At 58.6% G+C, this 57,671-nt stretch carries 41 protein-coding genes (2 of these 41 only partly in view); 16 read left to right on the top strand and 25 right to left on the bottom strand.

From position 1 onward, the window contains the following. Positions 1–2,442, top strand: the 3' portion of a protein-coding gene (locus O3S85_RS09315; protein ID WP_269539950.1) for an immunoglobulin domain-containing protein. Its footprint begins 1,920 nt before the window's first position; the window shows 2,442 of its 4,362 coding nt (coding positions 1,921–4,362); the start codon falls outside the window, past its left edge; it ends in the stop codon at positions 2,440–2,442. Positions 2,443–2,502: 60 nt separating this feature from the next. On the opposite strand, the gene O3S85_RS09320 is transcribed toward O3S85_RS09315, so the two are convergent. From O3S85_RS09320 to O3S85_RS09350, 7 genes are all read right to left on the bottom strand, one after another. Beyond that, positions 2,503–5,331, bottom strand: a complete 2,829-nt coding sequence (locus O3S85_RS09320; protein WP_269539952.1) for a hybrid sensor histidine kinase/response regulator — start codon at positions 5,329–5,331, stop codon at positions 2,503–2,505. Further along, on the bottom strand, positions 5,328–5,921 hold the full coding sequence (locus O3S85_RS09325) for a chemotaxis protein CheW (RefSeq protein WP_269539953.1): 594 nt from the start codon (positions 5,919–5,921) through the stop codon (positions 5,328–5,330). Before O3S85_RS09325 ends, O3S85_RS09320 begins: the two co-directional genes overlap by 4 nt. Further along, positions 5,918–7,162 carry a CheR family methyltransferase gene (locus tag O3S85_RS09330; protein ID WP_269539954.1) on the bottom strand — a complete coding sequence of 415 codons (1,245 nt, stop codon included), beginning with the start codon at positions 7,160–7,162 and terminating at the stop codon, positions 5,918–5,920. The genes O3S85_RS09325 and O3S85_RS09330 overlap by 4 nt, the downstream gene beginning before the upstream one ends. After that, positions 7,159–7,629, bottom strand: a complete 471-nt coding sequence (locus tag O3S85_RS09335) for a chemotaxis protein CheW (protein WP_269539955.1) — start codon at positions 7,627–7,629, stop codon at positions 7,159–7,161. The genes O3S85_RS09330 and O3S85_RS09335 overlap by 4 nt, the downstream gene beginning before the upstream one ends. Before the next feature lie 3 nt (positions 7,630–7,632). After that, positions 7,633–9,951, bottom strand: coding sequence for a methyl-accepting chemotaxis protein (locus tag O3S85_RS09340; RefSeq protein WP_269539956.1), 2,319 nt, complete (start codon positions 9,949–9,951; stop codon positions 7,633–7,635). After that, on the bottom strand, positions 9,948–12,206 hold the full coding sequence (locus O3S85_RS09345) for a methyl-accepting chemotaxis protein (RefSeq protein ID WP_269539958.1): 2,259 nt from the start codon (positions 12,204–12,206) through the stop codon (positions 9,948–9,950). Before O3S85_RS09345 ends, O3S85_RS09340 begins: the two co-directional genes overlap by 4 nt. Before the next feature lie 83 nt (positions 12,207–12,289). Next, on the bottom strand, positions 12,290–12,829 hold the full coding sequence (locus tag O3S85_RS09350) for a hypothetical protein (protein ID WP_269539959.1): 540 nt from the start codon (positions 12,827–12,829) through the stop codon (positions 12,290–12,292). 103 nt (positions 12,830–12,932) lie between these two features. Between O3S85_RS09350 and hisC the strand changes: the two genes are divergently transcribed. Both hisC and O3S85_RS09360 read left to right on the top strand, forming a co-directional pair. Then, positions 12,933–14,066, top strand: a complete 1,134-nt coding sequence (hisC, locus tag O3S85_RS09355) for a histidinol-phosphate transaminase (RefSeq protein ID WP_269539960.1) — start codon at positions 12,933–12,935, stop codon at positions 14,064–14,066. Further along, the gene (locus O3S85_RS09360; RefSeq protein ID WP_269539961.1) at positions 14,063–15,376 is read left to right on the top strand and encodes a hemolysin family protein; all 1,314 of its coding nucleotides are present in this window, start codon (positions 14,063–14,065) and stop codon (positions 15,374–15,376) included. Before hisC ends, O3S85_RS09360 begins: the two co-directional genes overlap by 4 nt. Positions 15,377–15,414: 38 nt before the next feature. Here O3S85_RS09360 and O3S85_RS09365 read toward each other — a convergent pair whose 3' ends face one another. The 7 genes from O3S85_RS09365 to O3S85_RS09395 form a co-directional block, all read right to left on the bottom strand. Further along, entirely contained in the window at positions 15,415–16,539 is a 1,125-nt protein-coding gene (locus O3S85_RS09365; RefSeq protein WP_269539962.1) for an SPFH domain-containing protein, read from the bottom strand. 84 nt (positions 16,540–16,623) lie between these two features. Then, the gene (locus O3S85_RS09370; protein ID WP_269539963.1) at positions 16,624–17,760 is read right to left on the bottom strand and encodes an SPFH domain-containing protein; all 1,137 of its coding nucleotides are present in this window, start codon (positions 17,758–17,760) and stop codon (positions 16,624–16,626) included. Positions 17,761–17,781: 21 nt separating this feature from the next. Further along, positions 17,782–18,693 carry a hypothetical protein gene (locus O3S85_RS09375; protein ID WP_269539965.1) on the bottom strand — a complete coding sequence of 304 codons (912 nt, stop codon included), beginning with the start codon at positions 18,691–18,693 and terminating at the stop codon, positions 17,782–17,784. A gap of 113 nt (positions 18,694–18,806) precedes the next feature. Beyond that, positions 18,807–20,534, bottom strand: a complete 1,728-nt coding sequence (menD, locus tag O3S85_RS09380) for a 2-succinyl-5-enolpyruvyl-6-hydroxy-3-cyclohexene-1-carboxylic-acid synthase (RefSeq protein WP_269539967.1) — start codon at positions 20,532–20,534, stop codon at positions 18,807–18,809. Beyond that, positions 20,534–21,958, bottom strand: a complete 1,425-nt coding sequence (locus O3S85_RS09385) for an isochorismate synthase (RefSeq protein ID WP_269539968.1) — start codon at positions 21,956–21,958, stop codon at positions 20,534–20,536. The genes menD and O3S85_RS09385 overlap by 1 nt, the downstream gene beginning before the upstream one ends. 169 nt (positions 21,959–22,127) lie before the next feature. Continuing rightward, positions 22,128–23,660: a methionine--tRNA ligase gene (metG, locus tag O3S85_RS09390; RefSeq protein WP_269539970.1), complete on the bottom strand. Its 1,533-nt coding sequence runs from the start codon at positions 23,658–23,660 to the stop codon at positions 22,128–22,130. A 146-nt stretch (positions 23,661–23,806) separates the two neighbouring features. After that, on the bottom strand, positions 23,807–24,061 hold the full coding sequence (locus O3S85_RS09395; protein ID WP_269539972.1) for a 2Fe-2S iron-sulfur cluster-binding protein: 255 nt from the start codon (positions 24,059–24,061) through the stop codon (positions 23,807–23,809). Between the two features lie 99 nt (positions 24,062–24,160). Here O3S85_RS09395 and O3S85_RS09400 point away from each other — a divergent pair, with 99 nt between their 5' ends. Then, positions 24,161–24,448 carry a Smr/MutS family protein gene (locus O3S85_RS09400; RefSeq protein WP_269539973.1) on the top strand — a complete coding sequence of 96 codons (288 nt, stop codon included), beginning with the start codon at positions 24,161–24,163 and terminating at the stop codon, positions 24,446–24,448. Between the two features lie 88 nt (positions 24,449–24,536). On the opposite strand, the gene O3S85_RS09405 is transcribed toward O3S85_RS09400, so the two are convergent. Together O3S85_RS09405 and O3S85_RS09410 are read right to left on the bottom strand one after the other, a co-directional pair. Next, on the bottom strand, positions 24,537–24,983 hold the full coding sequence (locus tag O3S85_RS09405; RefSeq protein WP_269539975.1) for a hypothetical protein: 447 nt from the start codon (positions 24,981–24,983) through the stop codon (positions 24,537–24,539). A 186-nt stretch (positions 24,984–25,169) separates the two neighbouring features. Beyond that, positions 25,170–26,309: a 5-(carboxyamino)imidazole ribonucleotide synthase gene (locus O3S85_RS09410; RefSeq protein WP_269539976.1), complete on the bottom strand. Its 1,140-nt coding sequence runs from the start codon at positions 26,307–26,309 to the stop codon at positions 25,170–25,172. 102 nt (positions 26,310–26,411) lie between these two features. On the opposite strand from O3S85_RS09410, the gene O3S85_RS09415 reads away from it, so the two are divergent. Together O3S85_RS09415 and O3S85_RS09420 are read left to right on the top strand one after the other, a co-directional pair. Beyond that, complete coding sequence (locus O3S85_RS09415; RefSeq protein ID WP_269539977.1) at positions 26,412–26,861, top strand: c-type cytochrome; 450 nt, start codon at positions 26,412–26,414, stop codon at positions 26,859–26,861. A gap of 643 nt (positions 26,862–27,504) precedes the next feature. Next, positions 27,505–29,679: a chondroitinase-B domain-containing protein gene (locus O3S85_RS09420; RefSeq protein ID WP_269539979.1), complete on the top strand. Its 2,175-nt coding sequence runs from the start codon at positions 27,505–27,507 to the stop codon at positions 29,677–29,679. A 78-nt stretch (positions 29,680–29,757) separates the two neighbouring features. Here the strand turns inward: O3S85_RS09420 and O3S85_RS09425 are convergent, their stop codons facing one another. After that, a complete protein-coding gene (locus tag O3S85_RS09425) occupies positions 29,758–29,997 on the bottom strand; it encodes a hypothetical protein (RefSeq protein WP_269539981.1) in 240 nt (79 codons plus the stop codon). A gap of 172 nt (positions 29,998–30,169) precedes the next feature. On the opposite strand from O3S85_RS09425, the gene fusA reads away from it, so the two are divergent. Continuing rightward, on the top strand, positions 30,170–32,275 hold the full coding sequence (gene fusA, locus O3S85_RS09430; protein ID WP_269539983.1) for an elongation factor G: 2,106 nt from the start codon (positions 30,170–30,172) through the stop codon (positions 32,273–32,275). A 110-nt stretch (positions 32,276–32,385) separates the two neighbouring features. Next, the gene (locus O3S85_RS09435) at positions 32,386–33,228 is read left to right on the top strand and encodes an alpha/beta hydrolase (protein ID WP_269539985.1); all 843 of its coding nucleotides are present in this window, start codon (positions 32,386–32,388) and stop codon (positions 33,226–33,228) included. A gap of 322 nt (positions 33,229–33,550) precedes the next feature. Here O3S85_RS09435 and O3S85_RS09440 read toward each other — a convergent pair whose 3' ends face one another. Next, positions 33,551–34,318 carry a glycerophosphodiester phosphodiesterase family protein gene (locus O3S85_RS09440; RefSeq protein ID WP_269539986.1) on the bottom strand — a complete coding sequence of 256 codons (768 nt, stop codon included), beginning with the start codon at positions 34,316–34,318 and terminating at the stop codon, positions 33,551–33,553. Between the two features lie 103 nt (positions 34,319–34,421). Here O3S85_RS09440 and O3S85_RS09445 point away from each other — a divergent pair, with 103 nt between their 5' ends. From O3S85_RS09445 to O3S85_RS09455, 3 genes are all read left to right on the top strand, one after another. Then, on the top strand, positions 34,422–34,808 hold the full coding sequence (locus tag O3S85_RS09445) for a winged helix-turn-helix transcriptional regulator (RefSeq protein ID WP_269539988.1): 387 nt from the start codon (positions 34,422–34,424) through the stop codon (positions 34,806–34,808). A gap of 51 nt (positions 34,809–34,859) precedes the next feature. Further along, a complete protein-coding gene (locus tag O3S85_RS09450) occupies positions 34,860–35,507 on the top strand; it encodes an FMN-dependent NADH-azoreductase (RefSeq protein ID WP_269539989.1) in 648 nt (215 codons plus the stop codon). Positions 35,508–35,586: 79 nt separating this feature from the next. Then, the gene (locus tag O3S85_RS09455) at positions 35,587–36,291 is read left to right on the top strand and encodes a PEP-CTERM sorting domain-containing protein (protein ID WP_269539990.1); all 705 of its coding nucleotides are present in this window, start codon (positions 35,587–35,589) and stop codon (positions 36,289–36,291) included. Between the two features lie 136 nt (positions 36,292–36,427). On the opposite strand, the gene udk is transcribed toward O3S85_RS09455, so the two are convergent. Continuing rightward, the gene (udk, locus tag O3S85_RS09460) at positions 36,428–37,018 is read right to left on the bottom strand and encodes a uridine kinase (protein ID WP_269539991.1); all 591 of its coding nucleotides are present in this window, start codon (positions 37,016–37,018) and stop codon (positions 36,428–36,430) included. Between the two features lie 44 nt (positions 37,019–37,062). Next, positions 37,063–38,082, bottom strand: coding sequence for an SAM-dependent methyltransferase (locus tag O3S85_RS09465; RefSeq protein WP_269539993.1), 1,020 nt, complete (start codon positions 38,080–38,082; stop codon positions 37,063–37,065). A 136-nt stretch (positions 38,083–38,218) separates the two neighbouring features. On the opposite strand from O3S85_RS09465, the gene O3S85_RS09470 reads away from it, so the two are divergent. Continuing rightward, the gene (locus tag O3S85_RS09470) at positions 38,219–39,433 is read left to right on the top strand and encodes a DEAD/DEAH box helicase (protein WP_269539994.1); all 1,215 of its coding nucleotides are present in this window, start codon (positions 38,219–38,221) and stop codon (positions 39,431–39,433) included. 166 nt (positions 39,434–39,599) lie between these two features. Here the strand turns inward: O3S85_RS09470 and lpxB are convergent, their stop codons facing one another. Both lpxB and O3S85_RS09480 read right to left on the bottom strand, forming a co-directional pair. Next, positions 39,600–40,757: a lipid-A-disaccharide synthase gene (lpxB, locus tag O3S85_RS09475; RefSeq protein WP_269539995.1), complete on the bottom strand. Its 1,158-nt coding sequence runs from the start codon at positions 40,755–40,757 to the stop codon at positions 39,600–39,602. Positions 40,758–40,831: 74 nt separating this feature from the next. Continuing rightward, positions 40,832–41,821 carry a Gfo/Idh/MocA family protein gene (locus tag O3S85_RS09480; RefSeq protein WP_269539996.1) on the bottom strand — a complete coding sequence of 330 codons (990 nt, stop codon included), beginning with the start codon at positions 41,819–41,821 and terminating at the stop codon, positions 40,832–40,834. A 118-nt stretch (positions 41,822–41,939) separates the two neighbouring features. Between O3S85_RS09480 and O3S85_RS09485 the strand changes: the two genes are divergently transcribed. Both O3S85_RS09485 and O3S85_RS09490 read left to right on the top strand, forming a co-directional pair. After that, positions 41,940–44,084 carry a heparinase II/III domain-containing protein gene (locus O3S85_RS09485; protein WP_269539997.1) on the top strand — a complete coding sequence of 715 codons (2,145 nt, stop codon included), beginning with the start codon at positions 41,940–41,942 and terminating at the stop codon, positions 44,082–44,084. Positions 44,085–44,101: 17 nt separating this feature from the next. After that, positions 44,102–45,397, top strand: coding sequence for a right-handed parallel beta-helix repeat-containing protein (locus tag O3S85_RS09490; protein WP_269539999.1), 1,296 nt, complete (start codon positions 44,102–44,104; stop codon positions 45,395–45,397). Here the strand turns inward: O3S85_RS09490 and O3S85_RS09495 are convergent. Together O3S85_RS09495 and O3S85_RS09500 are read right to left on the bottom strand one after the other, a co-directional pair. Further along, a complete protein-coding gene (locus O3S85_RS09495) occupies positions 45,384–45,980 on the bottom strand; it encodes a mechanosensitive ion channel family protein (protein WP_269540000.1) in 597 nt (198 codons plus the stop codon). The genes O3S85_RS09490 and O3S85_RS09495 overlap by 14 nt on opposite strands. A 71-nt stretch (positions 45,981–46,051) precedes the next feature. Next, a complete protein-coding gene (locus O3S85_RS09500) occupies positions 46,052–47,740 on the bottom strand; it encodes a glycoside hydrolase family 5 protein (RefSeq protein WP_269540001.1) in 1,689 nt (562 codons plus the stop codon). Positions 47,741–48,071: 331 nt separating this feature from the next. Between O3S85_RS09500 and katG the strand changes: the two genes are divergently transcribed. Next, entirely contained in the window at positions 48,072–50,357 is a 2,286-nt protein-coding gene (katG, locus tag O3S85_RS09505) for a catalase/peroxidase HPI (RefSeq protein WP_269540002.1), read from the top strand. A gap of 67 nt (positions 50,358–50,424) precedes the next feature. On the opposite strand, the gene arsB is transcribed toward katG, so the two are convergent. After that, the gene (gene arsB, locus O3S85_RS09510) at positions 50,425–51,501 is read right to left on the bottom strand and encodes an ACR3 family arsenite efflux transporter (RefSeq protein ID WP_269540003.1); all 1,077 of its coding nucleotides are present in this window, start codon (positions 51,499–51,501) and stop codon (positions 50,425–50,427) included. Between the two features lie 316 nt (positions 51,502–51,817). On the opposite strand from arsB, the gene O3S85_RS09515 reads away from it, so the two are divergent. Beyond that, positions 51,818–57,671, top strand: the start of a protein-coding gene (locus O3S85_RS09515) for a tandem-95 repeat protein (RefSeq protein WP_269540004.1). Its footprint extends 14,342 nt past the window's final position; the window shows 5,854 of its 20,196 coding nt (coding positions 1–5,854); the start codon lies at positions 51,818–51,820; its stop codon lies off the right edge, out of view.

Genomic DNA, 57,671 nt, shown 5'->3' on the forward strand with positions numbered 1-57,671 from the left:
AAAAACTGGGTCCCGAAAACCTTAGGTGCCAATGTGCGCTTGGTGAGCTCCGCGCAGTCCGGCCCATTGGGTATCTTCACGGGGGACGACGCAACGGTCTTCACCGTCGACCTGGGCGGCTCTTTCCTGCGGCCCTTCATCGTCGAGCAACCGGTTGGTGTTGCTGCGGATGAGTTGGATGTCGTCACGTTGACGGCCTCAGTGGGCAATAGTGCTGGTGCCACTTATATTTGGACCAAGGACGGCGTGCCGGTCGCAAACCTCCTCAACGTCTCTGGTGCTGATACCGCCAGCATTACCTTCGACGGCATTCGCGCTGACCAGGCTGGCGACTATCGCCTGATCGTAGTCGGTCCTGATGGTGGTGCGATTACCGAGGTGGCTACCGTGACGGTTGAGCCGCTGGCAGTCTTCACGACTCAACCGCAATCCGCCACGGCAACCGACGGCGGCAGCGTCACTTTTACTTCAGAAGTCGACGACGAAACCGCGACCTTCCAGTGGTATAAAAACGGCGTCGAGCTGCCCGGCGAAACCGATAGCTCGCTTTCGCTCAGCGGCCTGACCACCGCCAGTGCTGGCATCTACACCGTAGTGGCGACGAATGTGATTGGTCCGCAGGAGAGCTTGCCCGCCGCCTTGAGCATCAGCGCCGCCTCGGGACCGACTTTGAATACCAGCTTCATGGCCAACGTGCCGGATGATGCGCCGTTTAATAACACGCGCGACACCATGTATTCCTTTGCTGAGCAAGGGGACAAACTCATCGTTGGCGGCTATTTCCAAGTCACGAGCAGTCCGCGCACCTCCAGCCTGATGCGACTCAATGCAGATGGAACGCGGGACACCAGCTATGTTGGGGCTCAGATTGAATACAGCGGCCTAGGGATCGTTGAGGAGATGTGTTTTGACGATCAAGGCCGCCTTTATATCGGCGGCAGCTATCAGTTTCCCGGTCAGGGCGTGGGCGTCTATGACACGAATGGAAATCTCCTTAAGACATTCAACACGTATTACCGGGTGGTGGATTATAAACTGCTTTCTTACGGCACGCGCATGGTAGTCGTAGCCAATATGTATCAGTTTAACAGCTACTTCGCTCGGGGGGGTATCGCGGAAATTAACACCGAAACACTCACGCACAACACCAGCTTCACTAGCAAGGTGAATACTGCGTTGGGTAATTTCTATCCGCTGGGCGCTGCGATTCAGTCTAACGGTAAACTCGTTTTCTTTGGTTACCATGGCACCAGCAGTAGCAGCCCGATGAAGCTCATGCGCCTCAATACGGACGGCACCAAGGACACCTCGTTTACCGAGTCCACCTTCACCGGTTCAGGAACCCTGGGCGGCTATGAACTGGTGCTCGATGACGACGAGAACATCTTCGTGCTCACCAATAACGTAACGCACGTGGGCGGCGTTGAGGTGGCTTACTCCCGCGTGCAGAAGTTTAGCCCCAATGGCGTGCTCGACCCAACCTTCGGTGCCGCACAAAATGGCGACACGACTTTCTATCGTCAAATGGCTTATGTCGGCGACCGCACCCTCGTATTGGGCTATGATGAGATCACCGCGATCAGCACTGAAGACGGCAGCACGCTTCCGATCAACTTCGGAACCGGCGTGCCATCCGCGCAATACCTCGGCGCGATTCAGGGCATTCAGCGCGTTTCGGACGGCTTCATGGTCGGGGGTAAGTTCTCCAGCTTCGATGGCCAGCCGACCAACGGCATCGCCTACTACCAGATCCCGACCTCGACGGGTCCATCGCTGCCGCTGACCATCGTTCAGCAGCCGGAGAGCGTGGTCGATCGCCTTGGTCAACCTGGCCGCCTGGTGGTTGCTGCGACCGGCTCTGGTCTGCGCTATGAGTGGTATCACGACGGCGTGCTCGTCGACGGTGAGTTCTCCAACCAGCTCCAAACCGATGCGCTGACTGCCGGTGATTCGGGCCTCTACAAGGTCATTGTTTACGACAAGGACGACAACTTTGTGGAGAGTAATGAAGTTAGTGTCAGCATTCCCGACGCGCCGGTTGCCTCAAGCAGCTTTGCCGATTGGGCATTATACAACCTGCCTCCTGGCAGCGATTTCACCCTCGACGGCGACTTGAATAACAACGGTCAACCTGACGGCCTGGACTTCATTTTCGGCTCCGGCGTTCGCCCAACAACGGGCACGCAAACGGGCGCGCAGCTGGGCATCGGTGGCGATGAAGAATACCTGACCTTCAGCGTGCGTCGCCGCCGTGGAGCGACTGGCTTGAACATTTCGCCCAAGGCGGCCCCGACACTAGCGGGATTAGCCAATGGTGGCTCCAATGTGCAGCAGGTGTCCTCCGCGATCGATGGCGAGTTCGAAGTCATTACCTATCGCGCCACGTTCTCCATCGACGCTACGGGTGCGGCCTTCTACATGGTGACCGTCGCCGAAGACTAAACTTTGCGATACAAAGCTTCTCAACGCGCGCCGATAGCCAACTGGTTGTCGGCGCGCTTTTTAGTCGATCAAGTCCCGGACGGCTTGGATAAAGGTGTCGTCCTGGAAGGAGCTCTTGGTCAGGTAGTAGTCGGCTCCGGCTTCGAGGCCTTTGATGCGGTCTTCCTCGCGGTCTTTGTAGGAGACGACGATCACGGGGAGATTTTCCAGGCGGTTGTCGCTGCGGATCTTGGAAACGAACTCATAGCCGTTCATGCGGGGCATGTCGATGTCGCTCACGACGAGGTCGAACTCGCCCAGGCGCACGGCGTTCCAGCCATCGGCACCGTCCACGGCAACCTCGACGGCGTAGCCCGCATTTTCGAGGAGCTGGCGCTCGGTCTCGCGCACGGTGATGGAGTCGTCGACCACCAGAATGCGCTTGCGGTTGGATGCCGCCGCGATTGCTTCGCCACGCTTGGTCTCGAGGCGCGCGCCGCCGGAGAGCAGCTTATCAATCGAGGCAATGAGGTCCTCGACATCGAGGATCAGAATTGGCTCACCGTTCTCCATGAGCGAGGCGGAGCTAACGCCCGGCACCTTGCCCAAACGCCGGTCCAGCGGGCGGACGACCAGGTCGGCTTCGCCAATTAAATTATCCACTTCGATGCCGTAAAGTTGGTTGCGATCATTGACGACCACGATGTCCAGATGCGGCGTGGTGGTGTTGACCGCACCGGCAAAGCCGAGCGCCGAACGCGCGGGTGCCAGGCCGACGTTTTGCCCCTCCAGCTCGAAATATTGGCGGTTTTCGACCATTTTCAGGTCTTTGTAATCCATGCGCAAAGTGCGGGCGATGCGGCTCAGCGGGAAGGCATAGGGCTCGCCGTCGATGTCGGCCAGCAGTGCGCGTATGACGGATCGCGTGATCGGCACCTGCAAATGGAAGGTCGTGCCCGCGCCAACGGCAGTCTTGATCCGCGCCTGCCCGCCGATCTGCTGCATGAGCGTCTGCACGACGTCCAGGCCGACGCCGCGGCCGGAAATTTCCGTAACCTTACCTGCGGTGGAAAAGCCCGGCAGAAAAAGAAACTCCAGCACTTCGTCCTCACTCATTTGGGCGACCATCTCGTCGGTCGCAAACTGCTTTTCAACGACCTTCTTGCGGAGCTTATCCACGTCGATCCCGCGACCGTCGTCCTTGACTTCGACGACGAGCATGCCGGCGCTGTGGCGGGCACTGAGAATGAGTGAGCCGGTGGCATCCTTGCCGGTGGCGGTGCGGTCTTCCGGCATTTCGAGGCCGTGGTCGCAGGCGTTGCGGAGGATGTGGTTGAGCGGCGCTTCGAGGCGCTCCAGGATGTCGCGGTCGACCGGTGTTTCCTTGCCCTCGATGTCGAAGCGGACCTGCTTGCCCAGCGTGCGCGCGACATCGCGGACCATACGCGGGAAGCCCTGCACGCCGTCGTTAAACGGGCGCATCCGGCTGGCCAGCACCTCGCGGTATAGCCGGTCGGAGAGCAGGGTGTTGCGGCGGGCAAAGGCGTCAAAATGCTCCAACTGCTCACGGACAAGCGTCAGCGCCCGCTCGGCGGATTGGCGGACTTGCTCGAAGTGAACGCGGGACTCCGGCTCCAGCTCGATGCGGTCCAGGATGCGGTCACTGCTGTTGATTCGGCTGCTCAGCTCACTCTGCGCTTCCTTGAGGCGGAGCAGGGTGTCGCGGAAATTTTCCAACTGCCCGGTTTCGACGACGGTTTCCGCCGCGAGGCCCATGAGGCGGTTGAGGCTGTCGGCGGACACGCGGACTACGCTGTCGGCCTTTTTCTCGTTGGTGGTGGCGGCGGGGGCTGGCTTGGCGCGTTCGCGGCGGGCGGGCTTGGTGGAAGGTGCTTTGGCGGGCTCGGCCGATTTCTCCGGCTCGGGCGTCGGCTCCAGTGCGGCGGGCGCGGGTTCCGGTTCAGGCTCCGGCGCGGCGCTAAGGAGGGTTTCTCCGGCCAGCGTGCGCTGCAGGTCGTCCATGATCGACGAATAATCCTCAGCATGCTGCTCGGGCCAGTCAGCGAGTTCGGCATCGGGGGCGGCGGAAAATTGCCGCAGGTAATCGGCGGCCCGGTCGAAGTTGGCCACGTGCTCAGGCGCGAGCTTGATGTCGCCGCGGATCGCAGCGTTAAAGGAATCTTCGACGAGCTTGGCCATCTCGACGGCGGCCATGAGGCCCACGATGCGGGCGGCACCTTTCATCGAGTGGGCGGCGCGCATCAGCGGCTCCATTGCCTTTTCGTCGGCGGAAGCGGGGTCGAAATCTTTCAGCGCGTCCTTCAGCGCGCCAACTTGCTGCTCGGCCTCCATGCGGTAGAGGTCGATCATGGAAAGGTCGGGCGTTTGCTTGGGCGGCTTGATGGTGCGGGCCGGCTTGGCCGGGGCCTTCGCTTGTGCTGGCGGGGTGGCTGTTTTGGCTGGCTCCGGCGTGGGTTCGGCTTGGGGCGGAGCTTCGGGAATGCCGCCCGCGGCCTGGATTTGGGCGAGGCCCTTGCAAACTTCATCCGCCCAGGCAGCATTATCCTTGAGCCATGGGCCCATCTTCTCCTCGGACTGCTTTCCGGATTCGACGAGGATATCGACGGCGTTAAAGAGCCAGTCGAGCTGATCCGAGCCGAGCGTCACCTCGCCCTTGCCCGCGGCGACCATGAGGTCTTCCAAGTTGTGCGCGACCTTGCCCACCATGTCGAGGCCCACGATTCGCGCGGCCCCCTTGAGCGAGTGCGCGGCGCGCATGAGGCCGTCGATGTCCGCCGAGGCTGGATCGGATTCCCACGCCACGAGCCCTTCATTGAGCGCAGCGCCCTGCGTTTCGACCTCCTGCTGGTACAGGTCGAGCATCGGGAAACTATCGGGGACGTCGCTCACAGGTATTGCTTTTTGAGGCTGTGGAAAATGAGTTCGTGGTCGAGGAGGCCGACTTTCTGTTCGCGCAAAATGAAGAGGCCGCGGGTAAAGGTGGCCATGGCTTTGCTCACCGTCACAGGGGATTCCTGCAGCAGGCATTTCTCCAACGCATGGACGCCATAGGCCTCGTCGGCGCGGAAGACAAACGGCCCGTCCGGCCCCTGGATCACGATCATGCGCGGGTGCACGCGGCGGGAAAGAATGGTTTCGTCGCCACTTTTTTCCAGCGAAAGCAAGGCGTGCAGGGAGACGCAAAGCTGCAGCTCGCCACGGACATTGACGAGGCCGCGCAGGACGTCGTTGGTGCGCTGCGGAATGCGGTGGATCGTGGCATCGGCGGTGATCTCCTTGACGATGGAGGCCTCCAGCGCGAGCCATTCGTCGAACAGGCGGAAGACCAGCACGCCCTGGGTTTCGCGTTCGTGCTCGTCCTCTTTTTCGCGCAGGCGGTTCTGCCAATCGGCGAGGTAGCCTTCCGGCGGTTCGCGGTCGAGGAGGCGCAGCATGGCTTCGCGGTCCTGATTCACCATTTCGAAATCTTCGTCGCTCATGCCTTCACCTCCTTGGCGTTTTCAGCGTTGCGGGCGCGCTTGCGCAGGCGTTCGGCCCCGGCGGAGTCGCCCCGGCGTTCGGCCAGCAGAGCCAGGTGAAACAGCGACTGAGCGTGGCGCGCATCCAGATAGACCGCGCGGCGCAGCAGGGGCTCGGCTTTTTTATAATCGCGCAAGCCTATGTAAATTTCCCCCAGTGTGCAGAAGGCCTCAGCGGAAGGCGGCGTTTGGTTAATCAGCTCACTGGCGATTTTTTCGGCCTCGTTTAGCCGTCCGCCATTCGCCAACTCCCGTGCCTCGGCCCAGAGTTGTTCCGCGCTGGGCTTGGTCGCCTCGGTCGGTTTGCTGACGACCAGTGCCTGCTTGCGTGGAAGCGGTTTGGCGATGCGCGTGTTTTTCTTAATGGCGGGCAGGGGGACTTTGGGCGCGGGTTCGTTGGCGGCTTCGCGGCGCTCAAAGCAAAAGGCCCCCGCCGGGCCAACGGGTTTCATGGCCTGCGTAATCGTGCCCAGGGCATCGGCGTGGCCGGAGAAAATGAGGCCGTCTGGCTCGAGGCCGCGCATTAGGCCGGCTACGGCGCGCGCACGGGAATCGCTGCAAAAATAGATCAGCACATTACGGCAGAAAATCGCGTGAAAGGGGCGTTCGCCCATCAGGAAATCAGGCGCGAGCAAATTGCGCTGGCGGAAGGTGACGTGCTCGCGGACCTCGTCGATCACGCGGCGTTTGCCGTCTTCGGCGTCGCGAAAATAGGCGTGATAGGGCTCCGCCGTGTTGCCCCGGAAGGCCATGGGGCGAAAGACGCCTTGTTGTGCTTCTTGGAGAAAGCGGTTGCTCAAGTCGCCGGCTTCCACGTGGAAACTATGGGGCGCAAAGCCGGAGTGGAGCAGCGAAATGGCGATCGAGTAGGGCTCCTGTCCAGTGGCGCAGGGCACGCTGAGGATGCGCAGCTGCTCGCCGGGGTGCTTAGGCCGCCAGACCTTGCGGGCCCATTCGGTCAGGAAATCGAAGGGTTTGCCGTCACGGAAAAACCACGACTCGGGCACAAGCAGCTCGTCGGCAAAGGCGAGAAATTCTTCCTGAGAGCGCAGCAGGTGCGAGAAATACTCCTCCAGATCGAAGACACCGCTGGCCTCCATGCGCCGCCGCACGACGCTGTTCAAGCTGCCCCCGCGAAAGACGCTTTCGTCGAGGCCAAACTTTTCGCGCAAGTCGCGCGTGATGCGGAGCGGCAGTTTCACGGAGCGGGCGTTGAGTCGTTGTTAAAGAGCAGGTCGCGGACCTCGGCTGAAAGGATGTCGGTGGGCTCGACGCATTGCACGATTTCGCCGTCTTCAGTTGTGAAGATGCGGCCCAGGTATTTGGCATCGGGTGGGTTCACGCCGCCGTCGGACAAGAAATTATCCGGCACTTCGAGGGTCTCGGTGACGCGCTCCGCCCAAAGGCCGAGCAGCGCGGTGCCGCCGCTTTTCTTCGGGTAGGAAATGAGCAAATAGCGTGCGCTGAGGCCAGGCTTGGTCGGCTGCTTCAAGATTAGCTGGCCGAGGTCGATCACGGGCACGATTTGGCCGCGATACTCGAAGCGACCGCGAATGTAATCCGGCGCGCCTGGCGTCGGCTTGAGTGGCAGGGCGGGGATGACGATTTCGACGCGTTCGGCGTCGATGGCGAAACTCTGGTCGCCCAAATGGAACATGACGGTGAGCATTGCCTACTTTTTGTCGTCCTTTCTGGGCGGGAATGGTGCGCGGGTGGGGAAGGGCGCATTGGTTGGCAGCTTTTTCTTGGCGGGGATTTTTATCTCCGGCTGCGGGGCCCTCTTTTCCGGTGCGGGCTGGGGCTGGCCACCGGCGCGCATGGGGAAGGGCATGTTGGTCATGCCGGTCGAGGCCTTGTCTTTCACCTTGAAGCGGGATACCTCGCGGCGCAGGCCGTTGACCGCGGCGTGCAGGGCGCGGGTGGCTTCGTCAAATTCCTTGAGGGACTCCGCGGTGCGGGCCGCACCATCGCGCAGGGTCGTCATGGCCTCGCTGATCTGCTGGGCACCCTGAGTCTGCGCTTCCATACCCTCGCTGACGGAGGCAAAGCGCGGGGTGACGGTCTGCACGCCGGTAATGATCTCATCCAGTCGCTCGCCCAGTTCGCCCACCTCGGTTACGCCGTTGCGGACGGATTCGTTGAACTTGTCCATTTCCATGACGCCCGAGCTAACGGCGGCCTGCATCTCGTTGACCATGCTGTCGATGTTGACGGTGGCGTTGGCGGTCTGATGGGCGAGGCGGCGGATTTCGCGCGCGACGACGGAGAAGCCCTGGCCGTGCTCGCCGGCTTTTTCCGCTTCGATCGCGGCATTGAGCGAGAGCAGGTTGGTCTGCTCGGAGACTTTGCCGATGGTCGTGACGACCTTGGTAATGTTATTCGCCTTCTCGCTGATTACGGCGAGCTTGGCCGCGATGGAGCTCGTGGCCGAGGAAAGGTTGTCCATTGAGGCGGACATGTCCATGAGCTGGCGGCGGCCGTCCTCGGCGATCGAGCCGGTCTCATTGGCTGAGCTGGCCACATCGCGCATGGTGTCGAGCAGTTCGCGGGAGGTGGCGGAAATCTGGTTTACCGCTGAGGCGATTTGCTGAGTGGAGGCACCGAAATCCTGAATCGCCACTTCCTGGCTTTTCGAGGCACCGCTGATGCGGGTGGCGGTGGAGACGAGCTGGATGGTGGAATTTTTAACCTGAAGCAGGAGGTTGTTCAGGTTTTCGACCATGAGCTCGATGGCCTTCAGGAGTTGGCCGGTCTCGTCGTTGGTGACGATTTCCACCTCGTGCGTCAGGTTGCCATCGGCGACGGCTTGGGCGAGGTCATTGGCGTGCTTGATCCGCGCGCTGAAGCGGTTGGCGAAAATCACAATAATGAGCAGCACGGTCATGATGCCAATGAGGCCTACGATGATTGCGCGCTCAATGTCTCCCCAGGTGGGCCCGGTAATGACGCTTTCGGGCACGGTCATGGCGATGCGCCAGCCGCCGGTTGGGATGTAGGCGCTGGCCAGGTAGGACTCCTCGCCGCTTAGCGGGTCTTCGAAAAGCATGGGGGGGCTGTTCTGGCGCGTTTGTGAAATGCGGTCGAAGAGTGTTCGGTAAACTTGGTCGACACCGTCATCTTGCAGGCGAACGCCGCGCTCGGGGTTAAACTCCAGCTTGCCATCGGGGCTTTTTTCAAAGAGGTCGAGCATCACACGGCCGGGGCCGCCATCATTGCGCTGCACGTAAAAGCGGTCAATTGGCATGGTGCGATACTCATCGCCGAGGGTGGTGGCGATGATGCGGCCGCGGCTGCTGATCAGGTAGAGCTGCGCGCGGGGGTAGGGCTTGAGGCCCTGCAGGGTGTCGCTCAGCGTGTCGAGGGCGCGGTCGACGCCGGTTACGCCCTGGAAGCGCCCGTTGATGACGATGGGCGACATCTGTTCGACGATCAAATTGAGGTCGTTGTAAATGTAGGGCTCGGTGACGAGGTAGCGCAGGTCGGAATCCTGGCTGAGCGCCTGCCGCACGCCGCGATAGTAGAGGCTGCTCTCCATGTCCACGAGCACCTCGGACTTGATGCGGCCGCCGTCGGTGAGGTCGCGGAAAATGTAGGGAATGAACCGGCCGTCTTCGCTGACCCAGTCGGGTGGGCTGTCAAAGCTGGCGAGAAATTCAGCATCTTGCCCGTCGGCGTTGGGCTCGTAGCCAATGGACACGCCGACGAATTCCGGGTTGGCCTCCAGAATGCGGCGCAGCAGGGAGACCGACTCCTTGCGCAGGCCGAACATACCGCTTTCCTGGGCATCGGCGATGGTGCGCGAGACGGTGACGGCTTCGAGGTTGTCCTGTTCGATGCGCAGGGCGATTTTGATGAGGTCGTCGCTCATCAGCTCCTGGTCTTTCTCGAGCATGCGGGTGTGGCCGCGGTAAATGTTATACACCGCCACACTGCCGGCCGTTAGGATAACCGGCAGCAGCACGTAAACGAGTATCTTCGTGCGTAGGCTCATGATGATGGTTGGTTGGGTGCCGGGACATCGCCCGCGTCTTCATCGGTTTTAAAACGGGCAATGCCGCCATTGACGGCGGTCACCGCAAGATTGAGTTTCGTCGCCGCGTCCTGGAAGCCTTCCAGTGCATTTTTCGTCTGCAAGGCGGCGGCGTTGAGTGAGGCGACGGCTTCGGAAATTTGCTCGGCGCCGCTGGTCTGCGCTTCCATGCCTTCCTGCACGGATTCAAAACGCGGCGTGAGCGCCTCGACATCGGTGATGATGTGCTCCATCTGGCCACTGAGGCGGTTGACGGTGTCCACCCCGGCGCGGACGGCTTCGTTAAACTTGTCCATCTCCATGACGCCTGCGCTGACGCTGGATTGCATCTCTTTGACCATTTGCTCGATGTCCAGCGTGGCGACGGCGGTCTGGTCGGCCAGGCGACGGATTTCGCGCGCGACCACCGCAAAGCCCAAGCCGAACTCGCCGGCTTTCTCGGCCTCGATTGCGGCGTTGAGCGAGAGCAGATTGGTCTGGTCGGCCACCTTGGCAATCGTGGTGACGACGTTATTAATGTTGTTCGCCTTCTCAGCGATGATGGAAAGCTTACCCGAGACGGATTGTGTGGCCAGCGACAGGTCGTCCACGCCTTCGCGCATGGCGTCCAGGTGGCTGCGGCCTTCGCCGGCGACCTTGGCCGTTTGGCGTGCGCTCTTGGTGGCCTTTTTCATGGTGCCGGTCAGCTCCTGCGAGGTGGTGGAAATCTCCTTCACCGCCGCCGCGATTTGCGTGCTGGATGAGCCGAAGCCTTGCGCGGCGTCCAGCTGTTGCCCGGCGTTGGTGCCAATGGAAATAGCCGAGTCGCTGAGCTGGCTGGAGGCACCCTTCATCTCGACGACCAGTTGCTGCAGGTTGCCCAGCATTTGCTGGATGGCGCGGAAGAGGTCGCCGGTTTCGTCCTTGGCCTTGGAGAGGTCGCGATGATCGACGCCGTGGCAGCGGGCGTCCATTTCGTGCTGTGCCCTGGCGAGCTCACCATCGGCGACATGCTTGGCGATGCTGGTCAGGAACGATATCGGCCTGGCAATGATGCCGCCCAGCCACATCGCCAGTAGGGTGATGACGATCAGCAAAATGACGGCACCGACCAGGGTGGCGAAGAAGATCTCGTCAAAGACTTTTTCGATCTGTTTGTGGGGCTCGGCAAAATCCTCCGCCACTGCGGTAACGCCCAGAATCCAGTCCCACGGTTTGAAGTAAACGTAGGTAATTTCCAGCTTGTGCGGCTCGCCCTTGAGGTCGTCCCAAATGACGGTGCGCGAGCCGGTGGCACCGGTGCGTTCGTTGGCTTTGGCGAGGGCGTCCTGTCGAATTTGCTCGAAGAATTTCTGTCCCTTGGCGTCGATGATTTGGTTGATCTTCTCGCCGTGGGGAAACTCCTTGCCGGTCAAAATGAACTCTCCCGCCCGCGCGGCATCCTTGCCGTACATGACCCAGCTGTAGCCATTGGGGCCGATCTCGGCATCGTAGATGGCTTGCTTGAGCGAAGACGCCTCATCGCGACGCACGCCCACATAAAGCATGCCGACGACGTAGCCCGTGTCGTTGAAAATTGGCCGGTAGGCGGTGAGATACCAGCGGTTGACCACGAAGGCCGGGCCTTCGAAAACGGCGCGCTCATTGACGACACGTTGGATGACGGGGTTCGGCTCGCCGTCTTCACCCGTGGCGGGGATGAAGGTGCCAACGGCGCGATGCCCTTCGGCGTTTTCCACATTGGTCGCAACGCGGAGCATGTCGCCCTCGGCGTTGATACGTTGGAAAATCGTGCAGGTGCCGCCCACGAGGTCTTTAACCTGGTCGACCACGGGCGACCGCGTGCCAAAGCTGTCATTGGGCTCAATTGGCGTCTCCCCAATCAGCATCTGGGGCAGCTCGACAGCGCGGGTTTCCTTAGTGTATTGGTTGGTCGCCTGCCAGCGGACGGAGTCCTCGCTAAAGCTGACGCCACCCATGTCCTCCAGTACGTAGTCGGCCACGCCGAGCGTCCTCGTTACCTGCTTTTGCGTGAGGTTGTTGACGACCCGGCAGAGCCCGTAAATATCGAGCACCGCGTGGTGCAAATTGTCACTAATGATTGCGTCGATTTCACCCTCAATCACCCGCGTGCTCTTGTGATCCTGCGTAGCAATAAGGATCGCCAGGCCGAGCACCGGTAGAAGGGCGGAAAAGATCGCCAGACCCGCAACCTTGTGTCGCAAAAGTAGCTTCATTAATGAGTGAGATGGATAAGTTCGCCATCCTGTAGGCCGTGCAAACTATTGGCAAGGCGAGAGTTGGGCGCATTGGGCGGCAATTATTCCGGCGGTGGGGGCACGACGATTTTTACCGGCAGATCCACCACGTAGGCGAGAAACTCCTGCCCATCGTAGCGACGGAAGCCGCGAATTTCGAAGCTGATCAGGACTTGCTCATCCCGCAGCCACTCCGCGGGTGCCATGAACTCGATGTGCGCGGTCTGTACATTGGTGGGTTCGCCGGGCTCATCGCCGATGCGCTCCGGGCTCTTCAGCAGGCGAAGCAGGCGGCCGTTGCCGGATTCGTTGCTCCAGTATATGTCTCCGCTTTTACCACGGCCAAAGCTGCTGCGGAAATGGAATGTGCCGTGCCGGTCGGCCTCGATAAAGACATCGCCCTGGAGAAAATTCTGCACCGTGACGACGAAAGTCGGGTCCTTGGGCGCATCGCGCACGGTAAAGGTCATGACCGGAGTCTCGGGAATGTGGAGGCTGTAGCCCGGTGTTTCTCCGGGCTTGGTAACCGGAAAAACCATGGGAAAATCCTGCGCGTGCAGGCCGGTAGCGACAAACAAGAGGGGTAGCAAAGCGCGGTGCATGGTAACGATCTACCGGCGAAATGACCCGCCGACAAGGGGAAAGGCAAGGCCCGCATTGCGCTTGCCAGCGCTGGGAAAATGATCACCGTATCGCAGTTCCCCGATGCAATACACAGACCTAGTCCGACCCGACGTCCTCAAGCAACCGATCTACGAGCCCGGCAAACCTATCGAATACGTGGCGCGTGAGTATGGGCTGGAGGCGGCGTCGATCCTCAAGCTCGCCTCCAATGAAAACCCGCTGGGCCCCTCGCCAATGGGGATTGAAGCCGCGACAAAAGCCCTGCGCGAGGCCCACCTTTACCCCGACGGCGGGTGCTGGAAACTGCGCGAGGCGCTGTCCACGAAGTTCGATCTGGCGACGGACCAATTTATCATCACGAACGGCTCCAACGAATTCATGACGCTGCTTTGCCAGGCCTTTTGTGGGCCCGGCGATGAGGCCGTGATGGGCGCGCAGAGCTTTATCGCGTTCAAGATCGGGGTGCTCCTGGCTGGGGCGAAACCGGTCGAAGTCGCCATGCCCGATATGCGGCACGACCTGGAGGCCATGCTCGCGGCGATCACCGACAAGACCAAGCTCGTCTACCTGCCGTGCCCCAACAACCCTACCGGCGATTGCCATACTCAGGCCGTGCTGGAGGACTTTATCGACCGCCTGCCGGACCACGTCATTTTCTGCTTTGACGAAGCCTATGCCGAATATTCTGACGACGCGCCGGACCTGCGTCCGCTCATCGCGCGGGGTAAAAAAGTAGTCTGCTGCCGGACGTTTTCCAAGATTTACGGCCTCGCCGCCTTCCGCGTGGGCTATGCCTACGGCCATGCCGAGCTGATGTCTTTGCTCAACCGCGTGCGCGCGCCGTTTAACGTCAACTCGATTGCCCAGGCGGCCGCGACGGCGGCTCTGCGCGACCATGATCACGTGGCTCGCGCCAAGCAGGTCAACGACGCCGGCCTGAAGCAGCTGGCCGAGGGATTCCGCGAACTGGGCTTGGAATACCGGACCGAGGGCGGGAATTTCGCACTGATAAAGGTTGAAAACGCGGGTCAAATGTTTGAGACCTTACAGCAGGAAGGAATTATTGTTCGTCCGTTGAAACCATATCTGCTAACTAAACACATCCGGGTTACCGTCGGCACGGAGACGCAAAATGCGCGTCTGTTGTCATGCCTGCGCGGTATTCTCAAGGGGGATAAGTCGGACGCCTCCTCGGATGAGCGTCCACCACGGTGAAGACGACTTTAACGGAATTTCTAATTCTAGGCGGCGCTTTAGTCTGCCTGCTTTTGGTTAACGCACTGCTGGTTGCCTGCGAGATCAGCCTGATCAAGCTCCGTTATGCGGACCCGGATGAGTTCGATCTCGGTAAACTACGCTCACGCAAACGCGTCAGTTACCTGCTGAACCAGACGGACTGGGCGGCACCGGTCATGCGCTTTGGCATCATGGCCGTCACGATTGCACTCGGGCTGGTGCTGTTCCCGATGCTGGGCTTCGCCATGCAGGAGGTGGCATTTTTCCACGAGCAGCCGGGTGCGACGATCAAGGCGCTCATTGCCTTTCTGGTGGCGGCGTCGGTCGTGAGCATTTGTGGCTTTTTGATACCGCGCGCCTTTGCGCTGTCCGATCCGATTCGCGCGTTGCGGCTCTCTTCGTGGTTTATCATCGGCATCGTGGCGATTGTCTTGCCGTGGTTTAAGCTGCTGCGGACAGTGGCCAAGCGGATCGTTACGCTGATGGGGCTGAAGTTTGAACACGACTTCAACGTGCTGGACTTCGAGGTGCAAATCCGCGCCTTGGCCGAAGACGACGAACCGCCCTCGCCCTACCAGCGCAAGCTACTTCGCAACAGCCTGCGTCTGCGTGACCTGGAGGTGTCGGACGTGATTTTGCCGCGCAATCAGGTGCAGCTTTTCGACTTGGAAAACTCGGTGGAGGAAAACCTCGCGCTTGCCCGTGAGGCCGGCCACACCCGTTTCCCGCTCTGCGATGGCGACCTCGACCGCTGCGTCGGACTCATCCACATTAAGGACCTCTTCCGCTACCCGGGCGACCTCAAGGCGGTCAACCTCCGCAAGATCGCGCGCAAAATCGAGCGCTTCAATGCGAATACCAAGCTCGAAGAAGCCCTGCAGCGCATGCTCGCGCAAAAAATACACATGGCGCTTGTGAGCGATGAGTTCGGGGGCGCGCTGGGGGTCGTGACCCTGGAAACCATTCTGGAAGAACTCGTCGGCGAAATCGATGACGAGTTCGACATCCCCGAAAGCGAAGACTTCACCCAGACCGGCCCCGACGAATATTTGGTCGACGGCTTGATGGCGATTCACGACCTGGAGGAAGAACTCGACGTGCAGATTGAGACCGATGATGTCTCCACCGTCGGCGGCTTAATCACGAACGAACTCGGTCGCATTCCCGAGGCGGACGAGACCCTTACGCTTAATGAATACGGCCTTGAGATCACGGTGAAGGAAGTCGACGAGCGCCGCGTGCTCTCGGCCGCCGTGAAAAAAATCCCCGTCGTGGCCGACGAGGATTGATTGAAACTTTGCAACGCAAAGTGTCTGCCGCCCGTCGTTTAATTTTCGGCAGAAGCAGCACCCATTTGGTTAACCATTTGGTCCACATCGAGCAACGGCACGGCGAGCGTTGAGATGGTCATGTCGCCGAGATTCAAGTTGTTAATCGCCTCCAGCGCGACGAGGTTTTTCCCGCCACTGCCCTTGACCGCAGCCGCGCGCAGACGCTCGCCTTCGGCCTTGGCTTCGCGTTCCAGGAGCATGCCTTTGGCCAGCAGCTCTTGGGCGTAGAGGTCGGCGTCGGCCTGTGTCCTGGCAACGGTTACTTCGGCCTCTGCCTGGATCTCGGCGACCTGCTTGTCGGTGTCTGCCTTGAGGCGCAGTTGCTCCGCCTTCTTCTCTTCCTCAATGACGCGGACCATCGCTTCGGTTTCGGCAACGATCTTGTTCGTCTCGCCTTTCTTTTCCTCGGCGATTGCGCGAGACTTATTTAGCTCTACATCCTGGTCGGCCAGTTTCTTATCGAGAATCTTGCGCTCGTAAGATTTGTCGAAAGTGATGTCGCGCACTAGCAGCGCAATGAGCTCGATGTGGTTGCGGTCGAGTTCGGAATGCAGGTCGCCCTCAGCGCTTTCGGTTTTTGAGCGGCGCACATCCGGCAGATAAAACTCCTCGGTGCGCATGGTGCCAAATACATTGCGCAGCGTGTTCTGCACCTGGTCGCGGACGATGCCTTTGTAGCGCTCTTCGGTGTTAAACGCCTTGTAGAGCTGATGCACTTCGCCGGGCTTGGGCCGGTACTTCACGGTGACGTCGAGTTGGATCGTATAGCCGTCCTTCAGCTTCAGCTCGATGCGCTCCGGGCCATCGGGCGGAAGCGTGGATGAGCTGAGGCGAAACAGTGAATAGCGCACGCGTTGCTCTGCGCGCTCTTCCTGCGTGGTAAATTCCGTGGTCTGCACGGTGGAGTCGAATACGTTCCAATTGTCGAGCATGGGCAGGTTGCGGTGCCAGCCGGGCCCGTAGTCCTCGGCCTGCACGCCCTTCTTGCCTAGGAAGGCGTATTGCTGCGTGCGCACACCCACTTCGCCCGGCTCCAGCCGGATCATAAACAGGGCAAACATAACAAACACCGCCAGCATCGCGGCGATCACCCCAAGGGCTCCACTTCTGATATATTTCATGGTAGATAGATGGTTGAAAATTTTTTTGTTTAACTACGGATATCGCGGATGGTGGCTGCGCTATTCGTAGTCCAAAAACTCGTATTACTTACTTTGATCTTTCTTCACTTTGTTCGCGGCGGCGGCTTCATCCACGGTGGTGAAGCGCTCGGTTTCCCCGCTGATGGTGAACGGCTGGCCGGTGAGATTCATGCCTTTGAGGCGGTCGGCGTAGGCCATCTTGACGAGGTTGCGGCCGCCTTCGCCTTCAAGTGCTTGCGCCATGACCTCGGTTGCCTGTGCCTGGGCTTTGCCCTGCGCGAGGATCGCCTTGGCGTTCTGCTCCTGTGTGTAGAATGACGCATCGGCTCCGCGTTCGGTTTGGATCGCATAGGCTTCGGCACCCTTGATTGCTTTGTTCGCTTCGGCCTCGGCTTGCACGATCAGCTGGCGCATCTGCCCCTCGAATGTGGCGATGATCACGTCTTTCTTTTTCGTGGCTTCAACGGTGCGGAAGATTTGGTTTTGCTTCGCGGCGTTGGCCTTGGACATCTGTTCCTCGACTTCCTGGTCGGCCAGTTTCTTAGCGCGAATCTTATCTTCGTATTCCGGGTGAAAGCGGAACTTCTCCGCGATGACACGCGTCACCTCAATGCCAAACGGCTTAAGCAAGCCGTTCATCTCAACTTCGGTCTTCAGCGCCTTTTCGTTGCGGACAGATGCGTCGTAAAACTGCTCCGTGGTCATTTCGCCAAAGACGGTGCGGCTAACCGATCGCGCATAGTCGCGCACCCACTTTACCTTGTAAGCGTCGCCAAGACCGCTGGTGTTGACCACCTCCTCGATCTTATCGCGGCGGATTTGGTAATTGATCGTGAGGTCCAGGAAGACATCGCTGCCGTCGATGGTTTTAATGCGCAGGTCGTCGCGGGTGTCGCGATTGCTACGGGTGGTGTCAGCCGTCATTTCAAGCCGCTGCACCGTGGTATCGAGCAGGAAGAAGCTGTTGATAAAGCCGTTGTAAATATAGGTGCCGGACTCGGGGATCACGGTGATGCCGCCGCTCAGGTTATTAACTTTGACGCCGATTTCGGTGCCGCCAACTTTCTGCACGCGCACGGTAAACAGCGCGGCAATGGCGAGCATGAAGATCGCAACGAGCACCAGGATAATGGTGCCGCTGAAGTGCCGGAGCACGCCGTTGCGGCGGGGCAGGCGGGGTGGAATGGATTGGTATGACATAGCGGTTTTGGGTTGGTTAAATTAAGCGATTGGCTTGGGCTCGACGATGTCGCGTGCGCTCAGGATTCGCCAACTGGCGATCCCCGCGGCTGCGATGCCGAGCAACAGAAGGAAAAAGAAATGGATGCGCAGGACAAAGGCTGCCGCCAGGACGCCGCCCACGATGGCAATCCACGACAAAAGCATCTTCATCATCTTGACCTCGAACTCGTCGCGGCGTGAGGACGGGTAGTGGCGGATGGCCGCATCGTTTGCGCGCCAGGCAGCGCGCGGGTAATCCATTTTGGGGAAGCGGTAGCTGTATTGCCCGTCGATCTCTTCGAGCACGCAATACTTCTGCTTAGCGAGCTCCTTAAGCTTGGTCTTCACTTGGCCCAGTGTAAGCCGCGAATGCCCGGCCACCTCTGCCAGGCGGACCGGCCCACCAGCTCCGGCGGTTACGAAAAGCAGCTCGTGCTGCCAAACCGCTTGGGCCGGCCAAGCGTCGTGTTCCGCGCGCTCACGGATTTCCGTTTCGAGGCGGTTGCGGGTTTCGGGCGAGAAAATGGCGTGAGCGTCATCCAATTCTTCGCCGGAATAAATGTCACGCCCGCCGATCGGTTCGTCGCTTTCGCGGCCGATCAGCTCGAAGAATTCATAGACGTTACAGTTGTCGATCCCGCCATGAAAAACGACTTGGCGGTCGACCATGCCGTCCATGACTTCCGTGACCATCTCCAGCGAAACGGGCACATACGCGAGCACCTCGTTCGCGGAAACCCAGCCACCGTTTCGGGCGGCCAGGCGCTCGGCCAGATTCTCCACGATGGCGGTGAGCAGTGGCATGGTTTCAGCCACGGAGCCTACGCGGGCTTCCCCTGCGCGCAAGCGCGGAGTGTCGTTGGTGGCATTTAGCAGTTCCGCTAAACAGGTCTTAATTGGCAGTGTGTTCATTGGATTGTCTCCATGAACAGTCTACGCCTGCGGCGTTCGGTGCGCCATTATAAGCGGTGAGCTCGTTTATAATGAACGGCGCGGGGCGATATTCGGTCTAAATATTTTTACTGCTATGCCGGGCCGAGCAGTTCGCCGCGCTGCTTCATGTCGGCCTTGCGGTCGGTGGTGAGTTCGATGATCTGGATGCCTTGCTTGGGCAACTTGCGGGCCAGCGCCTTCAGGTCGTCCCAGGTCTTGGGCGCGTGATGCGCAATGCCGTGCGCCGCCGCGAGCTTAGCGAAGTCCACCTTTTGCGGCGTGGCAAAGAAGCGCTCGAACGGCGGCTCGAAGTCCGAGATTGCCAGCTTTTCAAAAATGCCGCCGCCGTTGTTGTTGACCAAAAATACCGTCAGCGATCCGGTAAACTCCGGCGCGGTCAGCAAGCCATTTTGGTCGTGCAAGAATGCGAGGTCGCCCGTGATGAGCACGCCGGGCTTGCCGGATGCCTGCGCCATGCCGAGTGCGGTGGACAGCGTGCCATCGATGCCGTTGGCACCGCGATTGACCGTAAAGGCGTGCTCCTTCTTGTTGATCGGCCAGAAGAATTCGATGTCGCGAATCGGCATGCTGCTGGCCACGAAGATCGGCGTGCCTTTGGGCAGCGTGTTAGCGAGAACGGGCGTGAGCTTGGCTTCGAACAGGTGCCCGCAGTCGCGGAAGAAATGTTTGAAATCGCGCTGCTGCGCGTTCTCGGCGGCGAGCCACTTTTCCGCGAGTGGCGTCCGTGATTTTACTTTGTCCGACAAAGTAAGTTGCGACGGGCGCAAGGGGATCGTCTGGATCGGCGCGTAGCTGGAGTTGAGGTTGAGCTTGCCCGGGCTGAGCCGCCAACTCGGCAGCAAGCTGCATTCGCGAAGGAAGCTGCGTAGCACTTTGCTCGTCGGTAGCTGGCCAACGAAAAGCACCGCACCAGGACGTAGCTCGTGGCGTTTGACGACGTCGCGCAGGATGGCGTCGTAGCCGGCAATGAGTGTCTCGCAATGTTCGCCGAGGCCGCGCAAGCCGGTGCTCGTATCTGCCAGTAGAGGCCAAGACTTTGCATTGCAAAGTTGAGCGAGGTTCCGCCAATCATCCTCAGTGTAGCGCGTTTCGGGTGGGCCGGCGACGACGATTAAGTCCTCGCGGTCGGCGAAGGGCAACTCCTCAAGCGGTGTCTTCGCATTGATGTTGACCACCGGTGGCGCAAGCGGGAGCTTCTTGAAATCAATGGCGGGGAACGGTCCACCAAGCACGCCATCAACCGGAGCCAGCGGCTCGCGGAAGGGGATGTTTAAATGCACCGGGCCAGGCTGAAGAGTCGTCGCCACGGTACAGCTATGCGTGATCATGCGCACGAGGTAGGCGTGGCGCTCGTCGAGCTGTCTGGTTACTGGGGGCAGGCCGAGCTCGTGGTAGTAGTGCGCGTAGTCGCCAAAGATTTTTACCTGGTCGATCGCTTGTCCGGCGGCGCAGTCGCGCAGCTCGGGGGGGCGGTCGGCAGTCAGCACGATCAGGGGTGCGCCGCTGTAGTGGGCCTCGATGACAGCGGGTAAATAGTTGGCAACGGCAGTGCCGGAAGTGCAGACCAGCGCCACTGGTTCGCCAGATGTCTTGGCACAGCCGAGCGCGAAAAACGAGGCGCTACGCTCGTCGAGAATCGGTGTGGCCTCGATACGGTCGTCCAGCGCAAAGGCGATGGTCAATGGAGTGGAGCGCGAGCCTGGGCTGATGACGGCGCGGCGCAGGCCGCAGCGGACCAGGGATTCTACGATGAGTCCGGCCCATACGGTGTTGCGGTTGGCGCGCAGTAGAGGGTGCATTACTGGAGGGAATCAAGTAATGGCTTCAATTTCAAATCCGTTTCTTCGGTTTCGCGGGTCGGGTCGGAGCCCGCCACGATGCCGCAACCAGCGTATAGGCGCGCGCGTTGGCCATCGATGAGGGCGGAGCGGATTGCGACCACGAACTCGCCGTCGCCATGGTAGTCGAACCAGCCGATGCAGCCGGCGTAGAGGCCACGGTCAAAATTTTCAATGCGTGCAATGTCGGCGCGGGCGGCTTCCCTCGGTTGGCCGCCGACGGCGGGCGTCGGGTGCAGCTTAGAGGCGACGGCCAGGATGTCTTGATCCTGCGTGAGCTCGGTTGAAATCGGCGACCACAAATGCTGCACGTTGGGCAGCTTGAGCAGGCGCGGACCGCGGGGCGGTTTGACGACCAAGTCCACTTCGCCCAGACGCTTGATGATCGCCTCGACGACATACTGATGCTCGCGCAAATCCTTCTCGCTGGAGAGCAGCGCGGAGCCGTAGCGGGCGTCTTCGCGGACGTTCTCGCCGCGTGGCGCGGATCCCGCCAGGGCCTCGGTAAACAGACGGCCGGACTCGACGCGGAGCAGTCGCTCGGGCGTCGCCCCGATGAAGCTCTGGCCCTCGCCATTGGCGAAGGAAAACGCATAGCAGGACGGGAAGCGGTCACGCAGTTGGGCCAGCGTTTCGAGTGGGCGGAATGGTTGGTCGGCCTTGAGCTCCACCGCGCGCGCGAGCACAATTTTGCGGTAAACTTCGATGTCGATGTTTTGCAGGGCATGGTCCACCGCGGAGGCAAACCAGCCTTCGCCACCAACGTCTTCGCGGTCGACAACTGAGGGCGGCGGGTTGTCATCTTCGGCCAGTTCGTCGTAATCGAAGCGGCCAAATTTCGCATGCGCCGCCAATACTTTGCGGGACAAAGTAGCGATATCGCTTTCCGGCTCGATGATCAGATTGGCCGTGGCCACGTATTCGCCCTGACGCCGTGCGACCTGCCAACGCGGGATGAAAACGGTGGCTGGCGCGAAGTAGGCGTCGTCGCCCTCGGCGTCATCGCAGAAGGTGAACGCCGTGAAGAAATGCGGGCCGGAAAACGGCGCATCGAGGTCGCCAATGCACACGGTGTTTTCGAGCACGTGGTCAGCAAACGCGCGGACGATGCTAAAGCGGTCGGGCCCGGTGATCTCTTCTTCGAGAATGGCCTCAGCTCCGGCAATCGCTTCCTCTGCCTGTGGGCGCTCCAGGTAGAAGTGGCGCTCGGCGGGCTCGTAGATGGACTGCAAAACCGCGAGCGGGTCCAGGTGTTTCGTCCGCAGCGAAATGCTCGCCAACTGTGGATGCTTTTTCTGGCGCGCGCGTTCCCGCACGTGCAGCAAAAACTTCGCGAGCGCCTGCGGATCGCGTTGCGGGAATTTATCCGGCGAGATGAGTTCCATGGAGGCTATGCAAATAGGTGGCGGCCGATGTCCTCATCGGCCAGAGGCGAAACTATTGAAGTCATAAGGTTCGTGCTCCGGTTGTGAAACGCAAATAGACAAGTGCCTATGCATAACCCCTTTGCTTTGGCCGATGAGGACATCGGCCGCCACCTTATTACCTTGTTCATCAGCCCTCAATACGCGGGAAGAGGATGGTCTTCTCGCCAAGGGGGCGGCCTTCGAGCGTGCCGATTTTAAAGGACAGATCACCGTAGGTCTCGACGGCGTCAGCGCCGATCAGCTCCAGGATTTGCGCACTAATCGTGGGCATCACCGGGGTGAGCAGCGTGGCGGCGATGCGCAGCGACTCGGCCACGTAGGCAAGGCTCGTGAGCACGCGTTGCTGGTCGGTCGGGTCTTCGCTTTTAGCGAGTTTCCACGGTTGGCGCACTTCCAGGTAGCGGTTGCACGCGCGGATGCAGACCCACGCGGTTTCGAGGCCGCGGTGGAATTGAAAGCCTTCGTATTGCTCGATGACCTTGGCGGTGTTGTCCTCCCAGGCCTTGCGGAGATCTTGCTCGGGCTCTTCGTCGATGGTGGCCGCAGGGACTTTGCCATCGGCGTAGCGTCCGCCCATGTTCAACTGGCGCGAAACGAGGTTGCCGAGGTCGTTGCCGAGGTCGGTCTTGTAGCGCGTGAGGAGGAGGTCAGCGGAGAAATCGCTGTCCTGTCCGACATTCATTTCGCGGATAAAGAAGTAGCGAACGGCGTCCGGGCCCACCTGATCCGCGAGCTGGATCGGGTCGACAACGTTGCCGAGCGTCTTGGACATTTTTTCACCGGAGATATTCCACCAGCCGTGCACGAGGAGCTGCTTCGGTAGCGGAATATTCGCCGCGTGCAGCATGATGGGCCAGTAAACGGCGTGCGGCGGCACGAGGATGTCTTTGCCGATCACGTGGAAGTCGGCGGGCCACTTTTCCTCAAAGCCGTCCTGCCCGTAGCCGACGGCGGAGATGTAGTTCGTCAGCGCGTCGAACCACACGTAGCACACGAAGTCTTCGTCGAATGGTAGCGGGATGCCCCACTCGAGGCGTTCCTTCGGGCGGGAAATGCAGAGATCATTCAGCGGCTCCTTGAGGAATTCCAGCACCTGCTTTTGACGGAAGCGCGGAAAGACGAAGTCCTCATTGCTCTTGAGGAAGTCGATGAGCCACTGCTGATACTGGCTGAGCTTGAAGAAGTAGGCGGGCTCGGAGAACTCCTCGACTTCGCCGAAAATTTCCGGCCACTCGCCGTCGACCTTGTCCTTTTCCTGGAGAAACTGCTCCTGGCGCTTGCTGTAGAAGCCGGTGTAGTCCGCACGGTAGATCTCCCCCTTGTCGAAGAGGTCTTGCAGGATTTCGCGGACAACATCCTTGTGGCGCGTCTGCGTGGTGCGGATGAAGTCGTTGTTGGAAATGTTGAGCGTCGCGCACAGGCCCTGGAACTTCTCGGCGATCTGGTCGCAGTATTCCTGGGGGGCGACGCCTTCCTTGGCGGCGGTCATTTGCACCTTTTGCCCATGTTCATCGAGGCCGGTCAGGAAGTACACGGCGTCTCCGCTCAATCGCCGGTGTCGGGCGATCACGTCGGTGAGCACTTTCTCATACGCGTGGCCGATGTGTGGCGAGCCATTGGCGTAATCGATTGCGGTGGTGATGTAGAATTGCTTGCTCATGAGATTTTGGGCAAAGGGAACCACTCAATCCGCTTGAGCGCGAAGCTCAACGGTAAAATACGGGTAGGGACGCACCTCCGGGGCGTCCGAAAAGTTATTTTAGTAAATTATAGCCGGCGGACGCCCCGGAGGTGCGTCCCTACCTGCTACGCGTCGATCACGACGTCGCTCGTGGGCACGGAGCAGCAGAGCAGGATGTGGCCCTCGTCCGGGTCGGCACCGTGGCCGAAGGGGTATTCTACCTCGCCGGAAATTTTCTTTTGCTGGCACATGGTGCAGTTGCCTGCGCGGCAACCGAAGTCCAGATCGAGCCCGTTTGCCTCGGCCAGGTCCAGCAGGCTGTCTTCCTTGGCATCCCAGTCTGCAGTGACGCCGCTCTTTTCAAAAGTAACTTTAGGCATTATCTTATTAAAACATGTTAATTTTGGAAAAACAAGCCTGTGTTGCAATTTGCAGTGAGCAATCTTGCACGGGTCGAAATACCCCCTATTATTCCCCTCATGGATGAACCTGAGTTTGACGACCCCATCGAGCTGCCCATCGACGGTGTGCTCGACCTGCACACCTTTTCCCCGCGTGACGTCAAGGAGCTGCTGCCCGCTTATTTTGAGGAATGCCTGGCGCGGGACATCACGCAGGTGCGGGTGATCCATGGCAAGGGAACGGGCGCGCTGCGGGAGTTTGTCCACGCCCAGCTTCGGAAAATCCCGATGGTGAAAAGCTTTCAGTTGGCCGGCGAATCCGGTGGCGGCTGGGGCGCGACGATCGTGGAGCTGAAGCGCGGCTAATTATTTTAAAAGGAAGAGCGGAAAGCTTGGTCGTTTAACTTTCCGTTCTTCCCGATCTTCCTGTTTTAAAACTTCGGACTGCTCTGAATTACTGCTTGGGCCAGACTTGCTCGCCGATGTCGAGCTTGGCTTGGATGTCGGCTTGGCTGTCGATGAAGGTCACGCCCTCCATATCCGGGCCGATCTTCTTGCCGATCACATAGTATTCCGGGGAAATGTCGGGCAGGGTGAGCTTTACCTCGTCGCTAATTGGCGTGATGACCTGGGCGGCCATGCCTTCGGGAACGGTAAGCTTGCTGATGACCCAAATTTCTTCGCCCACGACCCAGACGGAGTCGATCTTGATCGAATAGCCGGCGGTCGGGGCCTCCAGCTCGATCTTGTAAGTGCGCTCGGTTACCTGGACGCTGCCGGACTGATTGGCAGGCTTGTTGTCGGCGGGCAGCTCGATGAACGGCTTCTCGTCCTTGGAGTCGCCACAGGCGGCAAGGAACAGGCTGGAGGCAATGATTGCGGGGATAAAGTATTTACGCATGTGGGTAAATTGAGCGTCGCGAGGCCGGGAGGCAACGAAATGTTTTCTCACGGAGACACGGAGGCACAAAGGCCAGCGTGGCGAGATGGTTTCACGCGAAGACGCGTGAAATAGAAAATACCTGCTTCCCAGCTTTGTGCCTCCGTGCCTTCGTGAGAAACTAAAACACGCCTCGCCGGCTTTCGCCTAAACCAGCTTCGCAAACAACGCATCCGCCGCCGCGACAGCTTCCTCAATGGTGTCTTTTAACACTGTGAAGTGGCCCATCTTGCGGCCGGGGCGGGGTTCGCCTTTGTCGTAGAGGTGGAGCTTTACATCGGGGTCCGCGAGCAGCGCTGCCCAGTCGGGCTCGCCGTTTTGCCAGACATCGCCGAGTAGGTTGACCATGACTGCCGGTCGCAGGAGCTTGGGGTTGCCCAGCGGCAGGCCGCAGACGGCGCGGATGTGCTGCTCGAACTGGCTGGTCTGGCAGGCGTCGATGGAGTAATGGCCGCTGTTGTGGGGGCGGGGTGCCATTTCGTTGACCAGCACTTCGCCGCTTTCGCGGACAAAGAGCTCCACCGCCAACAGGCCGACGGCGTCAATGGCCTCGGCCACGCGGAGCGCAAGCGCGGCGGCGTCATCGAGCACGCTTTGCGGCAGGCGCGCCGGGACAATGCTCTGGTGCAAAATGTGGTTGCGGTGGATGTTCTCCGCGATGGGAAAGGTGCTCGCCTGGCCGTCGGGCCCGCGGGCGACAATCACTGAGCACTCGGCCTGAAAGGGCACCCAAGCCTCGACCACGCCCAGCGGCATGTCGAGCCCCGCCCAGATCGCCGCGAAGTCGGCGTCGGCCTCGGTGATTTTTACCTGGCCCTTGCCGTCGTAGCCGAAGTCGGCCGTCTTAAGCACGCAGGGGGTCCCGAGCTCCTTGACCGCTTGGGCCAGCTCGTCGGTGCTCGCCACCACGCGGAAGTCCGCGCAGGGGATGCCGTTGCTCTTGAGAAATTCCTTTTCCCGGCGGCGGTTCTGGCAAATGTGCAGCACGTTTGCGCCGGGGCGGACGGGTGGGCCGGCGTTGGAGACGGTGTCTACCGCCTCACGGGCGACATTTTCAAACTCCAGGGTGACGACATCGCAGCTTTCGGCAAAGGCCTTGAGCGCGGCCGGGTCGTCGTAGCCGGCGTTGACCTCTGCATCGGCCACCATGGCCGCCGCGCCGCCCTTGCTGGGCTCGAACACGCGGAACCGATAGCCCATCGCGCGGCCGGCCAGGATGCTCATGCGCCCCAGTTGTCCGCCGCCCAACATGCCAATCGTTGCGCCCGGCTGATAAGTGTCGCTCATGCCAACACGGTTTTCCGAAGCGCCCGAAAGGCAACTGAATTTTTTAGGCGGCATTATACGCCTTCTGCTTGTCGTTGTTTATGGACGTGCTTCAATGGGCGAATGAAATCAGGCGTGGTCACATTTTACATTATTGCCGCCTTGCTCATGTCTGGCTGCGGTGAGCGGTCGTCGGGGGATGTGCCGTCGAAGCCTGCGCCGCCGCCGAAGCCGATTGCGCTCGATAACAGCGTGAAGACCGGTGAGGAGCTTTATGCGCTGCATTGCCTGTCCTGTCATGGGGAGCAGGGGCAGGGTGTCGCGGAGGTGTTTCCGCCGCTGGCGGGCAGTCCGCGCCTGCTGTCGGCGAAGAATTTCGCACATGGCCTGATTCACGGCTTTCCGCGGCCCAGTGATCCCAACGGTTCCCCCTGGATGGGCGAGATGCCGAAGTTTTCCCACCTGAGCGACGAGGACCTCGCCAAGCTGTCTACCTACGCCCGGCAAACCTGGGGCAACGCCACGGATGTGGTCACGGTAGAGATCGTTGCCGAGCAGCGTGCGCAGCCTTGAGGTAATTTTGGGCGAAAGGAGCGTTCAGGCCTTGCCAATTGCGGCGGTTTTTGTCAGGATAATGACCGTGAAAGTCGTCGCCAAAGTAGGAATCTGGATGCTTTAAGCATCGGCGACTGAGCGACCAAGCGTCGCCGACTGTTCAACGAAGTATCGCCGACTGTTCTGGGAAGCGTCGCCGACACTTCGACAAAAGCCTGGTAGGGGGATGGTCTGAGACGCGGGCGGTTGTTGGCTGAACAACAGGTGTGTTGTTGAGACATTGCAGCGGCGGGCTGTTGCTTGGGAGTGAGCCGGGGTAGACCTTCGCTTGGGGGGTTGAGCGAAACGGGCAAGCATTGTGATTTTCGACAAATCGCTGCGGATGGGGTGCACTAAATGTTATTGGTTCATGAGGGGATCGTGCGCTGTTAAATAAATATTATATCAAGGGGCGCGTTTTTGCATTTATATAAGTAGGTTTGGGGTGGTTCCTGTCTTGGGTAGGCGATGGCATCTGCTGCGCGTTTAATAAATATTATAAGTTTCTTGACTTCGGGTTTGGAGTCGGGTTAGGTGGAGGTCCTCTCGAATTTAGCAATTCGTCTGGCCTGAGCTACCCCGCAAAAAGGTCAATCTACCCAACCCCAACTCCCATACCCTTATGAATGCATCTACTCTGCTGCATGGGCGATGCCATGCGCGATACCCGCTGTTCCAGCGTTCTTCTTCCCCCGGATTCTCACTGCTTGCGCGCAGTTTGCTAATCAGTGCTTTGCTGGCGTGTCCGTTCTTGTCTAGAGCGGCGACTTATTCGGTTAGCTCGTATGAGGATGTGGAGGATTACTTGACGGGCGATGGTGTGCCGCAGGCCGTCGCGGGCGACATCTTGGAGTGGGTGGATGGCACCTACCACAATCAGACGGTGGTCCTGGCTGGCGTCGACGAAATTACGCTGAAGGCAGAAACGCCGGGCGGGGTCATTTTCACGGGCGAGAGCTACATCTGGCTTGGTAGTGATGACAGCACGGTTAGCGGCTTCGAAATACAAGTGCCGGACTACTACGAGGCGCAAGATCCGCTGAGCGAGGCCGATCGGTCGACGGTTTTGGCGTTTCGGTCGAGCAGCAGTGATCACGCCTACGGCTCACGCATCAGCAACTGCCGGATCGTCGATAACTACGACAAGACGAACAGCGTTCCCGAAGGCGAGGACTCTTACATGAATGCCCAGGTGTGGGTCATGTTTTTCGGTATTGGCAATCAGCTCGAACATTGTTCCTTCGAAGGCAAGGCGACCTGGAAGCCTTTGGTCGTCGTGCGTTTCGATAATGCGGGAGACGGCGGGCATATCATTAAAAATAACTACTTCGCCGATCGTCCGCTGGCGCACTCGCACGATAGCAACGGCTGGGAGATTATTCGCATCGGCGACAGCAACTCGGTTTGTGAAGACTCTGAAATCGTCGTGATGGACAATCTGTTCGAGCGTTGCGACGGCGAGGTCGAGACCATCTCCAATAAGACCAATGCTAACTTCTTCATCTCGAATACCTTTCGCGACACGGAAGGCCAGATCAGCATTCGGCAGGGTCTGAATTGTCTGATTGAGGGCAATTACTTCATCGGCACCGAGAACTCCCGGGAAAGCGGCGTGCGGCTGACGGGCGAGGGCCACGTGGTCGTTAACAACTACTTCGAGGGCATTCACGGCTCGGGTGGCCGGGCAACAATCTCGCTGGTCATGGGCTATAGCGCCTGGGTTGATGGCTGCTCCGGTGTGTCGGACTACCGGCCGGTGGACAACGTCCTGCTCGCGCACAACACGATGGTCAATTGCAAGCGCCCCTTTGAGTTCGGGGCCTACAGCAAATCGTATAACCATGAGCCGCCGAGCAACGTGAAGGTTTACAACAACGCGGTTTATAGTGACAGCACGCAGGCCATTCTCACTTACTCCGATGCTGGCTCAGGCGTCAGCTATTCGGGCAATGTGTTTTTCCACGATGATGGCGCGGGTATGCTGTTCAGCGGAGTATCGCCTAGCTACACCAGCACGGAGATCGATTTTGACGACCCGGATTTTGTTTACGATTCCGGCTATGGCATTTACCGGCCTGACTCCGCGAGCCCGGTGAACGGGGCCGCGCAGGCGGTCGTCGCTGAAGCCGGGGCAGATATTCTGGGCAATCTGCGCCCCGCCAGCGGGCGTGACGCCGGAGCCGAAGAAAAGTGGGGTGCGACGCAAACTTCGGCCAACTACCACCCGCTGGTGGCCAGTGATGTCGGCTGCACTTGGGGGCCCAATGCCGGCCCCGGTCCGAGCAGTCCGCAAACCGTGGTCTTGAATCCAGTGCATGATGCATTCGTGCGCGACGGCGTGCATGCGGACACCAACTTTGGCGGCGGCTATTACATGGGCAATCTCTACGTGGAGCTGTCGGGCGTCGACCACAGTAAGCGCGCCTACCTGATGTATGACCTCAGCTCAATTACCGGCACGGTGACGAGCGCCACGTTCCGCATCAAGATAGAGAGCCTGGATCCCGGGGTTAAGAATTCCCTCCGCCCGGTCTCGGACGACACTTGGGACGAATACGGGCTCACTTGGAACAATAAGCCTGGCTACGGCAGCTCAATGGGCACGATCACGCTTACTACCGCCGGCGCATGGGCCGAGTGGGACGTATCCACCTACATCGATACCGAAGCCAGTGGTGATGGCTTGGCGTCATTTTGCGTGCTCCCGCATTCGTTGTCACTTTACGAAGACGCGTATTACTACTCTGCCGAGGCCGCCAGTGGCAATCGCCCCGAGCTGGTCGTTACCTTCGAGTAGGCAAAAGTCAGTTCACCCGCAGCCGTAGCGCTCAGGCGCACGGCTGGGTGGGCCTTTTAGTTGCTGCAAAGGACGGGATTAGTTGCCCGTGTTGCCAATGGCACCTTCCATCTGCTGCTCTTCATAGCTGTTGAGCAGGCCGCTTTGCTCCATACCTTCGACGTCGTTGGTCTGGCGTTGGTTGAGGTCTTGCGTCACCGCGCCGGTGCTATCACTCATGGGTTCCTGGGAAAGGACGGCCTTTTCGCCGGCGTCTTCGTAGTTCTTGCAGCCAACCATTGCGGCGGCCAGGGCGAGTAGGCAAACGGTGTATTTCATGTCGTTAACATGGCACACCTGAACGCTTGGACAATATAAAAGTCCTGTATTCGGCGAAAAATGCCGCCTTTTGCACGACTATAAGAGTTATGCTTGTCAAGCGGGCAAATATTTGCTCCTTGGAGCGTTCTTTTGGCTCCAAGTAGCCGCGAAATCCAAACTGTAAACCACCGTGACAGACCTATCCAAATACCGAAACATCGGCATCTTCGCCCACGTTGACGCCGGTAAAACGACCACGACCGAACGCATTCTCAAGCTCACCGGCAAGATTCACAAGCTGGGTGAAGTGCACGACGGCGCGGCTACGACTGACTTCATGGAGCAGGAACAGGAGCGCGGCATTACGATTCAATCCGCCGCCACGACTTGTTTCTGGCCCGGCAGCACCCAGCAGTGGGAGCCGCACCGCTTCAATATCATCGACACTCCCGGTCACGTGGACTTCACCATCGAAGTTTACCGCTCCCTGAAGGTGCTCGACGGCGGTATCGGCGTGTTCTGCGGCTCCGGCGGCGTTGAGCCCCAGTCCGAAACCAACTGGCGTTACGCGAACGACTCCAAGGTCGCCCGTGTTATCTACGTCAACAAGCTCGACCGTATTGGCGCGAATTTCTACAACGTCGTCAAGCAGGTGAAGAACGTCCTCGGCGCCAAGCCGCTGGTGATGGTTCTCCCGATCGGCGAGGAAAGCAATTTCAAGGGCGTTGTCGACCTGCTCACCCGCAAGGCTTGGGTCTGGGACGAAACCGGCGATCCGCTGAATTACAGCATCCAGGACGTTCCCGCCGACATGGTGGACGACGTGGAGAAATACCGCGAAGAGCTCATCGAAACTGCAGTTGAGCAGGACGATGACATCATGGAGCAGTACCTCGGCGGCGAAGAACCTTCGCTCGAAGACATTAAGCGCTGCATCCGCAAGGGCACCATCGCTCTGGACTTCTTCCCGACCTACTGCGGCAGCTCCTTTAAGAACAAGGGCGTGCAGAACGTGCTGGACGGCGTCGTGGAGTTCCTCCCGAACCCGACCGAAGTTCCGCCTCAGCCGGAAATGGACCTCGAAGGTAACGAAACCGGTAAGGTTGCCACCGTTGCCATCGACAAGCCCTTCCGCGCGCTTGCGTTTAAGATCATGGACGACAAATACGGCGCCCTGACCTTTACCCGCATTTACTCCGGCAGCATCAAGAAGGGCGACAGCGTCCTGAACACCTTCACCCGGAAGACGGAGCGCATCGGCCGCATTATTGAAATGCACGCCAATGACCGTAACGAAGTCGACGGCGCACAAGCCGGTGACATCGTCGCTCTGCTCGGTATGAAGAACACGCAGACCGGTCACACCCTCGCCGATCCGGACAATCCCGGCACGCTCGAGCCGATGGTCTTCCCAGACCCGGTTATCAGCATCGCCGTTGCTCCGAAGGATAAGGGTGCCGCTGAAAAGATGGGCATCGCCATCGGTAAGATGGTCGCTGAAGACCCGTCCTTCCGCGTTGAGACCGACGAAGACTCCGGCGAAACCATCCTGAAGGGCATGGGCGAGCTTCACCTCGATATTAAGGTCGACATCATGAAGCGCACCTACGGCGTGGAAGTGAACGTGGGTAAGCCACAGGTAGCCTACCGCGAATCCATCACCCAGCCGATTTCCGACAGCTACACCCACAAGAAGCAGTCCGGTGGTTCGGGTCAGTTCGCGAAGATCGACTACTCCATCGAGCCAGCCGAACCGGGCGAAGGTTACTCCTTCGAGTCCAAGGTTGTTGGTGGTAACGTGCCGAAGGAATTCTGGCCGGCAGTCGACAAGGGCTTCAAGTCTTCCATCGAAAAGGGTGTTCTCGCTGGCTACCCGCTGGTCGACGTCAAGTTCGTCCTCAACGACGGTGCCTTCCACGCGGTTGACTCCTCGGCGATTGCGTTCGAAGTGGCCGCCAAGGCTGCTTACCGCCAGTCGATCCCGAAGGCCGGTCCGCAGATTCTTGAGCCGATCATGAAGCTCGACGTCTTCGTGCCCGAGGACTACATCGGTGATGCCATTGGTGACCTCAACCGTCGTCGCGGCATGATCAAGTCCCAGGAGCCGACCAACGGCGGCATCCGCATCAAGGCGGACGCACCGCTTGGTGAAATGTTCGGTTACATCGGTGACCTGCGTGGTATGACCTCTGGTCGTGGCCAGTTCTCCATGGAGTTCAGCCACTACGCCGCCGCTCCGCGCAACATCGCGGACGCCGTCATCACTGAAGCCCAAAAGCGCAACGAAAAGAAGTAGCAACGAGCGTTGCTTCCTTTCGCAAAGTTACTTTGCAAAACAAAGCTCCCGGTTATTTGCCGGGAGCTTTTTTTGCTTTTCGACCTGAGCAAATTGGCAATGCTGGTGGCATGTCCCCCACCTTGTTTGACCCCGATGTCCGCGTCGAATCCGACGTGACTTACCTTGATCCCGCGCGTGCTGAAAAGCTCGATGTCTATCTGCCGCCGGCAGACATGCCCGGGCCTTATCCGGCGGTGCTGCTGATCCATGGGGGCGGGTGGCGCATCTTGGACAAGGCGCAGGACCGCGAGAAGAACATCGGCTACACCTTTGCCAAGGCGGGCTACGCAGTCTTTTCCATCAACTACGCGCTCAACGAGATCACGAAAGACCCCGTCACGGGCAAGATTGTCTCGGAGAAAGTCGTCTGGCCACAGAACCTTTTCGACTGCAAGACGGCGCTTCGGTGGATTCGTCGCCACGCCAGCCAATACCAGGTGGACGGCTCGCGCATCGCGACGATGGGCGGCTCTGCGGGTGGTCACTTGGCCACGCTGGTCGCTGCCACCGCCAAAGACGAAGCGATGAACCGCGGTGGACTTTATCTGGAAGAGTCCAACGCCGTTACCTGCGTGCTGAATTTTTACGGAGTCACGGTTCCGCGTGATCGCTGGGTGGCCTGCTTCCGTGGGGCGACCGACGCGGAGACCGAAGCCAACATGAAGGCGTGCTCCCCGCTGACTTATCTGGACGACGACTTTCCGCCTATTTTCATCACGCATGGTTCGGGTGACGCCACGGTCGAGGTGGATTACTCCCGCGAATTCGTGGCCGAGCTCGCCCGCCGCAAGCTGCCTTACTGGTATTTTGAAATCGGCAATGCCCCGCACACCTACAACCTGCAACCCGAGCACATGGACCTCCGCCCGCTGGTTCTCCAATTCCTCAAAGAGCAACTTGCCGGGAGGTAGACGTTCCTAGGGCCAACGGACATTCAACTTTCAGAAAATTTGCCCCAACGGGGCTACGCATCAAGAGCCCAGGGTTGGCTTGAGGCCGCAGAGCGGCTGAACGCCTACCCTGGGAATACGAATACGTAAATTGCCTATCCCAACGGGATTGCGCAAAACGACATCTTGCGCAGCCCCGTTGGGGCTGGGAGATAACCGAGCATCCAGTTTCCCAGGGTAGCGCTTCCCGCAAGCGGTTCGCTTTAACCCTGGGCTATAGTTGCGTAGCCCCGTTGGGGCAGTATTTGCAGCAATCAAGATATAAAATGAATGTCCGTTAGCCCTAGGGCTGCGTTCCTAAGGCTGCTGCAATGACGCCGGGCACATTGGTGGTGATGCTGTCGACGCCGGCAGTCGCCAAATATTGGGCAAGCGGCGGCTGATCCACCGTCCACACATGCACATCGAGCCCCTCATCTTTCAGTAGCTGGATATTGTGTGGCGTGAGCGGTCCTTTGGCGGACAGGCTGACCGCATCGGCATTCACTTGCTTGGCCAGTAGCATGACCGAGCGGATGTTGGGGGTTACCGAATTGTGGGTTACCCGAAAAGAAATGAGTAGGCTGGTCTGAATGTCCGGTTGCTGCCGCTCGATGTCTTTGATGATTGCTGGTTCGAACGAAATTACCAGGAGCTGGTTGATCGGAAATTTACTCTCCGCAAGCTCGGTTAAAAACGGAGCCACCAGATTTGGATCTTCCTTTAGTTCGATGACTGCTAGTTTGTCCGATGGCACCGTCTCTAAAACTTCGGTGAGCGTCGGCATGCGCTCCTCGGCGAATCGCTTGTCTTTCCAGGAGCCCACATCGATCTCCCGGAGTATTGCCCAGTCGGTTTCATGGACATTACGGATTTGCGTTGAAATTTCGCTCGTCGAGGCATCATGGATGCACACCAATTGCCCATCTCGGGAAAGGCGGAAGTCAGCCTCGATGGCATCGGCCCCTTGCTCCCAGGCCAGTTTGAAAGCGGCCAAGGTATTCTCTGGCGCATCGGCGGAAGCACCACGATGAGCAACGACCAGAGGCGTGGCACTCGCGGTGAGTGTCATTGTGAAACTGGCTAGGAGAAATGCGAATTTACCCATTGTGTAAGTTTATCACTTTTGCCGTTCGACACTTGCGCAGGCGCCCCGGTTCCACACACTTGTCGCTATGGAGCAAGCTGCCAGGAGCGCCCCACCTCCGATAACCATCGACCCATTGCAGGAGCAGTGTGGCGTGCGTGCGGCGTTGGATGTCGTGCGCGGGCGGTGGAAGCCGTTCATCATGTATGAGCTTCATATGCGGCGTTGTCGCTACTCGGAGCTGCAGGCGGCGATTCCACAAGTGTCGGCGCAGGCGTTGACCAAGCAACTGCGTGAGCTGGAGCACGATGGCGTCGTCAAGCGGACCGTGATCGACGACTCCCCGGTGCGCGTGGTTTACGAGCTGACGGAATTTGGCTGGACCCTGGGCGATATCCTGGACCGCCTCGAAGAGTGGGGTAATGACTTCCTGAAGCGGCGCAATCCCGGGCACCAGTCACAAGTTTGTGAGTAGCTCACTATCTTGAGACTAAACAGCGCGGCGGCCCTCGTTTATACTGAGGGCATGGAAACATTACTTGTCATCAACTCCAGCGGACGGCGCACGCGGTCCATCACGCGTCGGCTCACTAGCCGCTTCATTGAACAATGGCGCTCGGCGCACCCGGACGGCGAAGTCATTGAGCGCGACGTGACGGCCACACCGCCGCCCGTTGTAACGGAAAACTGGGTCGCCGGTGCATTCTCCGATCCCGCCAGCCACACTGCCGAGCATCGTGCGGCCCTCGCGCCCAGCGATGAGATCATTGCCGAGGTGAAGCGCGCTGACGCCATCGTGATCGGCTCGCCGATTTATAACTTTGGCATGCCGGCGCAGCTCAAGGCGTGGATCGATCAACTCGTCCGCGCGGGCGTTACCTTCGGCTTCGATCCGAGTCAGGACCCCGCCTATCAGCCTTTGCTGGAATCCAAGCCGGTCACGGTGATCGTCTCTGCGGGCGACGGCGCGATGCACCCCGGGGGCGCGCTTTGGCCGATGAATCACTTCGAGCCGCACTTGCAGACCGTACTTGGTTTTATCGGATTGCCGGACATTGAGTTTATCCGCGTTGGCTATGACGAATATCAGGATGAACGACTCAAGAATTCCCTGGCCACCGCGGAGCAACGGGTGGCGGAAAGAGCAACTGCCTCGTCGCCGGCCGTCTGCTGATTGGACGCAATTGAGCTTGCCCGTGAGCATTGCATAATCTATCTGGTCTGGGATGCTTAAGCACCTACTACTGCTTTCCATGACTGGCGCCGCTGTGTCCGCAAGTGCGTTTACCACCGTTTTCTCGGACGGCGACTTCGACCCAATTTGGAATACCGTCATGCCGACCAATGGCACGACTACGGATCCCGATGCGGGTGGCGGCGGAAGCCAGACGACCTCGGTGAGCGCCACTGGCGGCAACCCGGGTGCCTTTCTCGATATACTTCTCAATATCGGCAGCAGTAACCGCATCGTGGGCACGTTTTCCTGGCGTGATGACTTCACCATCGATCCGGCGGCGGTGGGTGGCATCACGAATATCAGCTATAGCTTCGACGCCAAACGCGGCGCTTCGAACAATCCCGGCAACGCGCAGGCCTTCGGCATGGCGATCGAGCAAAACGGCATCCACTACTACAGTTACAACGCCAATTCTCTTACGGACTGGAACAACTATTCGGATAGCGACTTCACCATCGGCGAGCTCGCAGTCTATCCGGGCGAGCAAGACGAAGCCGCTGCCGGCGGATTTGAAACGCCTGACTTTTCCGCCTCCGGTGCGCCGATCACCTTTGGCTACATGCGCCTCAATTCCACGGTAGGCGCGGCGGCCTTTATTCACGGATTTATGGACAACTACTCGGTGACTGTGGACCACGTGCTCGTCCCCGAGCCATCCACGTATGCTTTGGCGCTCGGCGCTGTGATGTTGGTGGGCGTTGTCGTGCGCCGTCGTCGCTAAGCTTTGCGTTGCAAAGCTGGTAGGGCGCAGTCTCTTGACAAGCCGCGGCGTTGGAGTGGTTGGGTAAATCTTTGAGGCAGAGTGGCGGCTTGTCTGGAGACTGCGCCCTACCTTCAGCTAACTTTGCAGTGCAAAGTTAGCTTGTGAAAAGCGCATCAATCCGCGCTTTCACGGTTTCCAGCGCGGCTTCCAAATCCTGCCCGTCGACGACGATATCCGCCATCGCCTTTTGCGGCGTCACGTAGCGCTCATGCATGGGGCGGACGGAGGTCAAGTATTGCTCAACGACGTTGTCCACATCGCGGCCGCGTTCCTTGATGTCGCGCACCAATCGGCGCGCCAGCCGAATGTCGTTCGGGCAATCCACAAACACGCTGAAGTCCAGCCGCTCGCGAATAGCGGGCCAATGCAGCGGGAACAGGCCCTCGATGATCAGCAGCTCAAAGTCGGCAGAAAACATCTCATACCCCGCCCGCGAGTGCGTGTGGTAATCATAGACGGGAACCTCCACATCACGCCCTTCGCAAAGCGACTCCACCACCGGCAAGAGTAGCTCCTCCTCCAGCGCCTCGGGTGCATCCCAACTGGTTACGGGCGGCCCACGGTAAAAGCGGTCAATCTCCAGCACGGTAACTTTGCGATCCGACAACGCCTCGACCAGCCGCCGCGTGAGCGTCGTCTTGCCACTGGCCGTTCCGCCGCAGATGCCGATGATGCGTGCTGTCATTGATCAGCAGTATTTAATGTTTGTAGGTTTGTCGCAAGCTGGAATCAGCCAATCTCTACCCGCTGCTCCAGCGTCTGGAAGGCACCTCCGGCGCCGAAGGGGTTGGCAAGGAAGGCGAGGGCGGGGTCGTCTTTGGCGCGGGCTTCCGCGTCGGGGAGCCATTGTTCGAGGAACCCGACTTGTGGGAGTAGGCCGACCGTTTGCCAGCCGAGCTGCTCGCCCCAGCGCTGGAGGTCGGCAAAGTTGACGTCGCAGGTCAGGTCTTGCTGGCCGGCGTGGGCGTAGATCGCGTCGCCATTGATGCCCTCCTGATTGCGGTAGGCGCGGACCTCGCCTGCGGGGTAGGCGGCACCGTAATCAATCGTTAGCATGCGGCCGCGGCGCCAGTCGGCGAGCTCGGCCTCGAGCCAGGCATGGTAGCTCGGGTGGATGAAGATGCGCTGACCGTCGCGGGGGCGGGCGGGGGCGTCGGCGTCGACAGCGTCCGTGAACGGCAGGAGACCCTCGACGAGCTCGTCGCCTTGGAGGCGCAGGCCGACTTCGCGCCAGTCCTCGCCATCCCAGCAGAGTTGCCGCGCGGGAAAGGCGTCCACCAGCTCGTTGCTAAAAATGATCGCATGGCCGTCGGCTGCCTCGAGCGCGTCGGGCATACCATCGTGGACGGTAAATCCGAGTTCCCTGGCCTTGGGTGCCAGCGCCTTGCGCAACCCGGGGGAGGTCTCCACGGCGGAATAGGGGACCGCCGGGCCGCCCAGCGCGCGCCACGCTTTGAGCACGGATTCAGCCAGTGCGCCCACCCCGGCACCAGCCTCGATTAGGTGAAAGTCACCGTTGGGGAAATCTTCCTCGGCGCGCGCCATGGCCCAGCGTGCAATGGCCTCGCCAAAGGCCGGGCAGAGGGTGGCAGAGGTGGAGAAATCACCCGTTTTGCCTACTTGCCGCACTTGCGAGCCGTAGTAGCCGTGATCGGGGTCGTAGAGGGCGAAGCCCATGAATTGCGCAAAGGTGATCGCGCCGCCTTCGCGTTGAATGATGTCGGCCAGCCAGGGTTCGCATTTCGGCATGGTGGGGAGTGTTGGGCAGGCTGCTTTTACCCGCCACCTTTTTCCGTTAATCTTTTTTCATTATTCTCCCGCAGAAGCGGCGTGCGGCTATTTTTCTTTCCAAATGGCGTAAACCCTGTATTAACAGACGCTTTCCATGACATTTGATGAATTGAATTTGCTGCCGGCCGTGGTGCAGGCAGTCCGCGAAAAGGGTTACGAAAACCCGACCCCGATCCAAGCCCAGGCAATCCCTGTAGTGATGGAGGGCAAGGACGTGATTGGCTCTGCCCAGACCGGCACCGGTAAGACGGCCGCCTTCACGCTGCCACTGCTTTCCCGCCTTGAGAAGCACTCCGACAAGTGCCCGCGCGCGCTCATCCTTGAGCCGACGCGCGAGCTGGCTGGCCAGGTGGACGATCAACTCGTTTTTTACGGCAAGCACCAGGATTTGACCAAGTGCCTGATCTACGGCGGCGTGAAATACGGTGCCCAGCTCAAGGCGCTGGAAGAGGGTGCGGATGTCGTCGTGGCCACGCCCGGCCGCCTGATTGACCACATTGAGCAGGGCAATATCGACCTGTCGAACCTCGAAATCCTCGTGCTGGACGAAGTCGACCGCATGCTCGACATGGGCTTCATCGACCAGGTGACGCAGATTGTCCGCAAGTGCCCGAAGGAGCGCCAGACGCTCTTTTTCTCGGCCACCATGGCGGACAAGATTCTCTCGCTGGCCGATTGGGTGCTCAACGACCCGGTGCGCGTCAAGATCGAGTCTAACAGCAAGACGGCCGACACCGTCGACCACGCGATTTTCCCCGTAGACGGCATTCAAAAGTATGACCTGCTCTTGGCTATGCTGGAGAAGTTCGACTACAACAGCGTGCTCGTCTTCACCCGCACCAAGATGGACGCCGACCGCGTTACCCGCTGGTTGCTGGACCACGATCACAAGGTTGCCACGATGCATGCCGACCGCTCCCAGAGCGAACGCCGCGAAGCGCTGCAAGGATTCAAGGAAGGCAAATACGAGATCCTGGTTGCAACGGACATCGCCTCGCGCGGGTTGGATATATCCGGCGTGACGCATGTGATCAATTACAACGTGCCGCAGAACTGCGAAGACTACGTGCACCGTATCGGCCGCACGGGCCGCGCCGCGACTGAGGGCGAAGCTTTCACACTTTATTCCACGGACGAGCTGGCCTTCCTCGACGCCATCGAGCGCTTTATCGAAAAGAAGATTCCCCGCCGCAAGCTGGAGGGCTTCCGCTACCGCACCGAGCCGGATCTCCGCGTTCCCGGCACGGCCATCGCCCGCAAAAAGCGCAACCGCGGCTTCAACAGCAAGCCCGGCGGCTTCCGCCGCTAAGGCTTCGCCTTAGAATCCTCGGTGCTGCGCACCGAGATTGGCGCATTGCGCCAATGGCTAATCCAACTAAAAAAGGTGGCGCGGATCGTCTCGACCCGCAGTTTCATCTGCTCGCGAAAGGTAGGGACGTCTCTCCGAGGCGTCCGCTGCATTACCTATACGCTGCCTATAAAAACTCGGCCAGCCACGCTGCTGCGGCATTGTCTTGGCCTTCGCCGAGTAGCTGTCTCAACTCGCGAGCATCCTGCCGCGCTGATTCTGCTGCCGCCGCGCCATCGGTTAGTTTCGCCAGCTCCCGCGCGAGCACCGCAGGCTTGGCGGCACCTTGCAGGTATTCGGGGTAGGCGGGGCGATCCAGGAGAATATTCGAAATGCCCAGATACGGAATTTTTACGAGCATGCGGCCCATGACGTAAGTGATGGGATTCGCGCGGTAAACGATGCGCCCGGGGATGCCCGCCAACGCGACTTTGAGCGACATCGTGCCCGAGCTGGTCAGCGTGGCTGAGGCCGCGATATCCGCCTCGGCGGGACGCAGCTCGATCAGCTGATCTGCTTTATGGCGGGTGGCAATGAGCTCCTCCAGCAGTTGCTTAACGGCCGGGCTGGGGTAAAGCGCGACGGCGCGTTTGCTGGCGCGCTCGGCATGGTAGTCGATAAAGGCGTCGATCAGGACCGGGAAGATGCGGCGCACGGGCGTTAGCCGACTGCCCGGCAAGAGCAGGATTGGCGCCTCGGGCTCGTAGCGGATGCCGAGGTTGAAGTCGCTCGCCACGAAGGGGTGGCCGACAAATTTAACCGGCAGATCGGTGTCCTGGTAGCAGTCGACCTCGAATGGGAAAATGACCGCCAGTGAATCGAGCAGCTTTGCCATTTTGAAGCGGCGGTGACCTTTCCACGCCCAAATTTGCGGGCTTATATAATAGAGCAGCGGGATGTCGCCGCCGCCCTTGGCCGCGAGGCCTTCTTTGACGAGGCGCTCGGCCAGGCGGAGGTTAAAGCCCGGGTAGTCGACAAAGCAGATTGCGCGCGGGCGGTGCTCCTGAATCCAGGCGACGACCTGCTCAAACAGCGCCTTGAAAAACCCATAATTTTTCAGCACCTCGGCAATGCCGACTACCGAGTGATCGACGAGGTCAAAGATCACCTGGGCCCCGGCTTCGCGCAATGCCTCGCCCCCCAGCGCGCACACATTGACACCGGGCTTCAGCGAGCTAAGCTGCTTGAGCAGCGTAGCCGCATGCTGGTCACCAGAGTGCTCCCCCGCGACGATAAGCAAGTCCGCCCGCTGGGTTGGTGCCGGCAACTGGATGGGCTCAGGCATGGCGGAAGGCAAAATTCAAAATGAAAAATGCAAAACAGGCGGTGCGTCCTTTGAATTTTTTTTGCATTTTGAATTTATAATTCCAAATTCCCCTTCGCCGCGCTTTCGCGGATCTTTTCGGTGACCTTGATCGCGACTTCGAGTGCGGTTTTGCCGAGCTCGCCGCTGACCTTGGGCGCCGCCTGGTTTTGCACGGCTTCGGCGAAGCCGGCCAGCTCGAGTGCGAGGGGTTCGCCCTTTTCGATGGGGACGTTTTTCTTGCGCAGGCCGAGCTTGGTTTTGCGGATCAAGTGGCCCTTCTGCTCGGCGAAATTCAGCGACAGGTAGGCGTTGCTCTGGAAGAGGCGAATCTCGCGCACCGGCTTCAGGCTGACGCGGCTGGTGTTGATGTTGGCCACGCAGCCGTTGGCAAAGGTCAGGCGGGCGTTGGCAATGTCTTCGGTCTTGGTCAATACGTCGACGCCGACTGCGTCCACACGCTCCAGTGGAGACTTGACCAGTTGCAGGATCACGCCGATGTCGTGGATCATCAGGTCGAGTACGACGCTCACCTCCAGCCCGCGCTCTTTAAATGGTGCCAGCCGGTCGCAGGTGATGAAGCGCGGGTTCGTCACGTATTTTTCGAGGAACGACATGACGGGGTTAAAGTGCTCGATGTGGCCCACTTGCACGATGCGGTCGGCCTCCTTGGCGGCGCTCAGAATGATCTCCGCCTCCTCCAGGCTGGTGCACAGCGGCTTCTCGATTAGCAGATGGCAGCCTTGCTTGAGCAGTATTTGGGCGACCGCGCAGTGGTGGTCGGTCGGGACCACGATGCTGATCGCGTCGCACGCGGCACCGAGCTCTTCCAGGGTTTCGAAGACCTGGCCGCCATGCTCTTTGGCAATCTTTTTGGCGCGCTTGGGGTCGGTATCGTAAATGCCGACCAGCTCGGTCTGCGGCAGGGCTGCGTAGAGGCGGGCATGGTGTTGGCCAAGGTAGCCAACGCCGGCGACGCCACATTTGAGGGGAGCTGTTTTTTCACTCACGCCCGCAAGCTTGGGGATGATGTGGGGCAATGGCACGCCAGAATTTGGAGAAAGATTCCGACTGCCGTCGCCGACCAATATTCGTATCTAACGCTTTATCTTGCTTTAGGCGTTTGCGAGGTACAAGCTTTGATTTATGTTCGTCGCCCCTCGAATGTTACTCGCGATCCTGCTGCTGCCCCTGGCGGTGATGGCGGCCCCGGATTGGGTGGATCAGCCTCTGGCCACTCATCCGCGCCTGTTTCTAAACGAGGAGATCATTAAAACGCTCAAGGCCAACGCCACCGGTCGCGAAGCGGACGTCTATCAGGAGATCAAGGCGCGTGTCGACCGTGCGATGAAGCAGGGGCAGAGCATCCAGTTTATCTTGCATGAAGGCATTCTGGTGGACGCGGCGATCGTGGCCATCGTCAGCGGCGAGGAGAAATACCGGCAGCAGGCCATCGAATGGCTTGGTGAGGGCATCGACCACGTGGAAAAACTTTATGCGCAGCGCAAGGCCTTGGGCTGGTTTTCATTTCAGCGCATGGGGCTCTTCATGGTCTATGACTGGCTTTACGGCAACCTGACTCCCGAGCAACGACGCGATTTCGGCAAACGACTGATGGCCCACGTGGAGCAGATTAACTCGGGCGACGTTATCCCCGGCGAGAATCGTTATGGCTTTCCGGCGGGCGGATTTTACGGCACGTGGAACCTCTTCTGGTATGCGGGGCTGACGCTTCATGGTGAGGGTATCGACGACGCCAAAGCGCTCGAGTGGATACGCCGCGGCTACGATGACTATCAGCAGCTCGCCGAGCATCGGCGCGAGACGGCAGGGGACGACGGGGGGCTGGCCGCGCCCGTTTACGGCTATGCAATGGGTGCCTATCCGCGGGCGGAATGGAACTTTCTGCACACGGTAAACTCCGCCTATGGCCGGAACTTGGCCGCGCAATTCGACTACCTGCCGATGCTGCTCAACTGGGTGACGTGGTCCATCATCGTCGGCGAGGACGGCTTGTATGACTACGGCTATGGCGACTCCCACCACACGAGCAACCGTTTCACCGACTTGAAGGACGTCCACCTGCAGCAGATGCGGTTTTTCTTCCAAGAGGATTACCCGGAGTATGCGCAGCTCGCGCAATACCTGGCCGAGATTAATCCATCTGACCGTAAGGGTGAATACTTCTGGGGCGATCTTTACCCGCTGCTCTTGCCGGAAACGGCGGCTCCGGTCGAGGCAGTCGGGCCGGATGAAGCCTGGCCGCAGGCACGGCACTTTGAGGAGTTTGGGCAGTTCTTCATGCGCTCTGGATTCGAGCCGAGCGACACGTATATTCTCTTCATCGCGGGGGCGAAAAACGCCGGGCACAAGCACTTCGATGAGGGGCATTTTACGATCTTCAAGCAGGGCTTCCAGGCAGTCGATACCGGCACGCGCGACAAGTCCGACGCCGCCTCGCACAAACACATTACCGAATACTACAACCGCACGATTGCCCACAACACGCTTTTGATTAAAATGCCCGACGAGCGGTTTCCACACCATTGGGGCAAGGTCCCGCAGGGCAACGACGGCGGGCAAAACAAGACGAGCGGCTCGGAGATACTCAGCTTTCAGACCAACGAATACTACACCAATATCGTCGCGGACCTGACCCCGGTTTACTCGCCGAAAAAGGTGACGCAGGTTATCCGGCAGTTCCTGTATTTACCGCCGAACCATGTGGTCATCCTCGACCGTGTTTCGAGCAAGGAAGCCGACTACCCGAAGACATGGCTGCTCCATACGCAGACCGAACCGGTGGGCAACGGGCGGCAGTGGTCCGCGCAGACGGACAGTGGCGTAATGCATGTGCAAACGCTGCTCCCCACCGATGCCGAGCGCATGGTGATCGGTGGCCCGGGGCGGGAGTTTGAGGTCGAGGGCGTGAACTATCCGCTGAGCAACAAATACATTGCCAAGGCGCTCATGGGCGACGATGCGGAGACGTTTCAAGATTTGCCGCTGGGCCATTGGCGGGTGGAGGTCTCGCCAGGCCAGGCGCGGGAGAGCGATGTGTTTTTGCACGTGATCGAAGTGGGCGATCGGGCGGATGCCGCCACGATGGCACCAGTCGATTTCCGCGAGACGGCGGAAGCGTGGTTCCTGAAAATCAATCAGGGTCAGCAGGCGGCGATTGTTCGCTTGAGTAAAACGGATCCCAAGGGCGGTGGCGTGCGCATTGAGCGCGGCGGTGATATTATTTTTGAAGAAGACTTCGATGGCGCGATCCAGCCGCAGCAGGGTATCGCCAAGAGAACCAACTAACTTTGCATTACAAAGCAATGACTCAAATTACGGTAGGACCCAGCAACGCCGACATCGTTACACGCGAGGGTGCCGGTATTCAACGCGCGATAGATCAAGTGGCCGGGCAGGGCGGGGGAGTTGTCGTTGTGCAGCCCGGCGAATACAGCTTGTGCAACGCCGTCAGTCTTGCGCCGGGAGTCCATTTAAAAGGAGCATCCGGGGAGACGATATTCCGTCGCGCGCCGCTGGTTGTCAGTAAGCTGGTGTGCGATGCCGACCGCGGGCAGCGCGTGATATATCCGCACAACCCCGAGCGGTTCCGCGTGGGCATGGGCGTGGGTTTGTATGATCGCAAGGGGCAGTGGACGAAGACTTCGACGCCTTGGGGTGTGACCGCGGTGCACGATGACCGCATTGAGATTCATCGGATCATGGGCGAGGAACGTTACGAGGAAAGCGATGCGGCAGTCGTGAACTACTACCCGATGATTCTCGCCAAAAACGCGGACCGTTGTGTCATCGAAGGCATCGTGTGTGATGGCTCGGTCCGCTTCGAGCACGAGCTATCGCATGGCATTGAGCGCGAGATCGCCGAGGCGTTTGCGGACCCGCCGCCTTACTTCAGCGACCGCGTACGGCCGCCGCGCACGTCGTTGATTTTTGGTCAGCAGTCGCGTCATTGCGAGTTGCGGAATCTGCGCGCGCATCACGGCGCGGGGGACGGCATTTGCTGGAGCTTCGGCAGTGAGCATGCGCTGATCGATAGTTGCGAAACGGACCACAACGGCTGGTATGGCATCCATCCGGGCAGCCATTCGGCTTACGCCAAGATCACGCGTTGCCACATCCACCACAACGCGAGTGACGGGCTCTACATTTGCTGGGGCATCCATCACAGCGAGTTCACGCATAATGATATTCACGACAATGGCATGGCACATTGGCGCAGCGGCATCTCTATCGGCCACAAGGATAGCGACAATCTCATCGCGCACAACCGCATCGCCAACAACGCCAAATACGGCATCTGCATCCGCAGCAAAACGCCGCAGAATGCGCCGCATCGTTGCCGGTATTTAAATAATGTTTTGGAGGATAATGCGACCCCGCCCGATGTACTTAAAGAGCTGAAGGATCTATTGCATGCGGAGGAGAATGTCGCCGCACAAATATCCATTGGCGCAAATGTGACCGGCCTGGAGTTTCGTGAAAATAGCTTTATCGAAACGCGGCCCGGGATGACTGGCGAGGTGCTTGCATTCCACGCGCATCCCGACGCGGGTGCATACGTGGAGGCAGGCAATTCGCTGAGCGGGGTTAAGCTTCGGTAGCGGGCTTTTCCGACTCGGGCATGATCTCTGGGGCTGCGGCCGTTTTCTCCTGAAACTGCTCGTCGAGCTCGGTCTTGCCGGGGCCTTTTTTCACGCGCAGTGATTTCTGGAAAAACATGTTGTTGGGCACGCGAAATTCGTCGCCGTCCTCAGAGAGCAAGGTGGTGTAAAAAAGATTCAAGTCGATGACCTCGCCTTTGATTTCTTCGCCGACAAACCCAATCACGTCGTGCACACGAAAGGGTTTGGTAATCATCAGAATGAAGGTCGCCATGATGTGGCTGAGAATGCTCCACACCGCGATCACGCCCACGGCGACCATTGCGAGCACGGTCGTGAGCATGGTCATCACATGGATGTCGAAGCGCTCCAGCACCAGGCTGGTAATGATCAGGACGCCCGCCCATTTGATCGCGATTAAAATCGGGCTAATGGGTAAGGAGGATTGCACCTTCTTTTTGATCAGCATCTCCAGCACGCGCATCGTCAGCGAGAGGAGTATGAACCCTCCGACAATGATGAGTGCGTTTTCGACCCAGAAGCTGAGCGATGCCTTTTCGAGTTGAGCGAGTATTGGTGTCATGAAGATAACCATAGGGCCTTCTTTACGGCAATTCAAGTGATGCCGTCAATGACACTGGTGTCGCGCTGCGCTTAGCGCATCTTTTTCATCTCGAACTGCTTTCCGGCGAGGGCTTCGACGAGGAATTTTCCCCAGAAATCGGTTGGCTCGTAGGACCAGTCTTTTATCAGCACGGGTGTGGCCTTCGGGTGCATGGAAAAGCCAGTGAAGTGCAGGTTGTATTTCTGGGCCATGCCGAGGGCGTCGGGCACGAAGGTGTAGGGGTCTTCCTGCTGGCTACTTTTAATGAAGCTCATCTTTTTAACGTCGGCCCCGAACTCTCCAATGAGCACGGGATATTTCTCGGCGACATCGAGGAAGTTCTCCTGCCAGCCGCTGTGCCAGTTGTAAAAATGCGTGGCATACATCAGCCCATAGGTGCCCTCCTGATCCTCCAGCGCGTAGCCATCGAGGATGCCCTTTAGGTTGTAAGCATAGCCGGTGCCGCCCGCGATCACGATGTTGCGCGCCCCCGTCGAGCGGACGGCTTCCAGCAGATCCTGCATGCCGATGAGCTGCACCGTGCCCTTGTCTTTGGTCTTCATCTCTCCGCCATTTCGCCAGAGCTCCCATGAGATGCCATGCGGCTCGTTGTAGAGATCGAATAGCACGGCGGGGTTGTTCGCGTAGCGCGCGGCGGCGTCGAGCCAGAACTCGCGGGCCGACTCTTTGATGCCGCCATAGCGGTGCAAGTCGAGGATCACATAAGCGCCTTCACCGGAGGCCATCGTGACCACGTCGTCCACGATCTTGCGGTAGGCTTCGGCGTCGTTGGATTTTTGCTTACCCTTGCCGCGACCAAACCAGAAAGAGTCGATGATCGGCAGGCGAATCACGTTGGCGTTCCACTCCTTGAGCGCCACTTTGACCGAGCGGTGGATCTTCTCGCCCTTTGCCGACCATTCCAAACTTACGATGTTTACACCGCGCAACAGAACGGGCTCATAATCCGAGTTAATGACCTTGTTGCCCATGACGCCGAGCTGGCGGGTCTTGGGTTCGGCAGCGAGCATTTCGTCGATGATTTTTTGGTCTTCAATTTTCTTTTGGGCCTCGGCAGCCTTCTTTTGCTCAGCGGCCAGGCGTGTGGCCTCAAGCTCCTGGAAGCGGGCTTCGGTCATGGGGACCAGGCGGACTTCGTCAATGTCGAGCGTGCCGGATGCGGGGCGATTCAGGGTCAGCGCAATGCGAAAAGTCGTGGCGCCTTCGGGCTTGATGTAGTCGCGCGACGCGACCTGCCAAACTTGCGCATGTGAGTCGAAAATGACGTCACTCAGCTTGGGGCCGACGCGGTTGCCTTCGGCGTCGAGGTAAGCAAAGCGGGCGCGCGCATCGCACAGCCAGCCTCCCTTGCCGAACTTTACGTTTTCATTGCGGAAGCGGGCGTGAAATGCGACGCCCTTGATGTCTTCAGTGAGAGAAATGTCTTGTTCGATGCTTACGAGCTGGTCGGGCGCTTCGGAGATGAGCCGCACGAAGGTATCGCGGGTATCGTTGTCCTTGAGCGTTTCGATTTTGCCTTCGGAATTTTCCGGTGTGGTCCAGTGCTCAGGGATGCCCGTTTGGCTGGCCGCACCATCGAAGTCGCCGTTGATGACGAGCGTTGGTTGAAGGTCATTGCCCAATGGTGGCGCGAGATACTTAGCTGCGTTTAGGTTGGCTAAGCCGAGCGTGAAGAAGGCAAGGCAGGTAATCGAGAAAGTGCGAATTCGGGGGATCATGGGTATGGAGAATGGTTCGTTGGTATCGTCTCTCAAGCGAGTCTTCGATGCCACTGGTTTACCGCGCAACTAATTGCGTTATTCGTATAAGCATGGCCCGCAATTATGGATTCCCTGCTGATGGTTGAGCTTGTGATTTTGAAATAGGCAATAAGGATAGCGCGAATAGGAACAACCTATTGCTATTGTTCTGGACCAAGGTTTGGGCAATGGCTACTTTGAAGCCATTCTTTATTGCGATGACTGTGCTGCTACCCCCTGCGACTTCGATTGCTAGCTAATCCACGCCAGCCTTTACCCATCAACCTATCCAACCCGAACATCGATTACCATGAACGACGAATCCAAATGTCCCTTCCTTAATTCTATGGGCGCTGCTGCCGGTGGCCACGGTACTACCAATGATGACTGGTGGCCGAACCGCCTGAAAATCGAACTGCTCAGCCAACACTCGGAAAAGATCAATCCGCTTGGCGCAGACTTCGATTACGTGAAAGAATTTGAAAGCCTCGACTACGAGGCGCTGAAGGCTGACCTGCTTCAGGTCATGACCGACTCTCAGGATTGGTGGCCCGCCGACTGGGGCAGCTACGCCGGCCTCTTTATCCGCATGGCCTGGCATAGTGCTGGCACCTACCGCACTGGAGATGGTCGCGGAGGTGGTGGTCGCGGCCAGCAGCGTTTTGCCCCGCTCAATAGCTGGCCGGACAACGTTAGCCTCGACAAAGCCCGCCGTCTTTTGTGGCCGGTGAAGCAAAAATACGGGCAAAAAATTTCCTGGGCCGACCTGATGATCCTCGCCGGTAATGTCGCGCTGGAATCCGCTGGCTTTAAGACGCTGGGCTTTGCCGGTGGCCGCGAAGATGTCTGGGAGCCCGACCAGGATGTTTACTGGGGCTCGGAAAAAACCTGGCTCGGCACGGACGCCCGTTACGCCCGAAAAACAGCCGACGATGAAGAGCCGCAGATCGTTGCCGATCCTTCCGCCCACGGCCACGAGCACAAGCGTGATCTGCAAGGGCAGACCAAGGAGGAGCGGAATTTGGAGAACCCTCTCGGCGCAACGCACATGGGCCTCATCTACGTGAATCCGGAAGGCCCCGAGGGTAACCCGGATCCGTTGCTCGCTGCGCAGGACATCCGCGAAACGTTCGGCCGCATGGCCATGAATGACGAGGAAACCGTTGCCCTGATTGCCGGCGGCCACACCCTCGGTAAGACTCACGGCGCTGGCCCGGCGGACAACGTGGGCGACGACCCGGAAGCCGCTGACCTTGCGGAAATGGGCTTTGGTTGGAAGAGCACCTATGGCTCGGGCAAGGGCGCAGACACCATCACCAGCGGCCTGGAAGTTGTCTGGACCCAAACGCCGACGCAGTGGAGCAACTACTTCCTGGAGAATCTTTACAAGTATGAATGGGAGCTGACCAAGAGTCCGGCTGGCGCGCATCAGTGGGTCGCCAAGGATGCTGAGGAGATTATTCCCGATGCCTACGACCCCAACAAAAAGCACAAGCCGACCATGCTCACCACGGACTTGTCGCTGCGCTTCGATCCGGAATACGACAAGATTTCCCGCCGCTTCCTCGCGGATCCGGAAGAGTTCAACAAGGCTTTTGCCCGCGCGTGGTTTAAGCTGACGCACCGCGACATGGGACCGAAAGCGCGCTACCACGGGCCGGAAGTGCCAGCCGAAGATTTCATTTGGCAAGACCCGATTCCTGCCGTGGATCATGAGCTGGTGGACGCTTCGGACATCGCCGCGCTCAAGTCGAAAATACTGGGCTCCGGCCTAACGGTTCCGCAGCTCGTAGGGGCTGCCTGGGCCTCAGCCTCGACCTTCCGTGGTTCCGATAAACGCGGTGGTGCCAACGGTGCCCGTGTTCGCTTGGCACCGCAAAAAGACTGGGCGGCCAACAACCCGGCCCAGCTCGCCAAGGTGCTGGAGTCCCTGGAGGCAATTCAAGGTGAGTTCAACGCCGCGCAATCCGGCGGTAAGAAAGTTTCCCTGGCCGACCTGATTGTGCTCGGTGGTTGTGCCGCCGTCGAAAAGGCAGCCAAGGATGCGGGCCACGATGTGACGGTTCCTTTCACTCCGGGCCGCATGGACGCCACCGCAGAGCAGACCGATGCCGAGTCCTTCGAGCCAATGGAACCGCTTGCCGATGGTTTCCGCAATCACCTGGCGGGCAAGTTCGAAGTGAAGGCCGAGCACCTGCTGATCGACAAGGCGCAGCTGCTCACGCTGACCGCGCCAGAGATGACGGTGCTCGTTGGCGGTATGCGTGTGCTCGATGCCAATACCGGCGGGGCCAAAGAAGGTGTCTTCACCACTCGCCCGGGCCAACTGACGAACGACTTCTTTGTCAACGTGCTGGACATCGGTGTGGAATGGCAAGGCGTCTCCCCTTGCGGCAATGCCTACCTGGGCAAAGACCGCAAGACGGGTCAACCCAAGTGGAGCGCTACCCGCTTCGACCTGGTCTTCGGCGCGAACTCCATTCTGCGCTCACTGGCTGAGGTTTACGCCAGTGCCGACGGCGAGGCAAAGTTCGTGAAGGACTTCGTTGCCGCCTGGGACAAGGTCATGAATCTCGACCGCTTCGACGTTAAGTAAGTTGCGGCAACATCGTTTCACTTTCAGCGGACGGCCATAGTGGTCGTCCGCTTTTTGTTGGCGATTATCAAACGGCGGCCTCGTTAAAATACTTTCGGCGAAACCAGAAGGCCAGGCTCACGAGACCGATCATCACGGGCACTTCCACCAGTGGCCCAATGACGGCGGCAAACGCCGCGCCGGAGCCGATGCCAAACACCGCCACGGCTACCGCAATGGCGAGCTCGAAGTTGTTGCTGGCCGCGGTGAAGCTGAGCGTCACGCTTTGGCGGTAATCCGCGCCAACCCATTTGCCCATCAGGAAGCTGACGATGAACATGATCAGGAAATAGATCGTCAGCGGAATTGCGATGAGGAGGACGTCCATCGGCAGCTCCAAAATCTTGTCTCCCTTAAAGCTGAACATCAGCACGATCGTGAACAGCAGGGCAATGAGTGTCAGCGGGCTGATGCGCGGGATAAACTTTTTCTCATACCAATCGCGTCCCTTGAGTTTTACCCCGATGAGGCGCGTTAGCATGCCGCCAAAAAACGGGATGCCCAGATAGATCAGCACGCTGATGGCGACCTCGCTCATCGTGATCGAGACTACGCTGCCTTCGAGCCCAAACACGCCGGGCAGCCACGTGATAAATACCCAGGCGTATAGGCTGAAAAAGACGACTTGGAAAACACTGTTGAAGGCGACCAGGCCGGCAGCGTATTCGTTGTCACCCTCAGCGAGCTCGTTCCACACGATCACCATGGCAATGCAGCGCGCCAAACCGATCAAGATGACGCCGGTCATGTATTCCGGATGACCGCGCAAAAAGATGATCGCGAGGACAAACATCAGTACCGGACCGATGATCCAGTTTTGCACGAGCGATAGGGTGAGCACCTTTACATTGCGAAACACGCGGTGCATCTCCTCGTAGCGAACCTTCGCCAGCGGCGGATACATCATGAGGATCAGGCCTATGGCAATGGGCACATTCGTCGTGCCCACTTGGAATTGGCTCAGAAATGCGTCCGCGCCATCCCAAAGGGCACCAATCGCCACGCCCAGCCCCATGGCGAGAAATATCCAAAGCGTTAAAAAGCGATCGAGAAACCCCAGCTCTTTTTTGCAAGGCGGGCAATTTGCGGTTTTTGCTTGGTTCATTTTTTAATTACTTAGATCAGCATATTCAGAGGGATGCATATACTGTCAAATGAGAATTATATTCCTTTCATTGGCGGAGTCATTAAATTAGCTGCTATCAGTTGCTAAGCCAGTTTTGCTGCTCACGTGCTCGAGTGGGTCTTTCGGGGTAGTGTCTTTCCTTTATGAGGTGTCTACCAAAAGGCATGGGTGTTTGGTTAGCGGAACTCTGATTGTGAACAAAATTCGCTTGGCATATTAGGAAATATCCCTTTTGTGTGTGCTCACTAACTACGACCATCTGTACTGCTCTATGCGCTTTTTTATCACATTATTCGTGTCCTTATTTGCACTGTCTTCACCTGTCTTGGCGAAGAGTAAACATCAATCTCGTGATGGCGGAGGCGACTTCTGGTTCTGGAACAATGCGTTCAGTAAGGGCAATGGCCCGGATAATTGCGTGGAGTATTACTCATGGGGTTATTACGGAAAGAAGAAGAGGCATTCCTGTTGGAACTGGTGGTGTGACGACGACGATGAGCCTGTTGATGAAGCACCCGAGGCTGTCCTTTATGCCGATCCTTTAGAGGGGTATCAGCCGCTGAAGGTCTGGTTCTCCGCAAAATTATCCGAAGATGATTATGGCGTCACTAGTGTGTCTTGGGACTTTGGTGATGGCTCATATTCCACAGAAGATGCCCTTTGGTATGAATATACCCAGCCCGGTGATTATACCGTGACGCTGACCGTTTGGGATTGGGCAGGACAGTCGGATACCGAAACGCTCACGGTGACGGTGCTGCCTTTGCCAGCACAGCGTGTGGTCGAAGGTATCTTGGCTTACTACGATTTCTCCTCTGGTGCGGGTGACACCGTTTTTGACCGTTCGCAGACTGGCGAATCCATCAATCTGCTAATGGATGATCCGAGAAAAACAGCTTGGCTGGAGTGTGGCGGATTGGCGCTGGAGGAGCCGACGATGGTCCAGAGCTATGGCTCAGCAGATAAGATAATCAATTCGGTTAAGCATTCCCATGAAATCACTGTTGAGCTCTGGGTCGACCCAGCTGAAACGCAACCGGGTGACGGTGGCATGCTCTTCCAGATCGCAACCGTTGGCCCGAATAATGCCAAGCTGGATGTGGTCCGCTGGAATAACTTGTACCGCGTGCGCTATCGCTCAAAAGAGCATGGCAAAGAAAATAAGATTTACAGCTCAGTGGGATGCGCGGGCTCCGGGCTGACGCATATTGTTTTCACTCGCGAACACCGTCACCATAAGGGGCGTCTCTATATCAACGGTGAAAGGGTTGCCACGGCGAAGATGACCGGCACGATTTTCAGCCGTAATGAACCTTATGCCGTCGGTTTGGGGGCAGATTTGGATAATGGCGCTTGGCCTTGGCTTGGTGATTACTTCTTGAGCGCCGTTTATGGGCGGGCACTGTCCGAAGATGAGGTCATGCAAAACTATCTCGCGGGCCTGCCGAGCGACAACAGCGTCCAGGCAGTTATCACCGCGGATCCAGTTTCTGGCGATGCGCCACTCACGGTGAACTTCAGTGCCGAAGATTCTTCGAGCTGCCATGGTGCTATCGTCGATTATGCTTGGGACTTTGGCGACGGCGCGACTGGCTCTGGTTTAAGCGTTTCCCATGATTATTTGGAGGGTGGGCTATTTGAGGCCGTTCTGACAGTGACTGCCGGTGACGGTGCTATTGCCAGCTCGACGGTGCTTATCGATGTGGCTGTGCCCAATCTGCCGCCCGCTATCGCGATTCAATCACCCGTAAGCGGCCAGACCTACACCGACGCTGAGATACCGACCTTTGCCGCCTTGGCCAGCGATAGTGATGGCTCTGTGGTCTCGGTGGAGTTTTTCATTGATGGCGCTTCTATTGGTGCCGGAATACTCAACGCTACGACAGGCTACTACGAACTAAGCCTGGCTTCCCCATTGAGCGCTCAGGAAGACGTTTACCTCGTTGCCGCTATGGCGACCGATGATGATGGTGCAACGGGTTTGAGTCAGGATGTTGGTTTCCGGGTGGAGTCCGCCAATGCGGCACCGACAGTCGAAAATGTCACCTTTACGATGCTTGAAGATGGCATCCTAAGCTGGAGCCTGACCGGACAGGATGCTAACGGGGATGCGCTGACGCTAGCAATTGTTGATGCACCTGCCAGCGGCGAGCTCCTGGCCATTAATCAGGAGCCCGGCGAGAATGTCCTCACTGGTCAGTATGTGCCACCCGCGAATGCCTTTGGCGAAGTTACGTTTACTTACGAAGCCAGTGATGGGCAACTGAGCTCAAACATCGGAACCGTGATCGTGGATGTGCAAGCGGTCAACGATGCGCCAACTGGTTCATTGCCGCCGGTTACGGTCGCTGAAGACAGCGATCCCACAATCATTGATTTGCTGACGGCATTCTCCGATGTGGATGATGGAGTTGGTGCGCTAACTTTTTCGGTTCAGTCAAACTCCAATCCCGGCTTGGTGACGCCTTCGATCAGCAGTTCTTCGCTGTCGCTACTTTATGCTGCTGACGCCGAGGGATTATCAAGCATTGTTATCCGTGGAACAGACCCAGCCGGGGATTACGTGGACGTAGCGTTCGCGGTTACGGTCAGTGATGTGAACGATGCGCCGGTCATTACGAGCAGCCCGGTCACCAGCGTCGATGAAGGCACCCCTTATAGTTACACGATTACCGCAGAAGATATCGATGCTGGCGATGTGGTTACCATTACTACTGGTAGCTTGCCTGCTTGGTTAAGTTTTGACGGGGATACTTTAAGCGGCACGCCTGAAAACACTGATGTCGGGGATTATAGCATTAACGTAGCGGCAACCGATGCCGATGGTGCCATGGATGCCCAAGTCTTCACGTTGGTAGTCAACAATGTCAATGATGCGCCAGTGGCCCTCGCGGCAAGCTTGGCAACGGATGAAGATACTGCCCTGAACGGAACCCTGAGCGGAAGCGATGATGACGGTGATGCGTTGGCTTTTGCTGCGGCGACACAACCTGTTCACGGCGCTCTCTTGATCAACCCGGATGGTTCGTTCACTTACACGCCGGTTGCCGATTATAATGGGCCGGACTCTTTTACTTTCAAGGTCTCAGATGCTTCGGAAACTTCTGATCCAGCACTGGTCTCTTTGACCATCCATCCGATCAATGACTTGCCAACCGCTGCCGTTGAACCGTTTACCGTCGATGAAGATACGCCTACGCCAGTCACGGTGAACGCCAGTGATGTGGATGGCGATACGCTTGCCGCGGCCATTAGTTCGGTCAGCGGTGGCACGCTGACTGGTGACCTACTGTCGGGGTATGTTTTCACGCCCGATGAGAATTACTTTGGTGCTGCCTCGTTTGAGATCGAGATCAGCGACGGCAACGGCGGAGTGGTTACGCTGACAGAAGATTTCACCATCAACGCCATCAATGATGCGCCGGTAGCGGACGCGCTCTCTGTAGAAACCGACGAAGATTCGCCGATTGCCATCACGCTCACTGGTTCGGACATTGACGGCGATTCCTTGATTTACGCCATCGTCACAGCTCCGGCCAACGGAAGCCTCAGCGGCACTGCGCCAAACCTGACCTACACACCTTCCGAGAATTACTTTGGCGAAGATAGCTTCACTTTTACTGTCGATGATGGTGCAGAAACGTCTGCCGTTGCTGCCGTGAGCATCACAGTTACGCCGGTCAATGACGCGCCCGCCTTCAGCTCGGCACCGATCACGGTTGTGGATGAAGATGCTGCTTATAGCTACTTGGTGTCAGTGGATGATGTGGATGCGGGGGATACGGTCACGATAACTGCGTCCGTGTTACCGACTTGGTTGACCTTCGATGGAACGACGCTCAGCGGCACGCCAACCAACGACGAAGTGGGGGATCATGATGTTGTCCTAACTGCCACGGATGTTGCTGGAGACTCGGTCACCCAAAGCTTCGTCATTGCAGTAATTAATGTCAATGACGCCCCCGTTGCTACTGCCGCGACCTTCACTACGGCAGAGGATGTGGCGTTGAGCGACGCTCTCAGTGGCAGCGATGATGATGGAGATGAACTCACATTTGCCGTTGTTGATTCACCCGAACACGGGCTGGTCGTGTTGAACGCTGACGGTTCCTTCACCTACACACCTTCCGAGAATTACTTTGGCGAAGACAGCTTTACCTTTACGGTAGACGATGGTGCGGAAACGTCTGGCGTTGCTGCCGTGAGCATCACAGTTACGCCGGTCAATGACGCGCCCGCCTTCAGCTCGTCACCGATCACGACTGTCAATGAAGATGCCGCATACAGTTATTTGGTGTCAGTGGACGATGTGGACGCGGGGGATACGGTCACGATAACTGCGTCCGTATTGCCGACTTGGTTGACCTTCGATGGAACGACGCTCAGTGGCACGCCAACCAACGACGAAGTGGGGGATCATGATGTTGTCCTAACTGCCACGGATGTTGCTGGAGACTCGGTCACCCAAAGCTTCGTCATTGCAGTGATTAATGTCAATGACACCCCCGTTGCTACTGCCGCGACCTTCACTACGGCAGAGGATGTGGCGTTGAGCGATGCACTCAGTGGCAGCGATGATGATGGAGATGAGCTCACGTTTGCCGTTGTTGATTCACCCGAACACGGGCTAGTCGTGTTGAACACTGACGGCTCCTTCACCTACACACCGGCTGAGAATTACTTTGGCGAAGACAGCTTTACCTTTACGGTCGATGATGGCGCTGAAACGTCTGCCGTTGCTGCCGTCAGCATCACAGTTACTCCGGTCAATGATGCGCCAGTTGCCTTGGCTGATAGCTTTGAAGTGGATGAAGACACGAGCTTTGCGGGACAACTGGCCGGAACTGATGTGGAAGAAGATGTGCTCACCTATGCCATCGTGACACAGCCGAGTCACGGCAGTGTGGCGTTGGGCGCGGCAGGTGCCTACGAATACACTCCAGCGCCCAACTATGATGGGCCGGACAGTTTTCAGTTTACGGTATCAGATGGGGCCATTACATCGCCTGCGGCAGAAGTGACCATCGAGGTGCGAGGCGTCAATGATGACCCCGTGGCTTCAGTCGATCCGTTTACGGTGACCGAGGACACGCCAACTCCGATTGTTGTAGTGGCGTCGGACTTGGATGGAGACGTCCTGACGGCCACGATACTAAGTGCGGAAAATGGCGTGCTTACAGGCAACCTGACGGATGGTTTCCTCTTTACGCCGGATGCAGATTATTATGGCGCTGCTTCGTTTGCCATTGAGATCGATGACGGGAATGGCGGTCTGGTTACGCTAAACGAGTCTTTCCTCATTCAGCCGGCCAATGATGGGCCGAGCATTGTGCTTAATGACTTCTCGACGAATGAAGATACGCTCTATGCAGGCTCCTTTAGCGTGGATGATATGGATGGGGATGCATTGACCGTTAGCGTGCAAGCGGAGCCGACTAATGGTGTCTTAACGCTAAATACGGATAACACTTTCTCATACCTCCCAAGCGAAAATTATTTTGGAACGGATTCCTTTACGCTCGCCGTGAATGATGGCGAGACCGAGGTGACTGCCACGGCGAATATCGCAGTGCTTCCGGTTAATGACGCTCCGGTGGCTTTGGATCAGACCGTGCAGACCGACGAAAACGTGGCGGCAAGCATTACTCTGGCTGGTACTGATGTCGAGGGATCACCCCTGACTTTCCGTATTTCCAGCCTTCCGCTACAAGGGGTTATCACGAAAGCAAATGGCCAGGAAATAGCCTCTACGAGTGTGGAAATTACCGCAGCAGATTTGCCGCTAATTTACACACCGCCTTCTGGTTTCTTCCAGGTGGATCGCTTTTACTTTGTAGCCAACGATGGAGATTTAGACTCTGCCGAGGCAAAGGTGTTGGTCAGCGTTACGCCCGAACCGCGCACGAAGACATATACCGTTCAAGATGACTTTCGAGAAGGTTTTCTGGAAAATCTGACGACGCAGGAAGACCCGAACTACCTGACGACTCAGGAAAATCTTGAGTCTTTCAACTACATGTGGATGCCGATCTACACTCGGGGAACCATTGCCCGGATTGACATCTATACGGGGCAAGTAATTGGCGAGTATTGGACTGAGCCCAATCATGATTACTGGAGCATTCCGGAAAACCCTGGTGACCCATATC

It is taken from the genome of Cerasicoccus sp. TK19100 (genome assembly GCF_027257155.1).
GTDB classification, from domain to species: Bacteria; Verrucomicrobiota; Verrucomicrobiia; order Opitutales; family Cerasicoccaceae; genus Cerasicoccus; species Cerasicoccus fimbriatus.

What these genes read in the sequence shown, in the direction of transcription:
- O3S85_RS09325 (WP_269539953.1), bottom strand. Translation starts at nt 5,921, where the DNA reads ATGAGCGACGAAGATTTCGAAATGGTGAATCAGGACCGCGAAGCCATG.
- O3S85_RS09335 (WP_269539955.1), bottom strand. Translation starts at nt 7,629, where the DNA reads ATGCTCACCGTCATGTTCCATTTGGGCGACCAGAGTTTCGCCATCGAC.
- O3S85_RS09340 (WP_269539956.1), bottom strand. Translation starts at nt 9,951, where the DNA reads ATGAGCCTACGCACGAAGATACTCGTTTACGTGCTGCTGCCGGTTATC.
- O3S85_RS09345 (WP_269539958.1), bottom strand. Translation starts at nt 12,206, where the DNA reads ATGAAGCTACTTTTGCGACACAAGGTTGCGGGTCTGGCGATCTTTTCC.
- O3S85_RS09350 (WP_269539959.1), bottom strand. Translation starts at nt 12,829, where the DNA reads ATGCACCGCGCTTTGCTACCCCTCTTGTTTGTCGCTACCGGCCTGCAC.
- hisC (WP_269539960.1), top strand. Translation starts at nt 12,933, where the DNA reads ATGCAATACACAGACCTAGTCCGACCCGACGTCCTCAAGCAACCGATC.
- O3S85_RS09365 (WP_269539962.1), bottom strand. Translation starts at nt 16,539, where the DNA reads ATGAAATATATCAGAAGTGGAGCCCTTGGGGTGATCGCCGCGATGCTG.
- O3S85_RS09370 (WP_269539963.1), bottom strand. Translation starts at nt 17,760, where the DNA reads ATGTCATACCAATCCATTCCACCCCGCCTGCCCCGCCGCAACGGCGTG.
- O3S85_RS09375 (WP_269539965.1), bottom strand. Translation starts at nt 18,693, where the DNA reads ATGAACACACTGCCAATTAAGACCTGTTTAGCGGAACTGCTAAATGCC.
- menD (WP_269539967.1), bottom strand. Translation starts at nt 20,534, where the DNA reads ATGCACCCTCTACTGCGCGCCAACCGCAACACCGTATGGGCCGGACTC.
- O3S85_RS09385 (WP_269539968.1), bottom strand. Translation starts at nt 21,958, where the DNA reads ATGGAACTCATCTCGCCGGATAAATTCCCGCAACGCGATCCGCAGGCG.
- metG (WP_269539970.1), bottom strand. Translation starts at nt 23,660, where the DNA reads ATGAGCAAGCAATTCTACATCACCACCGCAATCGATTACGCCAATGGC.
- O3S85_RS09395 (WP_269539972.1), bottom strand. Translation starts at nt 24,061, where the DNA reads ATGCCTAAAGTTACTTTTGAAAAGAGCGGCGTCACTGCAGACTGGGAT.
- O3S85_RS09400 (WP_269539973.1), top strand. Translation starts at nt 24,161, where the DNA reads ATGGATGAACCTGAGTTTGACGACCCCATCGAGCTGCCCATCGACGGT.
- O3S85_RS09405 (WP_269539975.1), bottom strand. Translation starts at nt 24,983, where the DNA reads ATGCGTAAATACTTTATCCCCGCAATCATTGCCTCCAGCCTGTTCCTT.
- O3S85_RS09410 (WP_269539976.1), bottom strand. Translation starts at nt 26,309, where the DNA reads ATGAGCGACACTTATCAGCCGGGCGCAACGATTGGCATGTTGGGCGGC.
- O3S85_RS09415 (WP_269539977.1), top strand. Translation starts at nt 26,412, where the DNA reads ATGAAATCAGGCGTGGTCACATTTTACATTATTGCCGCCTTGCTCATG.
- O3S85_RS09420 (WP_269539979.1), top strand. Translation starts at nt 27,505, where the DNA reads ATGAATGCATCTACTCTGCTGCATGGGCGATGCCATGCGCGATACCCG.
- O3S85_RS09425 (WP_269539981.1), bottom strand. Translation starts at nt 29,997, where the DNA reads ATGAAATACACCGTTTGCCTACTCGCCCTGGCCGCCGCAATGGTTGGC.
- O3S85_RS09435 (WP_269539985.1), top strand. Translation starts at nt 32,386, where the DNA reads ATGTCCCCCACCTTGTTTGACCCCGATGTCCGCGTCGAATCCGACGTG.
- O3S85_RS09440 (WP_269539986.1), bottom strand. Translation starts at nt 34,318, where the DNA reads ATGACACTCACCGCGAGTGCCACGCCTCTGGTCGTTGCTCATCGTGGT.
- O3S85_RS09445 (WP_269539988.1), top strand. Translation starts at nt 34,422, where the DNA reads ATGGAGCAAGCTGCCAGGAGCGCCCCACCTCCGATAACCATCGACCCA.
- O3S85_RS09450 (WP_269539989.1), top strand. Translation starts at nt 34,860, where the DNA reads ATGGAAACATTACTTGTCATCAACTCCAGCGGACGGCGCACGCGGTCC.
- O3S85_RS09455 (WP_269539990.1), top strand. Translation starts at nt 35,587, where the DNA reads ATGACTGGCGCCGCTGTGTCCGCAAGTGCGTTTACCACCGTTTTCTCG.
- udk (WP_269539991.1), bottom strand. Translation starts at nt 37,018, where the DNA reads ATGACAGCACGCATCATCGGCATCTGCGGCGGAACGGCCAGTGGCAAG.
- O3S85_RS09465 (WP_269539993.1), bottom strand. Translation starts at nt 38,082, where the DNA reads ATGCCGAAATGCGAACCCTGGCTGGCCGACATCATTCAACGCGAAGGC.
- O3S85_RS09470 (WP_269539994.1), top strand. Translation starts at nt 38,219, where the DNA reads ATGACATTTGATGAATTGAATTTGCTGCCGGCCGTGGTGCAGGCAGTC.
- lpxB (WP_269539995.1), bottom strand. Translation starts at nt 40,757, where the DNA reads ATGCCTGAGCCCATCCAGTTGCCGGCACCAACCCAGCGGGCGGACTTG.
- O3S85_RS09485 (WP_269539997.1), top strand. Translation starts at nt 41,940, where the DNA reads ATGTTACTCGCGATCCTGCTGCTGCCCCTGGCGGTGATGGCGGCCCCG.
- O3S85_RS09490 (WP_269539999.1), top strand. Translation starts at nt 44,102, where the DNA reads ATGACTCAAATTACGGTAGGACCCAGCAACGCCGACATCGTTACACGC.
- O3S85_RS09495 (WP_269540000.1), bottom strand. Translation starts at nt 45,980, where the DNA reads ATGACACCAATACTCGCTCAACTCGAAAAGGCATCGCTCAGCTTCTGG.
- O3S85_RS09500 (WP_269540001.1), bottom strand. Translation starts at nt 47,740, where the DNA reads ATGATCCCCCGAATTCGCACTTTCTCGATTACCTGCCTTGCCTTCTTC.
- katG (WP_269540002.1), top strand. Translation starts at nt 48,072, where the DNA reads ATGAACGACGAATCCAAATGTCCCTTCCTTAATTCTATGGGCGCTGCT.
- arsB (WP_269540003.1), bottom strand. Translation starts at nt 51,501, where the DNA reads ATGAACCAAGCAAAAACCGCAAATTGCCCGCCTTGCAAAAAAGAGCTG.